We start from the raw sequence: 57,671 nt of genomic DNA, 5'->3' as shown, positions 1-57,671 counted from the left end.
CGCGCCCTTGTCGTTCACCACCATGATCAGCGTGGCGATGATATTGAAGGCCGCGACGGCGACGATCATCAGCAGCAACAGGCCGATCATGGTCTTTTCCATCTTCATCGCGCTGAACAGGCTGCCCTGGGTATGGGTCCAGTCATCGGCCTTGTAGGCCGCACCCAGCCCACTGGCGATGTCTGCCGAAACCTTGGGCGCCGCATACAGGTCCTTGACCGCCAGGCGCACGCTTTGCACCTGGTTGGGCTGCCAACGCAGCATCTGCGCGGCATCGGCGACGTGGATCAGGGCCATCGAGCCGTCCAGCTCGGCACCGACCTTGAACACACCGACCACATTCAAACGCTGCATACGCGGGGTAATGCCGCCGGGAGCCGTGCTGATTTCCGGGACGATCAATGTCAGTTTGTCACCCACATGCAGGCGGAAACGGCGTGCGGTGATTTCCCCGATCACCACGCCGAACTCACCCGGCTGCAGGTCTGCCAGGTTCCCCTGGACGATATGCTGGGTGACGATGGAGACCTTGCCTTCCTGCGCCGGGTCGATCCCGCTGATCTGGATCGGCTGCATCGAACCCTTGTAGGACAGCATGCCCTCCATCTCGGTGAACGGCACGGCGGCGGTCACTTCGGGGTTTTTCAGGGCGGCGGCGGCCACGGGCTGCCAGTCGCTGATCGGGTTTACGCCGACGATGGTGGCGTGCGGCACCATGCCCAGAATGCGTGAACTCATTTCCCGCTGGAAACCGTTCATCACCGACAACACCACGATCATCGCCAGCACGCCCAGGGCGAGGCCGATCATCGAGGTCATCGAAATAAACGAGACAAAACGGTTGCGGCGCTTGGCGCGGGTATAGCGCGCGCCGATAAAAATCGATAACGGTCTGAACATTCGCTTGCACCGCCTGAAAAAAAAGAAAACCCAGGCACAGGCGCCCGGGCTTGAAACAGGTCAGATGGCGACCAGATGACCTTCCTGCAGGTGCAACACGCGGTCCATCTGCCGGGCCATGCTCATGTCATGGGTCACCACCAGGAACGCGGTGCGCATCTGGGTACTCAGCTCCAGCATCAAGTCCTTGATGCCCTGGGCGGTGTGGGAGTCGAGGTTGCCGGTCGGCTCGTCGAGCATCACCAGGCCTGGGTTGTTCACCAGGGCGCGGGCAATCGCCACACGCTGGCGCTCGCCACCGGACAACTCTGAAGGCTTGTGCTCCAGGCGATGGCCAAGGCCGACGCGCTCCAGTAACGCCGTGGCACGCTGGCGCGCCTGCGGGATCGCGGTCTTGCCGATCAAGAGCGGCATGCACACGTTTTCCAGGGCGGTGAACTCTGGCAGCAAATGGTGGAACTGGTACACAAAGCCCAGGGAGCGGTTGCGCAACTGGCCACGGGCCTTCTCGTTCAACGCCGAGAGCTCTTCACCGGCCAGCCACACGCTGCCGTGGGACGGCGTATCAAGGCCGCCCAACAGATTGAGCAAGGTACTTTTGCCGGAGCCGGAACTGCCGACGATCGCCACGCGCTCGCCGGGATGCAGTTCCAGTTGCAGGTTGGACAGCACCACTACCGATTCCGGGCCTTCCTCGTAGGATTTGCCCAGGTTGCGGCAGCTCAGGATTGCTTTTTCACTCATGCCCGATTCACTCATAGCGTAAAGCCTGCGCCGGCTGGGTACGTGCCGCGCGCCAGGCTGGATATAGGGTGGCAAGGAAACTCAGGACCAACGCGGCGCCGCCGACCATCAGCACATCCTGGCTCTGCACCTGGGATGGCAAATAGTCGATGAAGTAGACGTCGGCGTTGAGAAACTTGCGGCCGATCAGGGTTTCGACGCCGGCGATGGCGGCGCTGACGTTCAGCGCGGCAAAAATCCCCACCGCCGTACCGATCAAGGTGCCGACCACGCCAATCACCGTGCCCTGGACCATGAAAATCGCCATGATCTGCCCCGGCGTGGCGCCAAGGGTACGCAGGATGGCGATATCGCCCTTCTTGTCGTTCACCACCATCACCAGGGTGGAGATGATGTTGAACGCGGCCACGGCGACAATCAGCAGCAACAACAGGCCGATCATGGCTTTTTCCATGCGGATCGCCTGGTACAGATTGCCGTGGGTACGGGTCCAGTCGCGGGCGTAGTACTGGCTTTCACCCAGGTGCTGGGCAATTTCCCAAGCGCCGCGCGGTGCTTCGAACAAGTCGTTGAATTTCAGGCGCAGGCCCTGCACCTGGTCCGGCTTCCAGCGATGCAGGCGGGCCAGGTCGGTGAGGTTGGTCAGGCCGAGGAAGCCATCGATCTCGCCGGCGCCGACATGAAAGATGCCGACCACGGTAAAGCGCTTCATGCGCGGGAACATCCCGGCCGGGGTCACCGTGACCTCGGGGGCGACAAACGTCAGCTTGTCGCCGATAGCCACGCCCAGCTTGGCTGCCGCCCGGTCGCCAATCACGATGCCGAAGCTGCCAGGGGTAAGGGCATCGAGTTGGCCCTGCTGCATGAACTGGTCAATGATCGAGACCTTGCGCTCCTGCGCCGGGTCGATGGCATTGAGCAGGACTTTCTGCACCTTGCCGTCGTTGGTCAGCAGGCCCTGCATCTGGGTAAATGGCGCGACGGCCAGCACCTTGGGGTTCTGCTTGACCTTGTCGGCCAGGCCTTGCCAGTCACCCAGGGGCTCGCCGGACTCGATGGTCGCGTGGGGCACCATGCCCAGCACGCGGGTGCGCATCTCATGATCGAAGCCATTCATCACCGATAGCACCACGATCATCACGACAACGCCCAGGGCGAGTCCGATCATGGAGGTCAGGGAAATGAACGACACAAAATGATTGCGACGCTTTGCACGGGTATAACGCGTGCCGATAAATACGAAGAGAGGTCTGAACATGTCGGGGCTTGTTCGGAGGAAAAGAAGACGTCCCGGTGGCGGGGTCTGGTAAGCAGCTTTACACTCAGACCATTACCGTTACCTGGGGTTCGCCATGACGACATTAGATGAAGAAGATCGCCGCGAATACTACCGTATCGACGACATGATCGCACTCCAAATCAAAAGCCTGTCGGCCCCGCAAGCGGCGAGCAAGGAAGTGTTGCTGGATGATTCCCCGCTGTTCAACCTGCTCAGTGAACTGCACCTGAGCGAATTCGAGTCCCAGCACCTGCTGCGCCAGCTCGGCGAGCGCGACCGCACCCTCGCCGCCTTCCTCAAGGTGCAGAACAAACGCATGGACCTGCTCAGCCAAGTCATGGCGCAAAGCCTGCTGGGCGAAATCGGTGCGCCGCAGCCGGTGATCATTTCCGAAGGCGGTATCGACTTCCAGCACCCCACGGTGCTCGCGCCGGGCAGCCACCTGGCAGTCAAGCTGGTGCTGATGCCCCAGGCGCTGGGCCTGTTGTTACGGGCCAAGGTCACCCACTGCGATCCAAAGGGCGATGGTTTTGACGTAGGCACCGAATTCGAATCCATGACCGACGCCCAGCGCCAGTTGCTGGCGCGCTATATATTGCAAAAACAGGCCCAGGAACGGCGCCTGGCCCGGGAACAAAGCGACGGCCAAGACACCTGATTTGATATTTATCCAGCCATACACCTGGCGAAAAGGAGCAACTGTGACCCTGATTTATGGCCACCGCGGCGCTAAAGGCGAAGCACCGGAAAACACCCTGACCAGCTTCCAGCAATGCCTCAAGCACGGCGTGCGCCGTTGCGAGCTGGACTTGCACCTGTCCATGGACGGCGAGTTGATGGTAATCCACGACCCAACCCTCAAGCGTACCGCCGACCGGCGCGGCAAGGTGGTGGAATATGCCGCTGCCTACCTGGTGAAGATGGACGCGCGCAACGGCGGCCCAGGCTGGGTCAGCCCCTGCCCGATCCCGCGCCTGGAAGAGCTGTTCGAGAAGTGCGACTTCGATCACTGGCAACTGGAAGTCAAGAGCGCCTCGCGCACCCGCGCCGCGACCACTGTGCTGGCGATCCGCGAAATGGCCCAGCGTTTTGGCTTGCTGGACAAGGTCACCGTGACCTCAAGCTCGCGGGAAGTGTTGAAGGCTGCCCTGGAGTTGACGCCGGACCTGTCCCGTGGACTGGTGGCCGAATACGCCTGGCTCGACCCGCTGAAGGTCGCGCAGAACTATGGCTGTGAGATTTTGGCGTTGAACTGGACGTTGTGTACCCCTGAACGCCTGGCCAAGGCCCAGCGCCAGGGGTTGCACGTGTCCGTGTGGACGGTCAACGAACCCGCGCTGATGCGCAGGCTCGCCGACTTCGGCGTAGATAGCCTGATTACAGACTTTCCCGGTTTGGCCACTGCCACTCTCGGGAATTACTGAAATCGGTCTCCCCGGCCGGCTCAGGCCACCGGCCGGAGCCGCTCAAAAAAGCCGGTTAAGGCCGTCGTAGGCCGCTACCCGATAGGCTTCAGCCATGGTCGGGTAGTTGAACGTGGTGTTGACGAAATACTTCAGGGTATTTTGCTCGCCCGGCTGGTTCATGATCGCCTGGCCGATGTGCACGATCTCCGAGGCCTGGTAGCCGAAGCAATGCACGCCGAGCACTTCCAACGTCTCGCGGTGGAACAGGATCTTCAGCATGCCTTGCGGCTCGCCGGCGATCTGCGCACGCGCCATGCTCTTGAAAAACGCCTTGCCCACTTCGTAAGGCACCTTGGCCTTTGTCAGTTCGTGCTCGTTCTTGCCGATGGAGCTGATCTCGGGAATGGTGTAGATCCCGGTCGGCACGTCGTTGACGTAACGCCAACTGCCGTTGTCGACAATGCTGCCAGCGGCAGAACGGCCCTGGTCGTGGGCGGCACTGGCCAGGCTCGGCCAGCCGATCACATCGCCGGCACCATAGATATTGGTGACGCAGGTGCGGTAGTTCTCATCCACCTCGATCTGGCCACGGCTGTTGACCTTGACCCCGATGTTTTCCATGCCCAGCTTGTCGGTGTTGCCGGTACGGCCGTTGCACCAGAGCAAGGCGTCGGCCTTGATCTTCTTGCCGGACTTGAGGTGCAGGATCACTCCGTTGTCCAGGCCTTCAACGCGATCGTATTCCTCGTTGTGGCGCACGGTGATGTTGTTGTTGCTGAAGTGGTAGCTCAACGCCTGGGAGATTTCCGAGTCGAGGAAGCTCAGCAACTGGTCACGGTTGTCCACCAACTCCACCAGTACACCCAGGCCACTGAAGATCGAGGCGTATTCACAGCCGATCACGCCGGCGCCGTAGATGATCAGTTTGCGTGGGGTGTGGCCCAGGCTGAGGATGGTGTCGCTATCGTAGATACGCGGGTGGTGGAAATCGATATCGGCCGGGCGATACGGGCGCGAGCCAGTGGCGATGATGATGTGCTTGGCCACCAGTTTCTCGACCACGCCATTGGCGCAGACCACTTCGACAGTTTGCTCGTCGGCGAAGCTGCCGGTGCCGAAGAACAGGTCGACACGGTTACGGGCGTAGTAGCCGGTACGCGAGGCGACTTGCTTGGAAATGACTTTCTCGGCGCTTTTCAGCACATCCGGGAACGAGAACCAGCGCGGCTCACCAATGGCCCGGAACATCGGGTTGGTGTTGAACTGCATGATCTGGCGCACCGAGTGACGCAAGGCCTTGGACGGGATGGTGCCCAGGTGGGTGCAGTTACCGCCGACCTGACGACGGCTATCGACCATCGCCACCTTGCGTCCTGCTTTGGCGGCATTCATCGCCGCACCTTCTCCAGCTGGGCCAGAACCCAGTACCACCACGTCGTAGTTGTAGACAGCCATGCGTACTCCTCAGAACAGGCCAGGGCGCACGGTTGGGCGCCTGGCTAAATCATGCCGCGGCCAGCGGTCATGAAGGATCAAATAGGCTCAGGTGTGTGAGCCGGGGCACAGTCTATATAAGGCTCAACGCCGCGCACATTAACCCTTGGTCGCGTCGTAGGCCAGTTTTGCCTTTACTACACAGTATTGATTACGGCTTGACCGCCGTCAGTTGTTCGAACGCTTTGTTGCTGCGTGTGACGAAAGCATCCCCCTCTCGCATCACAAAAAACGCCGCGATCTGGTGTTTTTCTGCATAGTCCCAGCCTTCTTCAGGCCCCAGCACCAGCAGCAACGTCGACAAGCCATCGGCCATCAACGCCGAAGCCTCCAGCACCGTGACCGACGCCAGGTGATGGGTGATCGGCGCACCGGTTCGCGCATCGAGGGTGTGGGAATAGCGGCGACCATCCTGCTGGAAATAATTGCGATAGTCACCTGAAGTAGACACGCCAAAGCCGTCCACTGCGATAACGCGCTCAGCGACCTGCTGGTCATCGCGGGGCTCCTCCAGGGCCACACGCCAGGGCGTACCGTCAGGTTTGCGCCCGGCGGCCTTGAGCTCGCCGGTCACTTCGACCAGGTACCGCTCAATGCCCAACTGATCAAGCCGCTCGGCAATCCGGTCCACCGTGTAGCCGGCGGCGATGCTGTTGAAGTCCACCTGTACCGCCGCATCCTTGCACAACTGGCCAGCGTCGATACGCAGGTGTTGATGGCCGACCCGCTGGCGCGCCTGGGCCAGCGCCATGGGCTCCGGGACTTTTACCTGGCGCGCCTGGGGGCCAAAACCCCACAGGTTCAGCAGCGGCTCGACCGTCAGGTCAAAAGCGCCGCCACTGGCCTGGGACAGTTGCTCGCCTGTGCGCACCAACCGCAGGATCGATTCGGGCATCGCCTGACAGCGGTTGGCCGGCAGGTCGTTGAAACGCTCGATATCGGAATCGCTGCGATAGGTCGACATCTGCCGGTCGACCTCGGCAAGGATGCGCTCGACTTGCGGCTGTACAGCACTGGCCGCCGGCGTACCGGGGGTGCGGACGTACTTGATCGAATAAGTGCTGCCCATGGTCGGGCCGCCAAAAGCCTCCAGGGGCTCACCTTTACCGCAGCCCGCCAGGATCGCCAGTGCAGCGCCCACCACTACGTATCGCAAACCGCCCATAAGCCACACAACCTTCTCGCTGCTGAAAACCAAAATGATGCCGCACTCAAGCATATTTCCCGGGCGAGCCATTATGCGGCATGTCGTCGCCTGCTCAGGACCACTTGCGGCAAATAGCCAGCGTGCTAACGGTTTTTGTTGCTCGGCAACACGGATACACATATGGTTACAAAACTCTTTGGCGCCACCGCGCGCCCAGATTCTGCAGCACGGACGAACAACAGCCAGGGATTTCCAACAAGATAGCCAGTTGAGTAAATGACATGTCCAGCACCACGGGCAAAGGCAAGGCGATCTTTCGCGTTGTCAGCGGTAACTTCCTCGAAATGTTCGACTTCATGGTCTACGGCTTCTACGCCACGGCCATCGCCAAGACCTTCTTCCCTGCCGACAGCGCCTTTGCCTCCCTGATGTTGTCCCTGGCGACCTTCGGTGCCGGGTTCCTGATGCGCCCGCTGGGGGCGATTTTTCTCGGTGCCTACATCGACCGCCATGGCCGTAAAAAAGGCCTGGTGATCACCCTGGCCATGATGGCCGCCGGTACGGTGTTGATCGCCTGCGTGCCCGGCTACGCCACACTCGGGGTGGCCGCGCCGCTGATCGTGCTGCTTGGCCGGTTGCTGCAAGGCTTCTCCGCGGGTGTCGAGCTGGGCGGGGTTTCGGTGTACCTGGCAGAAATCGCCACGCCGGGGCGCAAGGGCTTCTTCGTCAGTTGGCAGTCCGCCAGCCAGCAAGCCGCCGTGGTCTTCGCCGGCCTGCTGGGCGTAGGCCTGAACCACTGGCTAAGCCCCGAGGAAATGGGCGAATGGGGCTGGCGCGTGCCGTTCCTGATCGGCTGCCTGATCGTGCCGGTGATCTTCGTGATTCGCCGCTCCCTGGAAGAAACGCCTGAGTTCCAGGCGCGCAAACACCGCCCTACCCTGCAGGAAATCATCCGTTCCATTGGTCAGAACTTTGGCATCGTCGTGGCAGGCATGGCGCTGGTGGTGATGACCACCGTGTCGTTCTACCTGATCACTGCCTACACACCGACCTTTGGCAAAGCCGAGTTGCACCTGTCGGACCTGGATGCGCTATTGGTCACCGTGTGCGTGGGCATTTCCAACTTTATCTGGCTGCCGGTGATGGGCGCCGTGTCCGACAAGATCGGCCGCAAACCCTTACTGCTCGGCGCGACGATTCTGGCGATTCTCACGGCATACCCGGCGTTGTCGTGGCTGGTGGTCAATCCGAGTTTCAGCCACCTGCTGATCGTGCTGTTGTGGCTGTCCTTCCTGTATGGCTCGTATAACGGCGCCATGGTCGTTGCACTGACCGAAATCATGCCGGTGGAAGTCCGCACCACAGGTTTTTCCCTGGCCTACAGCCTGGCGACCGCAACCTTTGGCGACTTTACCCCGGCCGCCTGCACTTACCTGATCCATGTGCTGGATAACAAGGCAGCGCCGGGGATCTGGCTCAGTGGGGCGGCGGTGCTGGGGTTGATTGCGACCCTAGTGCTGTTCAAGGGGAATCGGCATGAACTGCGCACTGCACAGGCTTCGGTAGTCGGTGGGGCCTGATAGATCGCTATCGCGGCGATGCGGCGGCCCGACAAGCCCGCCCCCACATTTGAATGTATTCGCAAATCAAACTGTGGGAGCGGGCTTGCCCGCGATGAGGCCTTCAAATCCAACACAATCCCCCAGACACAAAAAAGCCCCGAACCAGTCGGGGCTTTTTCATCTACCGCTAATGCTTAGCGCGGAAACGCCGGCGGGTTGACCCCAGCCATGTCTTCCATCACGCGCACCACCTGGCAGCTGTAACCGAATTCGTTGTCGTACCAGACGTACAGTACAACGCGGTTATCCTGGGTGATGGTCGCTTCAGCATCGACCACACCGGCGTGGCGCGAGCCAACGAAGTCGGTGGACACCACTTCCTGGGAATTGACGAAGTCGATTTGCTTATGCAGATCGGAGTGCAGCGCCATGTAGCGCAGGTACTCGTTCATCTCTTCACGGGTGGCGGCTTTCTCAAGGTTGAGGTTGAGAATGGCCATCGACACGTTCGGCGTAGGTACACGGATCGCGTTACCGGTCAGCTTGCCGGCCAGCTCAGGCAGGGCCTTGGCAGCAGCGGTGGCAGCACCGGTCTCGGTGATCACCATGTTCAGCGCGGCGCTACGGCCACGGCGATCGCCCTTGTGGAAGTTGTCGATCAGGTTCTGGTCGTTGGTGTACGAGTGAACGGTTTCGACGTGGCCGTTGATGATGCCGAACTTGTCATTCACAGCCTTGAGCACCGGCACGATGGCGTTGGTGGTGCAGGAAGCGGCAGACACGATCTTGTCGTCAGCGGTGATTTCGTTGTGGTTGATGCCGTGAACGATGTTCTTCAGCTTGCCCTTGCCAGGCGCAGTCAGCACAACGCGGTCGATACCTGGGCACGCCAAGTGCTGGCCCAGGCCGTCGGCATCACGCCAGACGCCGGTGTTGTCCACCAGCAAGGCGTTCTGGATGCCGTACTGGGTGTAATCCACCTCGGTCGGGTTCTTCGCGTAGATCACCTGGATCAGGTTACCGTTGGCGGTGATGGTGTTGTTTTCTTCGTCGATGGTGATGGTGCCATTGAACGAACCGTGTACCGAGTCGCGGCGCAAGAGGCTGGCGCGCTTGGTCAGGTCATTCTCGGCGCCTTTGCGCACGACAATGGCCCGCAGGCGCAGGCCGTCGCCACCGCCGGTTTTTTCGATCAGGATGCGTGCCAGCAGGCGGCCGATACGACCGAAGCCGTACAGCACCACGTCGGTACCTTTGCGGGACGCGGCATTTTGCTGGCCAACCACGTCGGCCAGCTCTTCACGCACGAACTGCTCGGCGCTGCGGCCATTGCCTTGAGCGCGGAATTTGAACGCCAACTTGCCCAGGTCTACCGAGGCCGCGCCGAGCTTGAGCTCGCTCATGGCTTTAAGCAGAGGGAATGTTTCGTGGACGGAGAGTTCGCTATCGTCGGCAGAACGATGGCGAGCAAAGCGATGAGCCTTGAGAATCGCGATGACTGATTGGTTGATCAGGCTGCGGCCATAGATCGAGCTCACCACATTGTTATTGCGGTACAGCTGACCGATAAGCGGGATCATCGCTTCTGCGAGTGCTTCACGGTCGATCCATTCACCAAGACACTGGTCGGGCTTCTGAGTCACGGGAACCTTCCACATGTAGGGGCTGAAAAAAGGGGCTACATTATGCCGCCCGACCGCCCCCTGAGCAATGCGCGTCACGCAACAAAAGCCCTTGCAAATAATTTTCACCGCGCTACAGGCCAGTAAATACGCGGCTTCCAGCGAACCCCTCGGAGAGAGCCCCAGGCGACTTGTCCGTAACCCTCCGAAACATATGTGCATTTCGGCACTACATATTGAGTCAAAACCGCGCATTGTTTGTCTTAGCCACTACATTTCCTACAAACCGTAATAGGCACAGTCAGCAACTGACAGGCGGCACTCCAGGCCGTTACAATTACCGACTTTGTCGCAACGCTGGAGCTCAACCTTCCGTGCCCGTCCTGCGTCTACCGCTACTCCCTGCCCAGGCAGGTAAACAGCATTGGGGCAATCTGCCCGGTGCCGCCCTGAGCCTGGCCATTGCCGAGGCTGCCAGTGCAGCCAAGCGCTTTACCCTGCTCCTGACCGCCGACAGCCAAAGTGCCGAGCGGCTGGAGCAGGAGCTGAGCTTCTTCGCCCCCGATTTGCCGGTACTGCACTTCCCGGACTGGGAAACCCTGCCCTACGACTTGTTCTCGCCGCACCAGGACATCATCTCCCAGCGCATCGCCAGCCTGTACCGCTTGCCGGAACTGGCCCACGGTGTACTGGTGGTGCCGATCACTACGGCGCTGCACCGCCTGGCGCCGACCAAGTTCCTGCTGGGCAGCAGCCTGGTGCTGGATATCGGCCAGAAACTCGACGTGGAGCAAATGCGCACGCGCCTGGAAGCCAGTGGCTACCGCTGCGTCGATACGGTGTACGAACATGGCGAGTTCGCCGTGCGCGGGGCACTGATCGACTTGTTCCCGATGGGCAGCAAACTGCCCTACCGCATCGACCTGTTCGATGACGAAATCGAGACCCTGCGCACCTTCGACCCGGAAAACCAGCGTTCCATCGACAAAGTACAGTCGATCAAACTGCTGCCGGCCAGGGAGTTCCCCCTGCAAAAAGACGCGGTCACGCGCTTCAAGGCGCGCTTTCGCGAACGCTTTGACGTGGACTTCCGTCGTTGCCCGATCTTCCAGGACTTGAGCAGCGGGATTACGCCTGCCGGTATCGAGTACTACCTGCCGCTGTTCTTCGACGAAACCTCGACCCTGTTCGATTATCTGCCCCAGGACACTCAGGTGTTCTCGCTGCCGGGTATCGAGCAGGCGGCGGAAAACTTCTGGAACGACGTGCGCAACCGTTATGAAGAACGCCGCGTCGACCCCTCCCGGCCTTTATTGCCGCCTGCCGAGCTGTTCCTGCCGGTAGAGGACTGCTTCGCCCGCCTGAAAAACTGGCCGCGCGTGGTCGCCAGCCAGCAGGATGTGGAAGCCGGCGTCGGTCGCGAGCGCTTCCCGGCCCAGGCCCTGCCCAACCTGGCCATCGAGGCCAAGGCCAGCCAGCCGCTGCAAGCGTTGTCCGACTTCCTCGGCGACTTCCCCGGCCGTGTGCTGTTTACCGCCGAATCCGCCGGGCGCCGCGAAGTGCTGCTGGAGTTGCTGGAACGCCTGAAGCTGCGACCAAAAACCGTCGACAGCTGGCCAGACTTTGTCGCCGGCAAGGATCGCCTGGCGATCACCATTGCGCCGCTGAACGAAGGCCTGCAACTGGATGATCCGGCCCTGGCGCTGATTGCCGAGAGCCCGCTGTTCGGCCAACGCGTGATGCAGCGCCGGCGCCGGGAAAAACGCGCCGACGCCAACAACGACGCGGTGATCAAGAACCTCACCGAACTGCGCGAAGGCGCGCCGGTGGTGCACATCGACCACGGCGTGGGGCGCTACCTGGGCCTGCAGACCCTGGAGATCGACAACCAGGCCGCCGAATTCCTCACCATGGAATACGCCGAGGGCGCCAAGCTCTACGTGCCGGTGGCCAACCTGCACCTGATCGCGCGCTACACCGGCAGCGACGACGCCCTGGCGCCGTTGCACCGCCTGGGCTCCGAGACCTGGCAGAAGGCCAAGCGCAAGGCCGCCGAGCAAGTGCGCGACGTGGCCGCCGAACTGCTGGACATCTATGCCCGCCGTGCGGCCCGCGAAGGTTATGCATTCGCCGACCCGAAGGCCGACTACGCCACGTTCAGCGCAGGCTTCGCCTTCGAAGAAACCCCGGACCAGCAAACCACCATCGATGCGGTGCGCGCCGACATGCTTGCGCCCAAGCCCATGGACCGCCTGGTCTGCGGTGACGTGGGCTTTGGCAAGACCGAGGTGGCGATGCGCGCCGCGTTCATCGCGGTGCATGGCGGCCGCCAGGTGGCAATCCTGGTGCCGACCACCCTACTCGCTCAGCAGCACTACAACAGCTTTCGCGACCGCTTCGCCGATTGGCCGGTGACCGTGGAGGTGATGAGCCGCTTCAAGTCGACCAAGGAAGTCAACGCCGCCGTGGCCGACCTGGCCGAAGGCAAGATCGATATCGTGATTGGCACGCACAAGCTGCTGTCGGACGATGTGAAGATCAAGAACCTGGGCCTGGTGATCATCGACGAAGAGCACCGCTTTGGCGTACGCCAGAAGGAGCAACTCAAGGCCCTGCGCAGCGAGGTCGATATCCTGACCCTGACCGCCACGCCAATCCCGCGCACGTTGAACATGGCGGTGTCGGGCATGCGCGACCTGTCGATCATCGCCACGCCGCCGGCGCGACGCCTGTCGGTGCGCACCTTCGTCATGGAGCAGAACAACAGTACGATCAAGGAAGCCCTGCTGCGCGAGTTGCTGCGCGGCGGCCAGGTCTACTACCTGCACAACGATGTGAAAACCATCGAGAAATGCGCCGCCGACCTCGCCGAACTGGTGCCGGAAGCACGGATCGGCATCGGCCACGGGCAGATGCGCGAACGCGAACTCGAACAGGTGATGAGCGACTTCTACCACAAGCGCTTCAACGTGCTGATCGCCTCGACCATCATCGAGACCGGCATCGACGTGCCGAGCGCCAACACCATCATCATCGAGCGCGCCGACAAGTTCGGCCTGGCGCAACTGCACCAATTGCGTGGCCGGGTCGGTCGCAGTCACCACCAGGCCTATGCCTACCTGCTGACGCCACCGCGCCAGCAAATCACTGGCGACGCCGAAAAGCGCCTGGAGGCCATCGCCAACACCCAGGACCTGGGCGCAGGCTTTGTGCTGGCCACCAACGACCTGGAAATCCGTGGCGCCGGCGAACTGCTGGGCGACGGCCAGAGCGGGCAGATCCAGGCCGTGGGCTTTACCCTCTATATGGAGATGCTCGAGCGGGCGGTAAAGGCCATCCGCAAAGGCGAGCAACCGAACCTCGATCAACCCCTGGGCGGCGGCCCGGAAATCAACCTGCGCCTGCCGGCGTTGATTCCCGAGGACTACCTGCCGGATGTGCATGCACGGCTGATCCTGTACAAGCGCATCGCCTCGGCCACCGACGAAGAAGGCCTCAAGGACCTGCAAGTGGAGATGATCGACCGCTTCGGCCTGTTGCCGGAACCGACCAAGAACCTGGTGCGCCTGACCCTGCTCAAACTGCAGGCCGAGCAACTGGGAATCAAGAAGGTCGACGCCGGGCCGCAGGGCGGGCGTATCGAGTTCGAAGCGCAGACGCCGGTAGACCCACTGGTCCTGATCAAGTTGATCCAGGGCCAGCCCAACCGCTACAAATTCGAAGGCGCCACGCTGTTCAAGTTCATGGTGCCGATGGAACGTGCAGAAGAGCGCTTTAATACATTGGAGGCGCTGTTTGAGCGCCTCATCCCGAAATCTGCTTGAAGGACGCCCCATGCGCCTGCTTCGTATCCTGAGCCTGTTGTTGGTGGTAGTTGCACCTTCGGCGTTTGCCGACAGCCTCTACCAGGTGGAAATGATCCTGATCCGCCAGAATGCGGAGCCGGTGATCAACAGCCGGCCAGCCCCGGAAGACTGGGCCGCCGGGGCGCCACGCCAAGGGATCGAGAAAATCAGCCCGCCGCGCCTGAACAACATCGTCGAGAAACTAAAGGCCAATGGCGACTACACCGTACTGCTGCACAAGGCCTGGGAACAGAACCTGGGCGAGCAGCCGGTGAAGGTGAAAATCACCGACGGCCAGGAACAGTTCGGCCAGTACCCCATCCAGGGCACCCTGGACCTGCAACTGGGGCGCTTTACCCGTATTGACGCAAGCCTGTGGCTCAACCAGTTCGACAACAACGGCAGCGTGATTGCCAGCGAACACCTGAGCCAGCCAGACGTGCGCACCAAGAACAACCAACTCAACTACCTGGACGGCGGCCACCTGGCCTTGCTGATCAAGATCACCTCCCTCACCGCCAAGCCACCGAGCGCACCGCCGCCCGGCCTCGCGGACTGATCCAGCGCCATGCCCCTGACGCCCTCGCTGACCAAGCCCCTGGCCCCCTCCTGGGCCAACCGCTTCAAGGAACAAAGCCTGGAGCGCGGCAGGCGCTACGCCCTGGAAAACCGCGTGCGGATTGTCGAGTCGGGCGACAGCACCATCATCGCCAGTTGCGAAGGCTCGGGCGGCAATGTGTATCGCCAGACCATCTCTCTGCGCGAGTCGGCCAAAGGCACCTTGATCCTGGTGGACAGTCGCTGCACCTGCCCCGTGCACACCAATTGCAAACACATCGCGGCGGTGCTGCTGCAGGTCCAGGAAACCCTGGCCTACCCGGCAGCGGCCAAGGATGCCGAACTGCTGGAGAAGCTGCAGGCCGTGCTGGATAACCGCGTGGTCCTGCCGCAAGTGGTGCTTGAGGACGTGCAGCCGATTCCACGGCTGTGGCTGGCCAGCATCGAGTTCAGCGCCTTTGAGCCGCGCAACGGCAAGATGCAGCGCTATATCCAGCACCGGGCGGCGCTGTCGTTCAATTACCTGGGCAATTACGTCAGCGGCCAGAAAAACGCCGATATCATCGTGCGCCAGGAAACCCAGAGCCTGCGGATCAAGCGTCACCCCGAGGTGGAACAAGGCTTTCGCGAACACCTGCGCCTGCTTGGCTTCAAGATCGCCACCCGCCAGAGCAAGGCCCTGCCGGAAAGCGCCGGCGAGTTGTTTGAGATGGTCAATGACAGCGCCTGGCTGAACTTCACCCTCAACGCCTCGCCGAGCCTGCGCGCTGAAGGCTGGGAGCTGCAGATCGATGAGGATTTCGGCTTTGACCTGAGCCCGGTCGATGACTGGTACGCCAGCGTCGATGAAGTGCCGGAGCGCGACTGGTTCGACCTGGAGCTGGGGATCATCGTCAATGGCGAACGGCTGAGCCTGTTGCCGATCCTGTTGAACCTGATGCGCTCCCACACCGAAATCCTCAACCCGGAAAAACTCGCGCGCCGTCGCGACGACGAACTGATCCTGGTGAACATCCCCGGCCTACCCAACGGTGGCCACGGCCCACTGCAAGTCGCCCTGCCCTATGGCCGGCTCAAACCGGTGCTGGCGACCCTCGGCGAGTTCTACCTGCAAGAGCCCGGCACAACTACCTTGCGCCTGGCCAAGGCCGACGCCACTAGGCTCAACCCGCTGGAAGACCTGCCCCTGCAATGGGAAGGCGGCGAGCAGATCCGCAGCTTTGCCCAGCGCCTGCGCGACATCAAGGACTTCACCTGCACCGCCCCCAAAGGCCTGAACGCCACGTTGCGCCCCTATCAACTCGAAGGCCTGAGCTGGATGCAGTCCCTGCGCCAACTGGAAGTGGGCGGGATTCTCGCGGACGACATGGGCCTGGGCAAAACCCTGCAGACCCTGGCACATATTCTCAGCGAAAAAATCGCCGGGCGCCTGGACCGGCCGTGCATGGTGGTGATGCCCACCAGCCTGATCCCCAACTGGCTCGACGAGGCCGCGCACTTCACCCCGCAGCTCAAGGTATTGGCGCTGTACGGTGCCGGGCGCAAGAAACACTTCGCCCAGTTACAGGATTACGACCTGCTGCTGACCACCTACGCCCTGTTGCCCAAAGACATCGAGCAACTGGCCGCGCAGCCGCTGCATGTGCTGATCCTCGACGAAGCCCAATACATCAAGAACCCCACCAGCAAGGCCGCCCAGGCCGCCCGCGAGCTGAATGCACGCCAGCGCCTGTGCCTGAGCGGCACGCCGCTGGAAAACCACCTGGGCGAACTGTGGTCGCTATTCCACTTCCTGCTGCCGGGTTGGTTGGGCGATGTAAAAAGCTTCAACCGTGATTACCGCGTGCCCATCGAAAAACGCGGCAGCGAAGTGCGATTGCAACACCTCAACGGTCGGATCAAGCCGTTCCTGCTACGCCGCACCAAAGAACAGGTGGCCACTGAATTGCCGCCCAAGACTGAGATCATCCACTGGGTCGATCTCAACGAAGCCCAGCGCGATGTGTACGAAACCATGCGCCTGGCCATGGACAAGAAGGTGCGCGAGGAGATCACCCGCAAGGGCGTGGCTCGTAGCCAGATCATCATTCTGGAAGCGCTGCTCAAGCTGCGCCAGGTCTGCTGCGACCTGCGCCTGGTGAACGACGCCACCCCGCCCGCGCGCGGCAGCAGCTCGGGCAAGCTCGACAGCCTGATGGAGATGCTCGACGAACTGTTTGCCGAAGGGCGCAGGATTTTGCTGTTCTCGCAGTTCACCTCAATGCTCAGCCTGATTGAGATCGAACTAAAAAAACGCGGGGTCGCCTATGCCTTGCTGACCGGCCAGACCCGCGACCGGCGCACGCCGGTGAAGGACTTCCAGAGTGGCAGGCTGCAGATCTTCCTGATCAGCCTCAAGGCTGGCGGCGTGGGGCTTAACCTGACCGAAGCCGATACCGTGATCCACTACGACCCCTGGTGGAACCCAGCCACGGAAAACCAGGCGACTGACCGTGCGTATCGCATCGGCCAGGAGAAGCCGGTATTCGTCTACAAGATGATTGCCCGGGGCACCGTGGAAGAGAAGATCCAGGCGTTGCAGCAAGAAAAGTCAGACCTGGCGGCGGGTGTGCTGGATGGTCGTACTACGGGCGACTGGAAGTTGGGCAACGAAGATATCGAGGCGCTGTTTGCGCCGTTGCCCCAAAAGCTAGAGAAGCGTTGATAGTTAGATAGCTATCGCGGGCAAGCTCGCTCCCACAGGGGGGGGGGCTCACTGGGGCAGAGATTTTTGGTACCGCCACAAATCAAATGTGGAAGCGGGCTTGCCGGCGATGGGCGCAGCTCAATCTCATTCGATCAACTGCGCATCCCGAAGCGCGCCGAGCGCCGCCAACCAACGTGGGTCCTGCTTGTAGTCAGTCGACGCAATCGCCTGCCCACGCATACGGGCAATGCGCGCCGACGGCGTGACCTTCATGCGCTGGGCGGCACTCAGGGCCAGCTCGGCGGCCGCACGGTCATTGCACACCAGGCCCATGTCGCAGCCAGCACTCAACGCAGCCTCGATCCGGCTCGCCGCATCCCCCACCACATGGGCACCGGCCATGGACAGGTCATCACTGAAAATCACCCCGTCGAACTGCAACTCGCCGCGCAGGATGTCTTGCAGCCAACGGCGCGAGAAGCCGGCCGGTTGGTTATCGACCTGCGGGTAGATCACGTGGGCCGGCATGACCGCGGCCAATTGCTTGCTCAGGCGCGCAAAGGGCACCAGGTCGTGGGTGCGAATCTGTTCCAGGCTACGTTCATCATTGGGAATGGCGACGTGGGAATCTGCCTCCGCCCAGCCATGCCCCGGGAAGTGCTTGCCGGTGGCGGCCATGCCGGCGCTGTTCATACCCCGGATAAAGGCACCGGCCAGCAGCGCTGCACGTTCGGGATCACCTTCGAACGAACGCGTGCCTACGACGGCGCTGCGCTGGTAGTCGAGGTCCAGCACGGGGGCGAAGCTCAGGTCCAGGCCAACCGCCAGTACTTCCGTGGCCATGACCCAGCCACACTGCTCGGCCAGGTATTCGGCGTTCGGATTGTCCGCCAGCGCACGCATGGCCGGCAGGCGTACAAACCCCTGGCGCAGGCGCTGGACCCGACCGCCTTCCTGGTCGACGGCCAGCAGCAGGTCCGGGCGCACCGCACGAATGGCGGCGCTCAATTCCCGCACCTGGCGCGGATGCTCGATATTGCGCGCAAAAATGATCAGGCCGCCCACTTCAGGCTGGCGCAACAAGTGGCGATCTTCAGCTGTCAGCCAGGTGCCGGCGACGTCCACCATCAAAGAGCCTTGCAGGGCAGCAGTCATAAATTTTCCTTGAATGACGCGCGCACCCCGCCGCTTCGCCAGGTCGAGCCGGGCAAGGCGATGGGGTGCGGGTAACTAGTTGAAATCGGCATGGGCGGCTAGCTTAGCGGATGCAAGCGGTTGCGCCCAGACGCCAGTGGCTAAACCTTGGCCGCCACCGGTACGGACTTGCTGCGCGGGCGCAGTTGGGCGGCCGCCATTGCCGGGTCGGTAACACCGCTTTCAGCGCGCATGCCAGCGGCCAGGAACGGCACCATCAGGCGCATGACCTGCTCGATGGAGGTGTTGACTCCAAAATCGGTCTCGGCGATAGCGCGCAAGGCCTTGATCCCGGACATGCTGAACGCCGCTGCGCCGAGCATGAAGTGCACGCGCCAGAACAATTCGATAGGCGGAATACGTGGCGCCGCCTCGTTGACCAGCAACATATAGCGACGGAAGACCTTGCCGTACATGTCTTCGAGGTAACGGCGCAAGTGGCCCTGGCTCTGGCTGAAGGCCAGGCCCAGCAGGCGCATGAAGATCGACAGGTCATTGCCGCTGCGTGGCTGCACCACCAGGGCTTGTTCGACGAGGATTTCCAGCAGGTCTTCCAGGCTCGGCTTATTGTCGGGCTTGGCTTGGCGCCGCTCCAACTCACGGTCGAGGCTGATGCAGAACGGCCCCAGAAAACGTGAGAAGACGGCCTGGATCAGGGCTTTTTTCGAGCCGAAATGATAGTTCACTGCCGCCAGGTTGACCCCGGCTTTGCTCGTGATCAGGCGCAATGAGGTTTCAGCAAATCCTTTTTCCGCGAACAACTGCTCGGCAGCATCGAGAATGCGTTCAACGGTTTCCGACTGGGCCATGGCTACTCCGCCTGACAAACACTTGTTTGAAACATACGTTTCACCTTGTGCAATGTCAAGCCTGCAGGTCCGTTTTCCGGCCGGGCAGTCACCCGATTCGCACCTATTTAATCACATCTTCAACGGCCTGTAGGCCGCGCTATCTCCGGGCTTTGCAAGGACCGACGGATGACCGTCCGGCGGAGTCGGCAAAAACGATGATTGCCAAGCGCAGTTCACTGTATATAATCCCAGTCACTGTATAAAAAGACAGAGCGATCAACATGCTAAAACTGACGCCACGCCAAGCTGAGATTCTCGCTTTTATCAAGCGCTGCCTCGACGACAACGGTTATCCGCCGACCCGGGCAGAAATCGCCCTGGAGCTGGGGTTTAAATCCCCCAATGCTGCCGAAGAACACCTGAAAGCCCTTGCCCGCAAGGGTGCGATCGAAATGACCCCGGGCGCATCCCGTGGCATTCGTATCCCTGGTTTCGAAGCCAAGGCTGACGAATCGACGCTGCCGATCATCGGCCGGGTCGCTGCCGGTGCGCCGATTCTTGCACAACAGCACGTCGAAGAGTCCTGCAATATCAACCCGACCTTCTTCCATCCTCGCGCCGATTACCTGTTGCGGGTCCATGGCATGAGCATGAAGGACGTGGGTATCTTCGACGGCGACCTGCTGGCCGTACACACCACCCGCGAAGCGCGCAACGGCCAGATCGTCGTGGCCCGCATCGGCGATGAAGTGACGGTCAAGCGCTTCAAGCGCGAAGGCAGCAAAGTCTGGCTGCTGGCAGAAAACCCCGAGTTTTCGCCGATTGAAGTCAACCTGAAGGATCAGGACCTGGTGATCGAAGGCTTGAGTGTCGGCGTTATTCGCCGCTAACGGAGGCATCATGCAGTTCCCACATGCGCAACAACATACACAACTGCCACTGTTTGAGGCCTTTTTGGCCCAGCCGCTTGCACCTATCCTCAGCGAGACGGTGGAGTCCCCATGGACCGCCCCCGCCGAACCGGAGGTATTCAGTGAATTGTCGTTGCGTGGCGCTGCCGGGAACTGCCTGAGCTTGCTGGCGCCAATCCTGCGTGACCTGAGTGAGGAACAGGACGCCCGCTGGCTGACCCTGATCGCCCCGCCGTCCAGCCTGACCCAGGCTTGGCTGCGGGATGCGGGCCTGAACCGCGAGCGTATCCTGCTGCTGCAACCGCGCGGCACCCAGAGCGCCCAGCAACTGACCTGCGAAGCGTTGCGCCTGGGGCGTAGCCACACTGTTGTCAGCTGGCTGAACCCGCTGGGTGCTTCGGCCAAGCAGCAGTTGATCAGCGCAGCGCGCACGGGCGATGCACAAAGCTTGAATATTCGATTGGGATAAGCCCGAGACTGACGCGCAACGCGTTATCGGGAGTGGTACAGGTCGTCCGATTGCAGCCTGACGTCAGGTCAGTGCCTGCGATGGACGCAAGGCTTCTACAGAATTGAGAAGCCGATTGAACATTTGAATCTTAAAAACGACAAACGGACTCAGTGAAGAACCCGTGGACCGTCGTCTTTCTCTGGCTCACCTTCAGCCAGGCGCCCCGCCATCTGCACACCCACGCTCAACATGGCTTTTGCCACTTCCACATGCTGGCCTTGCAGGAACGCCTTGGCGTCCTCGGAAAAGTCCAAAGTCACCAGAGAACCCTCGTCCTCAGCCCTGCGCAGCTCAATTCGGCCGTCGGGCAATTCAACAATTTCCAGAAAGGACGTTGGCATAAAAGTCTGTTCTCCACGAAAGGCCGGCATTATATCAGTCATCAACGCGGCCTCGCTCAGGATCTGAACAGCTTTCTTTACGGCTTGATGAATGGTCTGTAGGCGTTGGCTTGCCAGCGATAGCGCTCTGGCAGTCAACTTGGCATTGCTTGATCAATTGTTATCGCCGGCAAGCCGGCGCCTACATTGTCTTGCCGCTCAGCACTCGTTCAAGCCATCCCGAAAGCGGATCGCCAGCTTCTTCAGTTCCTGGCGCCAGCTCTCCAACTCAGCCCGGCTCAGCGGCTCCGGCCCTTCTTCTTCCAGGCTGACCGCAACGATCAACGGCTGGGTCACATCGCCCTTGGGCTTGTGCGGCACACGCGGCGGCTGGAACAGCGCCGAATGGGCAGCCAACAAGCGAGCCAGCCAACTGTCAGGGCTGCGGGCCATTTCCACCAGTTCGGCCAACTCGGGGATGGTCATAGACTCGAGCACCTCACGGGTCAGGATATCCTCGGCCCGAGGCGCATTCGCCTGGGGCAGGCGATAGAAACCGGCAATTTCATGACACAACCCCAGCAAAGCCCCATACAGATGGAACAAGGCCGACTCTCGCCCCGCCTGGACCAGCGCAATAGCATTCATCTCCTTCCCTTCCTCGGCACGACCAAGGGCTTCCAGGGACAAACCCGCGAAGTAAATTTTCTGGTTGGTACGGGTATAGAGTTCGTTGGCCATGACGGCAGTCTCCACAACGACATAGATGTGATGCTGGCTGAACAGTGTCACGGATGAGACAAGCCCACTGCAAGCGCAAAACAAAAGGCCGCCTGTGAAGGCGGCCTTTATTTCAATGCAGGAGCGGGATCAAGCGCCCTGGCGCTTGTCCTCGACCTTCCACTTGCCACCGTCGTAGAACGCCTTCCAGCCCGTAGGCTTACCGTCCACTTCAGTCTGCACGTACTGCTCCTTGGTCTTGCGGCTGTAGCGGATCACGGCCGGACGACCGTCGGGATCCTTCTTCGGCGCTTCGCACAGGAAGTGGTACTTGGGATCGATCTCGTCCTTGTGCGGCACGATCTCCATCACCAGCGGTGCACGGGTCTCGCGGTTTTTCGGGAACTGGCTGGCAGCCAGGAACAGGCCCGAAGCGCCGTCACGCAGGATGTAGGTGTCGTTGACCTTCTCGCACTTGAGCTCGGGCATCTTCACCGGGTCCATCTTCGGCGGCGCCGCGTCACCGCTTTTCAGCAGCTTGCGGGTGTTCTTGCAGGTCGGATTGGTGCAACCGAAGAACTTGCCGAAGCGACCGGTCTTGAGCTGCATCTCGCTGCCGCACTTGTCGCATTCCAAGCTCGGGCCTTCATAGCCCTTGATGCGATAGGTGCCTTCTTCAATCTCGTAGCCGTTGCAATCGGGGTTGTTACCGCAGATGTGCAGCTTGTGCTTCTCGTCCAGCAGGTAGGCATCCATGGCCGTGCTGCAGATCGGGCAACGGTGCTTGCCACGCAAAACCAGCGACTCGGATTCACCCTCGTCGTCGGCGGCGATTTCATCACCCGGCACCAGGTTGACGGTGGCCTTGCAGCGCTCTTTGGGCGGCAGGCTATAGCCCGAGCAACCCAGGAACACACCGGTAGACGCGGTACGGATCTGCATCGGCCGGCCGCAGGTGGTGCACGGAATATCCGTCATCACCGGCTGGTTGGCGCGCATGCCGTTTTCCGGGCTCTCGGCTACTTCGAGTTTTTTCTTGAAGTCACCGTAGAACTCGTCGAGGACATTTTTCCAATCGCGCTCGCCCTGGGCCACGTCATCGAGGTTCTCTTCCATGCCGGCGGTAAAGCCGTAGTCCATGAGGTTGGAGAAACTCTCGGACAAACGCTCGGTAACGATATCGCCCATCTTTTCCGAATAGAAACGACGGTTATGCAGGGCCACGTAGCCGCGGTCCTGGATGGTGGAGATGATCGCCGCGTAGGTCGAAGGACGACCAATACCGCGTTTTTCCATTTCCTTGACCAGGCTGGCTTCCGAATAACGGGGTGGCGGCTTGGTAAAGTGCTGGCTCGGGTCGAGCTTGATCAGCTTCAGCGCATCGCCCTGGGCCATGTCTGGCAGGACGTCGTCATCGCCCGGCTTGGCAATTTGCGGCATCACGCGGGTATAGCCGTCGAACTTGAGGATACGACCCTTGGCGCGCAGCTCGAAGTCCCCGGCACCCACTGTGACGGTCGTGGACAGGTATTGCGCCGGCAGCATCTGGCAAGCCAGGAACTGGCGCCAGATCAACTCGTAGAGGCGCTCAGCGTCGCGCTCCATGCCGCTCAGCTTGCTTGGCTCGGTATTGGCATCGGAGGGACGAATCGCTTCGTGGGCCTCTTGTGCGCCTTCCTTGCTGCTATAGACGTTTGGCTTCTCCGGCAGGTACTTCTTGCCGAATTCGCTTTCAATATAAGTACGCGCCATCGCCACCGCGTCCACCGACAGGTTGGTGGAGTCGGTACGCATGTAAGTGATGTAGCCCGCTTCGTACAGACGCTGGGCCATCATCATCGTCTTCTTCACGCCAAAGCCCAGGCGGTTGCTCGCGGCCTGTTGCAGGGTGGAGGTGATGAACGGCGCCGACGGCTTGCTGCTGGTGGGCTTGTCTTCACGCTTGACGATGCTGTAGCTGGAAGCTTTGAGCTTCTCCAGCGCGGCCATGGCCTGGGCTTCGTTGAGCGGCTTGAAGGCCTCGCCTTTCTCGCGGGCCACTTCAAAGCGCACGTTATTGCCCTTGGCGGTGCCGAGGTCCGCGTGGACTTCCCAGTACTCTTCAGGGTTGAACGCACGAATCTCGCGCTCACGCTCCACCACCAGCTTGACCGCTACCGATTGCACACGACCAGCGGACAGGCCACGGGCGATCTTCGCCCACAACAGCGGCGAGACCATGTAGCCGACCACGCGATCGAGGAAGCGCCGAGCCTGCTGGGCATTGACGCGGTCGATGTCCAGTTCGCCCGGCTTGGAGAAGGCTTCCTGGATCGCCTTCTTGGTGATTTCGTTGAACACCACGCGTTTATAGCGGCTGTCGTCCCCACCGATGGCTTCGCGCAGGTGCCAGGCAATGGCTTCCCCTTCGCGGTCCAAGTCCGTCGCGAGATAGATGGTGTCAGCATCCTTGGCGAGCCGGCGCAGCTCCTCGATCACCTTTTCCTTGCCCGGAAGGATTTCGTACTTGGCCTTCCAGCCATGATCCGGGTCCACACCCATGCGCGAGACCAGCTGCTTGCGCGCCTTCTCTTTAGGCGAGAGCACCGGACCTTCGCCCGCAGCCGCCTTGCCGCGCTTGGCAGCAGGCTCCTTGCTGGCGCTAGCCGAACCGCTGGTGGGCAGGTCTCGGATATGGCCGATACTCGACTTCACCACGTACTCGTTACCCAAGTACTTGTTGATGGTCTTGGCCTTAGCCGGGGATTCCACAATGACCAGCGATTTGCCCATGGATCGGAAAATTCCTGAATTCGAGAAGAGAAAGGCGGTTGGCGCCTGACGCGGCAACGCTATATATAGTGGCAACACAGTGAGGTCAAGCACAGCATTCTGCGCAACCTGCCGTTATTGCCCTGAAAAAAGACTGGGTTCGACCTGCACCAAAGCAAAGCGCGGGACCTGCTTGCCGTCAACTTCGACGGTCTCCAGGAACATGCTCAAGGGGCGCACCCAAAAGCCGTAATCGCCATACAGTGCTTGGTAGAACACCACTTCTTCTTCGGTCTCGGAGTGCCGCGCCACATTAAAAACGCGGTACTTGGGACCTTTATAATGCTGGTAGAGCCCTGGTTCGACTTTCATGCTGTGGCCCTCTTACAAAATTTATAAAAAAAAATTAAAAATTCCAAAAAACAAAAGCCGGGGCACTGGGCCCCGGCTTCCGTCAACCCAACGCTTAGACGCGTTCGAAGACGGTAGAAATGCCTTGGCCGAGACCAATGCACATGGTTGCAACCCCAAGGTTGCCGCCATTTTGCTTCATCACGTTAAGCAAGGTGCCGGAGATACGCGCACCGGAGCAACCAAATGGGTGGCCCAGGGCGATTGCACCGCCGTGCAGGTTAACCTTCTCGTTCATCTTGTCGAGTACTTTCAAATCTTTCAGCACTGGCAGGGCCTGTGCGGCGAAAGCTTCGTTGAGCTCGAAGAAGTCGATGTCGGAGATACTCAGACCTGCGCGCTTCAAGGCTTTTTGTGTGGCCGGTACTGGACCATAGCCCATGATCGCCGGGTCCACACCCGCCACAGCCATGGAACGGATCACTGCCAGAGGCTGGATCCCCAGGTCCTGGGCACGCTGGGCCGACATCACGATCATGCACGAAGCACCATCGGTGATCTGCGACGAAGTACCGGCAGTCACGGTGCCGCCCTTTGGGTTGAATGCCGGCTTCAAGGCCGCCAGGCTTTCCAGTGTGGTGTCCGGACGAATGGTTTCGTCGTAGTCGAACAGTTTCAGGAAACCGTTCTCGTCATAGCCGTTCATCGGGATGATCTCATCCTTGAACTTGCCTTCCACAGTCGCCTTGTGGGCCAACTGGTGGGAGCGCAGGCCGAAGGCGTCCTGGGCTTCACGGGTGATGCCATGCATCTTGCCGAGCATTTCTGCGGTCAGGCCCATCATGCCCGAGGCTTTCGCCGCGTACAGCGACATGTGCGGGTTAGGATCGACGCCGTGCATCATGCTGACGTGGCCCATGTGCTCCACGCCACCGACCACAAACACATCACCGTTGCCGGTCATGATCGCCTGGGCGGCGGTGTGCAGTGCGCTCATGGACGAACCACACAGGCGGCTGACGGTCTGGCCGGCAGCGGTGTGCGGGATCTGGGTCATCAAGGAGGCCATGCGCGCGATGTTCCAGCCCTGCTCCAGGGTCTGGTTGACGCAGCCCCAGATCACGTCCTCGACTTCGTTCGGGTCGACCTTGACGTTGCGTTCCAGCAGCTTGCTGATCAGGTGCGCCGACATGTCTTCGGCGCGGGTGTTGCGGTGCATGCCGCCCTTGGAGCGGCCCATCGGAGTACGACCGAAGTCGACAATCACGACGTCTCTTGGATTCAAGCTCATAAATATTCTCGCTCTAGTCGTCTGGGCACTTAACCGAAGAAGCTCTGGCCATTCTTGGCCATCTCGCGCAGCTTCGCGGTCGGGTGGTACAGCGGGCCCAGATCAGCGTACTGATCAGCCAGGGCAACGAACTCGGCCACACCGATCGAGTCGATGTAACGCAGCGCACCACCACGGAATGGAGGGAAGCCAATACCGTACACCAGGCCCATATCGGCTTCGGCAGCGGTTTCGACGATGCCATCTTCCAGGCAACGCACGGTTTCCAGGCACAGGGCGATCATCATCCAGTTGATGATGTCCTCGTCGGACACCTCACGCTGCTCGTAGACGATTGGCGCCAGCACTTCGTGAACCGATGGATCGGCAACTTTCTTCTGCTTGCCTTTCTTGTCGGTCTCGTAGGCATAGAAACCCTTGCCATTCTTCTGGCCCAGGCGCTTGGCTTCGTACAGCGCATCGACAGCCGAGCGACGGTCGTCTTTCATGCGGTCCGGGAAGCCTTCAGCCATGACGTCGCGACCGTGGTGGCCGGTGTCGATACCGACCACGTCCATCAGGTACGCCGGACCCATTGGCCAACCGAATTTTTCCATGACCTTGTCGATACGCACAAAGTCCACGCCAGCACTGACCAGCTTGGCGAAACCACCGAAGTACGGGAACAGCACGCGGTTGACCAAAAAGCCCGGGCAGTCGTTGACCACGATCGGGTTCTTGCCCATTTTCTTGGCGTAGGCAACGGTGGTGGCAACTGCCAGCTCGCTGGACTTCTCGCCACGGATCACTTCTACCAGCGGCATCATGTGCACCGGGTTGAAGAAGTGCATGCCGACGAAGTTTTCCGGACGCTTGAGGGCCTTGGCCAGCAAGGTGATGGAAATGGTCGAGGTGTTGGAAGCCAGGATCGTGTCTTCTTTGACCTGGGCCTCAACTTCAGCCAGGACCGCCTGCTTGACCTTCGGGTTCTCGACAACGGCTTCGACCACCAGGTCGACGTGGCCGAAATCACCGTAGGAAAGCGTAGGACGAATGCCGTTAAGCACTTCAGCCATCTTCGCAGCGGTCATGCGACCTTTATCAACGCGGCCTACCAGCAGCTTGGCGGCTTCCGCCAGACCTTGCTCGATACCGTGCTCATTGATGTCTTTCATCAGGATCGGTGTGCCTTTGGACGCCGACTGATAGGCAATACCGCCACCCATGATCCCGGCACCGAGGACGGCAGCCTGTTTCACGTCTTTGGCAATTTCGTCGTAGGCCTTGGCCTTTTTCTTCAGCTCCTGATCGTTCAGGAACAGGCCGATCAGGCTCTGCGCAGCAGAAGTCTTGGCCAGTTTGACGAAGCCGGCGGCTTCGATTTCCAGGGCCTTGTCGCGACCGAAGTTCGCGGCTTTCTGGATGGTCTTGATCGCTTCGACCGGGGCCGGGTAGTTAGGGCCCGCTTGACCGGCGACGAAACCCTTGGCGGTTTCGAACGACATCATTTGTTCGATGGCGTTGAGCTTGAGTTTTTCCAGCTTCGGCTGACGCTTGGCCTTGTAGTCAAATTCGCCGCTGATGGCGCCCTTGATCAGGTTCAGTGCAGCTTCTGCGAGTTTGTCCGGAGCAACCACGGCATCCACGGCGCCGACTTTCAGCGCGTCTTCAGCACGGTTTTCCTTGCCGGCGGCAATCCACTCGATGGCGTTGTCGGCACCGATGATACGCGGCAGGCGTACGGTACCGCCGAAGCCCGGGTAGATGCCCAGCTTGACTTCCGGCAGGCCGATTTTCGCGCTGGAGGCCATGACGCGAAAGTCCGCGGCCAGGCACATTTCCAGACCGCCGCCCAGAGCGATGCCATTGATCGCGGCAACGGTCGGCACGTTGAGGTCTTCGAAATCGCTGAAAATCTTGTTGGCTTCGAGGTTGCCAGCCACAAGCTCGGCATCGGGCAGCTTGAAGTTGTCGACGAATTCGGTGATGTCAGCGCCGACGATGAACACGTCTTTGCCGCTGGAGACGATCACACCCTTGATCGATGCATCAGCCTTGATGGTGTCTACGGCCTGACGCAGTTCGTTCAGGGTTAGACGGTTGAACTTGTTGACGGACTCACCCTTGAGGTCGAATTTCAATTCGACGATGCCACTTTCAAGAGCCTTAACCGTGATGGCTTTACCTTCGTAAATCATCAACTGATCTCCACGATATGGAAGCTGAACAGTACACATCGGACGCTGGCCCCTGGTCGGGCATTGATCACTTCGTCAATGCTCATACCAACGCGCCAGGCACACCCGCCAATGCGATAGTCGGGATTATGTATGAGATGCCTGACAGACAAACACTCAATTCATACGCCCGTTTGATTTGGGTACGCCACCTTCAGCCAATTCCGGGCAATTGTCAATCGCCCGAAAGCGCCGTAAAAACGCGACTTTTCAGTCATTTCATAACCGCCAAGGCTAATCAATGCGCAGGCATTCACCCGATCAATAATGCGAAAGAGCCAGCAACGGCCTGTACAGCGGCGGATATCCGGCTAGGCTAGCCGCATGTGAGAACGCCTGTGCGAATGCGCGGCGTGACGAATTACAGATTTACCGGCCTGCCTGGCCAGTTCCAGCCCGATGATGATGTCGGGCTTTTTATTGCCTACGTTTTATTGCCGGCGATGGCGTGCTCAACGGCCCTATCGCCGGCAAGCCGGTTCCTACGGGTGTGTCAGGCCAAGGCCTTGAGTAACGCACTGATGGCCTGCAAGTCGCTGGACTCGCCCTTCTCACCCCAATACACGGCGATCATTTGCTTGTCCGCCTCCACTTTGTAGACATTGGCCGGCAGCGTTGCAAAATGCGGCAACAACTTCTCGTCCACGCAGGTTTCCTGCCATTGGTTGACCCACACCCCCGGCTCCTGCTGCCAGTAAACCCAGAGTGCGGGTTTGCTGCCGCGCCGTGGCCGACAGTACTGCGCACAGGGGCTGGGCGGCTCTTGCTTGAGCCAGTGCGGCCACTCCTGGGGCGACAATTGCATCGCCAGGCCGATGCGGCGCGCCTCCATGCGCAGGGCCATGCGCCCGCTCTGGTGGCGCGACGGTCGCAGCCATGCCAGGGGGCTCAAGACCACTAGAAGGATTGACACCACTATCCAGACCGTCATATGTGTACTCCCGAATTTCTAGATGAGCGGATTTGACCTGACTCAACCCCATCCGCTTGAAAGCAGCCATACTGAACTTATTGCAGTCCCCTGGAGGAACGCCTCATGACTTACGAACATATTCTGGTCGCCGTGGACCTGACCGAAGAGTGCGATCCGGTGATCAAGCGCGCCGTGGCCATTGCCGGCGATACCGTGAAGCTGTCCCTGGTGCATATCGTCGAACCCATGGCCATGGCCTTTGGCGGCGACGTGCCGATGGATCTTTCGCAACTGCAACAGCAGCAGTTCGACCAGGCCAAGGAGCGCCTGGACCGACTGATTGACAAGTATCCCGCGCTGAAAAAAGACCAAAGCCACCTGACCTATGGCCAGCCGCGCCAGGAAATCCACCACCTGGCCAAGGAACAGAGCTGCGACCTGATCGTGGTCGGCAGCCATGGTCGTCACGGCTTGGCGTTGCTGCTGGGCTCCACTGCCAACGATGTACTGCACGGCGCGCCTTGCGACGTACTGGCAGTGAAGCTGGTAAAAAGCTCGTAAGAACACTGCAAATCAAATGTAGGAGCTGGTTTGCCTGCGATAGCAGTCTGTCAGTTGATACATCTGGTGGCTGGCATACCGCTATCGCAGGCAAGCCAGCTCCTACCTATTGAAGTGCGTTTCATATAAAAAAACCGGTGCTCGTAAGAGCGCCGGTTTTTTATTGCCGCTAAATCAATCAGGCATCCAGCTCGGCCCAACGCTCAACCAATACTTCCAGCTCCTGGTTCAGCTTCTCAAGGGACTCGATGACCTTGGCCGTTTCTGCCGCAGGACGCAGGTAGAAACCCGCGTCAGCCATGTCGGCCTCCACGCCAGCGATCTGCTTTTCCTTGGCCTCGATCTCACCCGGCAGGGCTTCGAGCTCACGCTGCAGCTTGTAGCTGAGCTTCTTCTTGGCGGCCGGCGCGGCTTCTTGAACCGGCGCAGCAGCCGCCGGTGCAACCACCGCAGAGTTCAAGTCGGCCTTGCCGGACTTGCTCTCGGTCACACCCAGCAGGCGCGGCGAGCCGCCCTGGCGCAGCCAGTCCTGGTAACCACCGACGTATTCGCGCACCTTGCCTTCACCCTCGAAGACCAGGGTGCTGGTGACCACGTTGTCGAGGAATGCCCGGTCGTGGCTGACCATCAGCACGGTGCCGTTGAACGTCAGCAGGACCTCTTCCAACAACTCCAGCGTTTCCACGTCGAGGTCGTTGGTCGGTTCGTCGAGCACCAGCAGGTTGGCCGGCTTGCTGAACAGCTTGGCCAGCAGCAGACGCGCACGCTCACCGCCAGACAACGCCTTGACCGGCGTACGCGCACGTTGCGGGCTGAACAGGAAGTCCCCCAGGTAGCTCAGCACGTGGCGGCTCTGGCCGTCGATGTCGATAAAGTCGCGGCCTTCAGCGACGTTGTCGATCACGGTCTTTTCCAGGTCCAACTGGTGGCGCAGTTGGTCGAAGTAGGCCACGTCGATGCGCGTGCCCTCTTCCACGGTACCGCTGGTCGGTTGCAGGCCACTGAGCATCAGCTTGAGCAAGGTGGTCTTGCCGGTACCGTTGGCGCCCAGCAGGCCGATGCGGTCGCCGCGCTGCAGGACCATGGAGAAGTCCTTGATCAGGAACGGGCCATCCGGGTGATGGAAGCTGACGTTCTCCAGGACCATGACCTGCTTGCCCGACTTGTCGGCGGTATCGAGCTGGATATTGGCCTTGCCAGTGCGTTCGCGACGCTCGCTACGCTCCACACGCAAGGCTTTCAGGGCCCGTACGCGGCCTTCGTTACGGGTGCGGCGGGCCTTGATGCCCTGGCGGATCCAGACTTCTTCCTGGGCCAGTTTCTTGTCGAACAGCGCGTTGGCGGTTTCTTCGGCGGACAGCGCGGCCTCTTTGTGCACGAGGAAGCTGGCGTAGTCGCCGTTCCAGTCGATCAGGCCGCCGCGATCCAGTTCGAGGATGCGCGTGGCGAGGTTCTGCAGGAAGGAACGGTCGTGCGTGATGAACAACACGGCGCCCTGGAAGTCCTTGAGGGCTTCTTCAAGCCAGGCAATCGCGCCGATATCCAGGTGGTTGGTCGGTTCGTCGAGCAGCAGCAGGTCCGGCTCGGAAACCAGGGCCTGGGCCAGCAGGACGCGGCGACGCCAGCCGCCGGACAATTCGGCGAGGGTCTTGTCGGCCGGCAGTTGCAGGCGGCTCAAGGTGCTGTCGACCAATTGCTGCAAGCGCCAGCCATCACGGGCTTCAAGGTCTTGCTGGACGTGCATCAGTTTGTCCAGGTCGGCATCGGTGACGCAGTTCTGCGCCAGGTGATGGTATTGGGCAAGCAATGCGCCCACGCCGTCGAGGCCTTCGGCAACCACGTCGAACACGGTCCGTTCGTCGGCCACCGGCAATTCTTGCGGCAATTCGCCGATCTTCAGGCCCGGGGCGCGCCACACGGAGCCGTCATCGGGCTTCTGGTCGCCTTTTACCAGCTTCATCATGCTGGACTTGCCGGTGCCGTTGCGGCCGATGATGCACACCCGCTCACCACGGGCGATCTGCCAGGACACCTTGTCCAACAACGGCATAGCGCCGAAAGCAAGGGACACATCGCTGAATTTGAGCAGGGTCATACGCTTCTCCAAAAACTGGGCGCGCATTCTACCTGAGTTGGGGGGTGAAGCGGCCGGCATTTTCGTGCCCGACACGTTCTGTAGGACATTTCTTTAGAACTTCAGCGAAGCGGCCTGCAAAGCTTTCACCGGCTGCGGGCAAAAGGCTAAGCTAGGGGCAATCAGTGTCGGCGGCGCCGGCACTAGTCCTGATTTCTTTGCACGGACGTCTCATGCGCAGTCGCCTTTTCAGCTTTTTATCTTGCCTGCTTCTTTCCTCCACCGCCGTCCAGACCGCCCAGGCAGTGGACCTGACCACCCAACGCCAATATTACGACCAAGCCAAGCGCGCCCTGGCCAAAGGCGATACCGGCCCCTACATGCAATACAGCCAGGCCCTGGCCGATTACCCGCTGACGCCGTACCTGGCCTACGACGAACTGACCGCTCGCCTGAAGTCCGCGAACAACCAGGAAATCGAACAGTTCCTGGCCAAGCATGGCGACCTGCCCCAGGCCAACTGGATGAAGCTGCGCTGGTTACGCTGGCTGGCCGAGCGTGGTGATTGGCAGACCTTTGAAAAGTACTACGACGCCAAGCTCAATTTCACCGAGCTGGACTGCCTGCATGGCCAGTACCAGTTGAGCCACAACCTCAAGGCCGAAGGCTACAAGACTGCCGAAGCCCTGTGGATGACTGGCAAATCCCAACCGGCCGCCTGTGATGCCACGTTTGGCCAGTGGGCCGCCGCTGGGCAATTGACCGAACAGAAAATCTGGGACCGCGCCAAGCTGGCCGCCGAGGCCCGCAACTATCCCCTGGCCAACAGCCTGGTGAAAACCCTGCCCACCCTGGGCGCCCAGGGCCGCCTGATGGTGGATGTAGCGCAAAAGCCCACCATGCTCAGCGACCCATCGCGCTTCCTGCCCGCCACTGAAGCCATGTCCGACGCCGTCGGCCTGGGCCTGCGCCGCCTGGCGCGCCAGGACCCGGAACAAGCCATGGCCCTGCTGGATGGGTATGCCAGCAGCATGCACTTCTCGCGCGACGAAAAAGTGTCCATCGCCCGGGAAATCGGCCTGACCTTGGCGCGCCGCTACGACCCGCGCGCCCTGGACGTGATGACCAAATACGACCCGGAGCTGCGTGACAACACCGTCTCCGAATGGCGCCTGCGCCTGCTGCTGCGCCTGGCCCGCTGGGAAGATGCCTATCAATTGACCCGCAAGCTGCCCCAGGACCTGGCCACCACCAACCGCTGGCGCTATTGGCAGGCCCGCGCCCTGGAGCTGGCCGAGCCGAAGAACCCGCAAGCGCTGGTCCTGTACAAAGGCCTGGCAAAGGAGCGGGATTTTTATGGCTTCCTTGCCGCAGACCGCTCCCAGGCTCCGTATCAACTGAATAACCAGCCGCTGGTGATGAGCCAGGCCCTGGTCAACAAGGTGCGCAATACCCCGGGTGTACGCCGCGCCCTGGAGTTTTATGCCCGCGGCCAGATCGTCGACGGCCGCCGCGAGTGGTATCACGTCAGCCGTCACTTCAACCGTGACGAAATGGTCGCCCAGGCCAAGCTCGCCTATGACATGAAGTGGTACTTCCCGGCGATCCGCACCATCAGCCAAGCCAAGTACTGGGACGACCTGGACATCCGCTTCCCCATGGCCCACCGCGACACCCTGGTGCGGGAAGCCAAGGTCCGTGGCCTGCATTCGAGCTGGGTGTTTGCTATCACCCGCCAGGAAAGCGCGTTTATGGATGACGCCCGTTCCGGCGTCGGCGCCAGCGGCCTGATGCAATTGATGCCCGCCACCGCCAAGGAAACCGCACGCAAGTTCAGCATTCCGCTGGCATCACCGCAGCAGGTGCTGGACCCGGACAAAAATATCCAGCTCGGCGCCGCCTACCTGAGCCAGGTCCACAGCCAGTTCAACGGCAACCGCGTGCTCGCTTCCGCCGCCTACAACGCCGGCCCTGGGCGCGTACGCCAATGGCTGCGTGGCGCGGACCACCTGAGTTTCGACGTGTGGGTGGAAAGCATCCCGTTCGACGAAACCCGCCAGTATGTGCAAAACGTGCTGTCTTATTCGGTGATCTACGGGCAAAAGCTCAATTCACCACAACCGCTGGTGGACTGGCACGAACGTTATTTCGATGACCTGTAGGAGCCGACCTGGCGATGGCGATCTCACGGACGCCATCGCCAGCCCCCCCTACACGGGTTCTTCGCTAAATTGCAGGGCCGCCAGCCGCGCATACAGCGGGTTGCTGGCAATCAGCTGCTGATGTGTGCCCACAGCCACCAATTTCCCCTGATCCATCACCGCAATCCGGTCGGCGTTTTTCACCGTGGCCAGGCGGTGGGCGATCACCAGGGTGGTACGCCCCTGCATCAATTGCGGTAATGCCTGCTGGATCAGGTGTTCACTCTGCGCGTCCAGGGCGCTGGTGGCCTCGTCCAGCAACAGGATGGGCGCATCCACCAGCAAGGCCCGGGCAATCGCCAGGCGTTGGCGCTGGCCGCCAGAAAGACCCATGCCGCCATCCCCCAGGTGGGTCTGGTAACCGTCGGGCATTTGCAGGATGAAATCGTGGGCGTGGGCAATGCGCGCCGCCTCTTCGACCTGGGCAAAACTGGCCTTTGGGTTGCCGTAGCGAATGTTGTCTTCGACGCTGCCAAAAAACAGCGCCGGGCTTTGGGACACCAAGGCAAAACAGCGGCGCAGGTCCAAAGGATCGAGGCTGGTCAGCTGTTGGCCTTCGAGCAGCACCTGCCCCTGTTGCGGGTCGTAGAAGCGCAGCAGCAAGTCGAACAGAGTGGACTTGCCCGCCCCGGACGGCCCGACCAGGGCCAGGGTTTCTCCGGCCTTGATACTCAGGCTCAGGCCCTCGATGGCAAAACGATCGGGACGCGACGGGTAGGAAAAGTACAGATCCTGTAGCTCCAGGCGGCCACTGACCCGCTGCGGTAACGTGATCACGCCCGTGGCAGGCGCGTGGATGTCATTGTTCGACTGCAACAGCTCGGCAATCCGCTCCGCCGCCCCGGCGGCCCGTTGCAACTCGCCGATCACCTCGCTCAAGGTGCCAAAGGCGCTGCCGACGATCAGGCTGTAGAACACAAAGGCCGCCAGCTCACCGCCGGAGATACGCCCGGCGATCACATCCATGCCGCCCACCCACAGCATCACGCCGACAGCGCCCAGCACCAGCACAATCACCAGGGTGATCAGCCAGGCACGCTGCACGATGCGTTTGCGCGCCGTGGTGAACGCCTCCTCCACCGTCACCGCGAAGCGCTGCTCATCCTGCACCTGATGGTTGTAGGCCTGCACGGTCTTGATCTGGCCCAGGGTCTCGGACACGTAGCTGCCGACGTCGGCAATCCGGTCCTGGCTCTGGCGCGACAGGCTGCGCACGCGGCGGCCAAAGACCAGGATCGGCGCCAGCACCAGCGGCAATGCCACCACCACAATGCTGGTGAGCTTGGGGTTGGTGATAAACAGCAACACAATCCCGCCGATCACCATCAACGCATTGCGCAGGAACAGCGACAGGGATGAGCCGATCACCGATTGCAGCAAGGTGGTGTCGGCGGTCAGGCGCGACTGGATTTCCGAGCTGCGATTGTTCTCGTAGAACCCCGGATGCAGGTAGATCAGGTGATTGAACACCTGCCGGCGAATGTCCGCCACCACCCGCTCGCCGATCCACGACACCAGGTAGAAGCGTGCAAACGTGCCCACCGCCAGGCCCAGCACGAGGATCATGAACAGACCGATGGACTGGTTGAGCAGGTGCGGCGACTGGGTCATGAAGCCCTGGTCCACCAACAGGCGGATGCCCTGGCCCATGGACAACGTAATGCCTGCGGTGACGATCAGCGCCAGCAAGGCGCCGACGGCCTGCCAGCGATAGGGGGCGATAAAGCGCATGGCCAGGCGAATGGCGCGGCGTTGACGGGCTGAAAGCATGGAGAGCATCACCTGAGGAAGACAACCTCAAGCCTACACCGCAATCGGATTGAACTTGGGTAAATCACAATGAGTCAGGTTAATTATGCCCGGCAAGACTAGGCCCTAGAGGCTATCGGTCTAAAGTGCGGCTGGAAATCCAAAGTGATTTCTGCTGGACTGGGCATTCGATCCGTCGACGGGCCATGGAGTTGTAACAGCTCGGTCACGCGGGGGAATTAGAGTAGGTACACAACCTGATGAGGAGACAGGCCATGTCCTTGCAAAACAGCAGCACTGACAAAGTTGAAGTAATCCGCCAGCCGCAGCAGTTGCCATGCTCGTACATCGATGCCCAGGGCCGCGAAGTGCAGATTACCGAAGAGATGATCCAGGGCGCGTGCGCCGAACTGGAGCAGAAACTGGTCAAGCCTGCCCAGCAAGGCTGATACGCCCCAGCTCTTTCAGACCCGGCCCCGGTGGCCGGGTTTTTTATGCCTGCGCTGTGTACATCAGCAAAGGTTTGCGCCCAGGGCGTTGACGAGGCTGTGCAACGCCGCCGACTCCCCGCTGATCCGCACCTTCAAGCCGTCAATCTCGCGGCGATCCGGGTAGTGCTTGCGCAGCAGGTCGAAGGCCTTGCGCTGCTGCTCCACAGTGCCCACCAGGCTGCGGCGAAAATCCGCATCGTCACGGCGCGGGTCGTAGACGCTGCGGCACAACGTCGCCAGGGCCCAGGCCGGGTCGGTGCTGGCATGCAGGTTGACCTCGGCCAGCCAAGGCTCGGGCAGCAAGTCACTCAGTTGGATGCGCGCCGGCTGGCCAAGGTGCGCGCACAGCGCCTGGTAGATCTGCGCCGTGCCGCGCTGCTTGCCGTCCAGGCTGTAGCCGGCGATATGCGGGGTCGCCAGCACGCACAACTCGGCCAGCTCGACATCCACCTCAGGCTCGCCTTCCCACACGTCCAGCACCGCCTGCAGGTCTTCGCGCTCAAGCAACACCTCGCGCAGCGCCGTGTTATCCACCACCGGGCCACGGCTGGCGTTGATCAGCCAGGTACCGGGCTTGAGTTGCTCCAGGCGCTGGCGATCCAGCAGGTGCCAGGTCGAGCCACTGCCGGATTTTTTCAGCGGGGTATGCAGGCTGATCACATCACATTGCTCGATGATCTGCTCAAGGCTGACGTAGTCACCGTCTTCGGCAATCTGGCGGGGTGGATCGCAGACCAGCACCTTCCAGCCCAGGCCCCTGAGCACCTTGACCAGGCGCCCGCCCACTTCACCGGCACCGACGACGCCATAGGTGCGCTGGTTCAGGTCCGCACCCTCGATTTCAGCCAGGGTCAGCAGGCTGCCCAGCACATAGTCCACCACCCCACGGGCGTTGCAGCCCGGCGCGCTGGACCATTGGATACCGGCCTTTTGAAAGTAGTCGAGGTCCAGGTGATCGGTGCCGATGGTGCACGTGCCGACAAACCGTACCGGCGTGCCTTCGAGCAGCGCCCGGTTGACGTTGGTCACCGAACGCACCAGCAGCACATCGGCCTGTTCAATGGCGGCGCGGTCGATGGCGCGGCCCGGCACCCGGCGGATCTCGCCAAAACCTTCAAAGAACGCATCGAGCAGCGGGATATTTTCGTCGGCAACAATCAACATGGCAGGCTCCTTTGGCGGACCCGCAGTGTACAGGCACCAGCCTGTGGCGCGTTTACAAATCCGCTACACAGGTATTTTCCTGACCTACCCGTCAAGGCGTAGAATGCGCCGTCCTGCGCTCCCCCTTATCGGACATCTGCACGTGAACACTGCCATTCTGCCCCTCTCCCGCCCTGCCCGCGTTCGCCGGGAAGTCCACAGCCTGCTGGCGCTGGCCCTACCGATCATGATCGGGCAACTGGCAACCACTGCCATGGGGTTTGTCGATGCAGTGATGGCCGGGCGCGTGAGTGCGCGGGACCTGGCGGCGGTGGCCCTGGGCAATTCCATCTGGATCCCGGTGTATCTGTTGATGACCGGCACCTTGCTGGCCACCACCCCCAAAGTCGCCCAGCGCTTTGGCGCCGGCAGCCATACCGAGATCGGCCCGCTGGTGCGCCAGGCGTTGTGGCTGGCGCTGGTGGTGGGGTGCACCGCGGCATTGCTGTTGATCAGCGCCGAGCCGATCCTGCATGCGATGAACGTCGACCCCGAGCTGATCGCCCCCTGCATGGGCTACCTGCACGGCATCGCGGCGGGCATGCCGGCGGTGGCGCTGTATTACGTGCTGCGCTGTTTCAGTGACGGCCTGGGCCGCACGCGCCCGAGCATGATCCTCGGCCTGGGCGGGCTGGCGTTGAATATCCCGCTGAACTACGTGTTCATCTATGGCCATTTCGGCGTGCCGGCCATGGGCGGCGTGGGCTGCGGCTGGGCCACCGGGATCGTGATGTGGGCAATGATGCTGGGCTTCGTCGGGTGGACGCGCTGGGCCCCGGTGTATCACGCCAGCGAGCTGTTCAAGCGCTTCGACTGGCCGAAATGGTCGGTGATCAAGCGCATCCTGGGCATCGGCCTGCCGATTGGCATCGCCGTGTTTGCCGAGTCGAGCATCTTTGCGGTGATCGCCCTGCTGATCGGCAGCCTGGGCGCAACTGTAGTGGCCGGGCATCAGATCGCCCTGAACTTCAGCTCCCTGGTGTTCATGATTCCCTACTCCCTGAGCATGGCCGTGACCGTGCGGGTCGGCCAGGCCCTGGGCCGTGGCGAACCCCGTGAAGCGCGCTTCGCCGCAGGCGTGGGGATGGGCACCGCACTGGCTTATGCCTGCCTGTCGTGCAGCCTGATGCTGTTGTTTCGCGAGCAGATCGCCACGATCTACACCGCCGACCCACAGGTGGTCCAGGTGGCGGCGATGCTGATTGTGTTTGCGGCGCTGTTCCAGTTCTCCGATGCGATCCAGGTGACCGCCGCCGGCGCCCTGCGTGGCTACCAGGACACCCGCGTGACCATGATCCTGACCCTGTTCGCCTATTGGGGCGTGGGCCTGCCGGTGGGTTACTTGTTGGGCCTGACCGACTGGCTGGGCCAGGCCAACGGCCCGAGCGGCTTGTGGCAGGGGCTGATCGTCGGCCTCAGCTGCGCGGCGGCGATGCTGGTAGTGCGCCTGGCACGCAGTGCGCGCAAGCGCATCCGCACGGCGGTTTAAGCGAGCTTCTTGCGGATCCAGTACAGGTAAGTACCGGCCTCTTCGCGCTGTTCTACCAGTTCATGGTCCAGGAACACGCAGAACTTGGGGATATCGCGACGGGTCGAGGGATCGGTCGCGATGACCTTGAGCAGGCCGCCCGGTGCCAGGTCGCGGATATGCTGGTGCAGCATCATCACCGGTTCCGGGCAGTTGAGGCCGGTGGCGTCGAGGGTGCCGTCGACGGGTACATCCGAAAACTGACTCATACTTCACTCCGAAAACAGATCCGCCCCTGTGTGGGAGCGGGCTGCCCGCGATGACGTGGGCACATTCAACATTGATTTCGATTGTTATAACGCTATCGCGGGCAAGCCCGCTCCCACATTTTGGAGCGGTGCCCGCCACAGGATCAACGGGCCTTGGGTTTCTTTACGTCCAGGCGGCGCAGGTGGCAGGTCACTTCCTCGCGGTCGTGGTACAGCTGCTTGCAACCGATTTCCACGCGAATGCCTCGCGCCTTGAAGCCTTCTTCGATGCGCTCCAGCAGGCGCTTCACTTCGGCATAACGCTGTTTCATCGGCAACTTGAGGTTGACCACCGCTTCGCGGCAATGCCCCTCGCCAATCCAGGTTTCCAGCAGGGCTGCGTTGCGCGCCGGCTTCTCGACGATATCGCAGACCATCCAGTCCACCGGCTGCTTGGGGGTGAAGGTAAACCCATCCGCCATCAGGTGTTGCACCAGGCCGGTGTCCATCAGGCTTTCGGCCATGGGGCCGTTATCGATCGCCGTCACCAGCATGCCACGGTTGACCAACTGCCAGGTCCAGCCGCCCGGCGCTGCGCCAAGGTCCACGCCAGTCATGTCGCCGTGCAGGCGCTCGTCCCACTGGTCCCGGGGGATAAAGTGGTGCCAGGCCTCTTCCAGCTTGAGGGTCGAGCGGCTTGGCGCGTCACGGGGGAATTTCAGGCGCGGGATGCCCATCGGCCACATCGCCGAGTTATTTGACTCGGCCAGGCCCATGAACACTTCGCGGCCGCTCTTGAAGGTCAGCAGCAGGCGCGGCTTGCTCGGGTCTTCGACCAGTTTGCCGGCGGCCAGCAGGGCCTTGCGCAGGTGCACTTCGAATTTCTTGCAGAAGTTCGACAGTTCCTTGCCGTCGTTGGTATCGACCATTTCCAGCCACAGGCTGCCGCACACCGGGAAATCGCGCAGGTGCGCGAGGATCACGCTGATGCGGTCGGTCTCTGGCAAGTCGATGAACACCCCACGCGCCCACTGCCTTGGGAAGATCAGCTCGGCAAAGCGTTGGCCGCGCATCAGGCGCTGGGCGCCGTCTTCTTCGGTGCAGACAAATTCGGCGCAGGCGCTGCCGGTCTTGGCCTTGGCATAGCCGGAAACGTTCAGGCGCGCGGCGTGTTCCGCGATCTCGGAACAGACTTCGCCTTCAAAACCCGGGCGGCAGTGCATAAAAAGGGTGTTCATTGAATCTCCTGGCAACTGGCTTGCTCTATCGCAATGCCTGTCATGAAAACGCGCGCATGATAGCTGAGTTCGGAACCTTGGACTTGTCCATAGAGTCCAGTTATTAGCCTGCTACTGAAAACAGGGCTAAGTTGAAAGCTCTGTTCGTCCCGTCAGGTCCGTAGCCGTGCGGACCATAAGGAGTCATGTAATGTCATCCGTTGATAGCCTGAGAACCCTTAAGACCCTGCAAATCGACAGTAAGACCTACCACTACTTCAGCTTGCCCGAAGCCGCCAAGAGCCTGGGTGACCTGGACAAGTTGCCGATGTCCCTCAAGGTGCTGCTGGAAAACCTGCTGCGCTGGGAGGACGAAAAAACCGTGACCGGAGCCGATCTCAAGGCGCTGGCCGCCTGGCTCAAGGAGCGTCGCTCCGACCGCGAGATCCAGTACCGCCCGGCCCGGGTACTGATGCAGGACTTTACCGGCGTACCCGCCGTGGTCGACCTGGCCGCCATGCGCGCCGCCGTGGCCAAGGCCGGTGGCGATCCGCAGCGCATCAACCCGCTGTCGCCGGTGGACCTGGTGATTGACCACTCGGTGATGGTCGACAAGTTCGGCAACGCCGATGCCTTCGAGCAAAACGTCGATATCGAAATGCAGCGCAACGGTGAACGCTATGCGTTCCTGCGCTGGGGCCAGAGCGCCTTTGATAATTTCAGCGTGGTGCCACCGGGGACCGGCATCTGTCACCAGGTCAACCTGGAATACCTGGGCCGCACGGTGTGGACCAAGGACGAGGACGGCCGCACCTACGCCTTCCCGGACACCCTGGTGGGCACCGATTCCCACACCACCATGATCAACGGCCTCGGCGTCCTGGGCTGGGGCGTGGGTGGGATCGAGGCGGAAGCGGCGATGCTCGGCCAGCCGGTGTCGATGCTCATCCCGGAAGTGATCGGCTTCAAGCTCACCGGCAAGTTGAAAGAAGGCATCACCGCCACCGACCTGGTGCTGACGGTCACGCAAATGCTGCGTAAAAAAGGTGTGGTGGGCAAATTCGTCGAGTTCTATGGCGACGGCCTCGCCGACCTGCCCCTGGCCGACCGCGCGACCATCGCCAACATGGCCCCGGAATACGGCGCCACCTGCGGCTTTTTCCCCGTCGATGAGGTGACCCTGGACTACTTGCGCCTGTCGGGCCGGCCTGCGGCCACCGTCAAGCTGGTCGAGGCGTACACCAAGGCCCAGGGCCTGTGGCGCAATGCCGGTGAAGAACCAGTGTTCACCGACAGCCTGGCCCTCGACATGGGCACCGTAGAAGCCAGCCTGGCCGGGCCCAAACGCCCGCAGGACCGAGTCTCGCTGCCGGATGTGAGCCAGGCGTTCACTGACTTCCTCGACTTGCAGTTCAAACCTGCCAGCAAGGAAGAAGGTCGCCTGGAAAGTGAAGGCGGCGGCGGTGTCGCGGTGGGTAACGCCGACCTGGTGGGTGAAGCCGACTACGACTTTGAAGGCCAGACCTATCGCCTGAAAAACGGCGCGGTGGTGATCGCCGCGATCACCTCCTGCACCAACACCTCCAACCCCAGCGTGATGATGGCTGCAGGCCTGGTCGCGAAAAAAGCCGTGGAAAAGGGCCTGAGCCGCAAGCCCTGGGTAAAAAGCTCGCTGGCGCCAGGCTCCAAGGTGGTCACCGACTACTACAACGCCGCCGGCCTGACCCCCTACCTGGACCAATTGGGCTTCGACCTGGTGGGTTATGGCTGTACCACCTGCATCGGCAACTCCGGGCCATTGCCCGAGCCTATCGAGAAAGCCATCCAGAAAGCCGACCTGACCGTGGCGTCGGTGCTGTCCGGCAACCGTAACTTCGAGGGCCGCGTGCATCCGCTGGTGAAAACCAACTGGCTGGCCTCGCCGCCGCTGGTGGTGGCCTATGCCCTGGCCGGGACCGTGCGCATTGATATCAGCAGCGAGCCCCTGGGCACCGGCAAGGATGGTGCGCCGGTCTACCTGCGCGATATCTGGCCCAGCAGCCAGGAGATCGCCGACGCGGTGGCCCAGGTCAGCACCAGCATGTTCCACAAGGAATACGCCGAGGTGTTTGCCGGCGACGCACAGTGGCAAGCCATTGAAGTGCCGCAGGCCGCGACCTATGTGTGGCAAAAAGACTCCACCTATATCCAGCACCCGCCGTTCTTCGATGACATCGCCGGGCCGCTGCCGGTGATCAAGGATGTGCAGGGTGCCAATATCCTGGCCCTGCTTGGCGACTCGGTAACCACCGACCACATCTCCCCGGCCGGCAATATCAAGGCCGACAGCCCGGCCGGCCGTTACCTGCGCGAACAGGGCGTGGAACCGCGGGACTTCAACTCCTACGGCTCGCGCCGTGGCAACCATGAAGTGATGATGCGCGGTACCTTCGCCAACATCCGTATCCGCAACGAAATGCTTGGCGGCGAAGAAGGGGGCAACACCCTCTACATTCCCACCGGCGAGAAGATGCCGATCTACGATGCGGCCATGAAGTACCAGGCGTCCGGCACGCCACTGGTGGTGATCGCCGGCCAGGAATACGGCACGGGCTCCAGCCGCGACTGGGCCGCCAAGGGCACCAACCTGCTGGGGGTCAAGGCGGTGATTGCCGAGAGCTTCGAGCGCATCCACCGCTCCAACCTGGTGGGCATGGGCGTGCTGCCGCTGCAGTTCAAGCTGGACCAGAACCGCAAGGCGCTGCAACTGACCGGTAAGGAGAAGATCGACATTCTCGGCCTGACCGATGCCCAGATCGAGCCACGGATGAACCTGACGCTGGTGATTACCCGCGAGGATGGCCGCAGCGAGAAGGTCGAGGTGCTGTGCCGGATCGACACCCTCAATGAAGTTGAATACTTCAAGGCGGGTGGGATTCTGCACTATGTACTGCGTCAACTGATCGCTTCGTAAACCGCGCAGCACACCTCTCGCTGAGGGGTGTGCTGTTTGTTCACAGGTTTATTGGTCTTTAAATCCCAGTTGTTTGAACAACGTGGCCATATTGTAGTAATCCGTGCACTCGATGATTTTACTATTGGCGGTTTTAATCACGCACACCCCGCGAACCAAAATCTCTTTATGGGTTGCAGCCCGATCAAACAACGCCCCTTTGTGCGTGCCTGTCATATGCCATTGAATAGTGCCGCCGCCCTCTCCCAGGCTGATCACTTCCTCGAACACCTTGAAGTCCGGCAAGGCTTGCCTGATCAAGTCGAAAAACCCGCCTAACTCGGGTTTCCCCTTCATTTTCATTTCAGCCGCGACATCCTCGTAAATGCAATCATCTGCAAAGATCGCGAGAAATCGCTGTTTGGAGGAAGTGGACCATGCGTCGGCCCATTCTTTAATCAGTTGATGATCATTCATTGTAAAAGCCTCTGAAAGTCGGGAACACGCCTCTTGCGCTGCATACTCCGCCTGACAGATACACCTTCAACTCCTGCTGAGCAGATACTCCCTCTGTTCGTAAGCGTGAAAAAAGCTTAGTTGCCGCCGCGCCATCCAACCAATGTCCAGATGGCGGTTTTTTCATTTAAGTGATCAATGGCGCTCCGTATAATCGGCCGCTGATTCCTGGGCGCCGATTAATGCTGAGCGCCCGCTTGACCGTCACAAGGACTTCTCATGTTTGCTGCTTTACCCTGGCTGTACCTGGCGCTTCTTTCGATTGGCTATGCGCTGGCCCTGACCTATGGACAACTGGGGTTGCTGGCGCTGGTATCGGTCGGTTTACTGGGGGGCGCCGGGTATGCCGTGCGCCAACAACACATCCCCTGGGCCCGCTACCTCGGCCATGGCCTGTTCATCGTATTGGCCCTGGGCCTGGCGATGCACTGGCTGCCCGGTTTCTACAACGGTCGCGGCATCGACCCACAGCGCTTCACGGCCGATGCAGTGCCCTTCTCGATGTACCTGAACCAGGACAAGCCGCTGATCGGCTTCTGGCTGCTGCTCGCCTGCCCGTGGATCGTCGCTCGCCGCCCGTTGCGCCTGTCGATCTACGCCACGGCCCTGGCCTTGACCCTGACCACCATCGCCGCCCTTGGCGGTGCGGTACTGCTGGGCATCATCAGTTGGGCCCCCAAATGGCCGGACCAGGCCTGGCTCTGGGTGTTGAACAACCTGTTGCTGGTGACCCTGGTTGAGGAGGCACTGTTTCGCGGCTACATCCAGGGCGGCCTGAGCCGGCGCTTCAAACAACTGCCCTATGGCGAAAACCTCGCCTTGCTACTGGCTTCGCTGCTGTTTGGCCTGGTGCATGTGGGCGCGGGTTGGCAGTGGGTGCTGCTGGCCAGTATCGCCGGCGCGGGGTATGGCCTGGCCTACCGCTTCGGCGGCCTGGGCGCAGCGATTGCCACGCACTTTGGCTTGAACCTCCTGCATTTCGGCTTGTTTACCTACCCGATGCTGGCGGGCTGAGCAGTCCCTCTGCACTGAACACAAAAGCCGCCTTCGGGCGGCTTTTGTGTGTTCGGCGCTCGATAAAACCTAGCCGGACGGTCAGTGGTCGCCCCTCCCCCCGTTCGGCAGAATGCCTAGGAGCTTTCGTACTCACCCAACCAGCAGCGTTTCAATTGCCGGGGTTGCGATGAGGCAACCCACGCCTGTGTGTCAGGCATCCAATAAGAACCCACGCCCATGCCTCTCAAGACCCTGTCCATCTTCGGCACTCGCCCGGAGGCCATTAAAATGGCACCGCTGGCGATCCAACTGGCAAGCGATGCCCATTTCGACTCGAGGGTCTGCGTCACCGCGCAGCACCGCGAGATGCTGGATCAAGTTCTCGAGCTGTTTGAACTGGTGCCGGACTATGACCTGAACATCATGAAAGCCGGGCAAAACCTGACAGATGTGACCACGGCCATCATCCAGGGGCTCCAGGCAGTGCTGGATGACTTCAAGCCGGATGTGATCCTGGTCCATGGCGACACCGCTACCACCTTCGCTGCCAGCCTGGCGGCCTATTACCGGCAGATTCCGATTGCCCACATCGAGGCCGGGCTGCGTACCAACGACCTGTATTCACCCTGGCCGGAGGAAGGCAATCGACGCCTGACCGGCAGCCTGGCGACGCTGCACTTTGCCCCCACGCAAACCTCCCGGCAAAACCTGCTCAAGGAAGGCGTGGCCCCGGACAGGATCCATGTCACGGGCAATACCGTGATTGATGCGCTGCTCAGCGTGGTAGAGAAGCTGATGCCGATGCGCGCCCGGCTTGATCGACAGTTTTCGTTCCTGCCCAAGGGGCAACGCATGGTGCTGGTAACCGGGCATCGCCGGGAAAACTTTGGCGAGGGTCTGGAGCGTATCTGCCAGGCCCTGGCAGACAGCGCCCGGTGCTTTCCAGAGGTGGCCTTTGTTTACCCGATGCACCTGAACCCCAATGTGCAGAAGCCGGTAAAACGCCTGTTGGCCGGGATCGACAATGTGTACCTGATCGCCCCGCAGGATTACCTGCCCTTCGTGTACCTGATGACCCGCGCCTACCTGATTCTCACCGACTCGGGCGGCATCCAGGAGGAAGCGCCCGCCCTGGGCAAGCCGGTACTGGTGATGCGCGATACCACCGAGCGCCCCGAGGCTGTGGCGGCAGGCACCGTCAGGCTGGTCGGCACCGAGGTCAGTTGCATCACCCACCACCTTAACCAGTTGCTGGAGAACGAGGCCGCCTATCGGCAAATGAGCATCGCCCATAACCCTTATGGCGACGGGAATGCTTGCGTGCGTATCCGGGCTGCGTTGCTGGACCTGCCGCAAAAAAGCGAGGCCGCTGCATGAATGTCGAGAAGATTTGCGTCATGGGCCTGGGCTACATTGGCCTGCCCACCGCGGCCATTTTTGCCTCGCGCAAAAAGCAGGTGATCGGCGTGGATATCAACCAGCGCACCGTGGACATCATCAATCGCGGAGCCGTGCATATTGTCGAGCCCGAGCTGGAGCTGCTGGTCCACGGGGTGATCACCCAAGGCTACCTACGGGCAACCACTACGGTGGAGCCTGCCGAGGCGTTCCTGATCGCCGTTCCCACGCCGTTCACGGGCAACCATGAACCTGACCTGAGCTACATCCGGGCCGCTATCGAAGCCCTGGCTCCGGTGCTGAAAAAACACGACCTGGTCGTCCTCGAATCCACCTCACCAGTGGGCACTACCGAGCGCATGGCCCAGTGGCTCGCCCGGGCACGACCCGACCTGACCTTCCCGGCGACCCACGGCCAAACCAGTGATATCCGCGTTGCCCACTGCCCGGAGCGTGTGTTGCCGGGCCATGTACTGCGCGAGCTGGTGAGCAATGACCGGATCATCGGCGGCCTGACGCCGGCGTGCTCGGCGGCCGCCACCCAGTTGTACCGGACATTCGTCAAAGGCCAATGCATCGAGACCGACGCACGCACGGCAGAGATGTGCAAGCTCACGGAAAACAGCTTTCGCGACGTCAATATCGCCTTTGCCAATGAGCTTTCAATGATCTGCGCACAGTTGAAGATCAACCCCTGGGAGCTGATTCGCCTGGCCAACCATCACCCGCGGGTGAACATCCTCCAGCCAGGGCCGGGTGTGGGCGGGCACTGCATTGCCGTCGACCCGTGGTTCATCGTCAGCAAGAGCCCGGACCTGGCGCGTTTGATCCGCACGGCGCGGGAGGTCAATGAGCATAAGCCGCAGTGGGTGATCCAGCAGGTCAAGCTGGCGCTGGCATCCCTGCTGCTCAAGCGTACCGACCTGCAGGCCGGCAGCGTGCGCATTGCCTGCTATGGCCTGGCATTCAAGGCCGATATCGATGATTTGCGTGAAAGCCCGGCCTTGAGTATCGCCCGGCAACTGGGCCAGGAACTGGGGGTCAAGCTGCTGCTGGTGGAGCCCAACATCGAGGCGCTGCCCGCCGACATGGCCATGCACTCGCTGACCGACACCGTCGACGCCCTCGAGCGCGCACAGATTCATGTGTTGCTGGTCAGGCACCGCGAGTTCGTCTCGATGCCCGCCCTGCGCGATGGCCTTCTGGTGATTGATGCTGCCGGCGTGCTGGCAGCCTGAGAGGTACCGATAATGAATGCGATGGAACGCGCCGCACACAAGCAAGTGCGCCACGACCTGGAGGAGCAACGCGCTACCAGCGAACAGCTGCAGGCTGCCCTCAGCCAAGCCCGTGAGCAGATCGCCACGCTCAACGACAACCTGCACAGTGCCAATGCCAAGCGCCACCTGGCAGAACAGCGGCTGATCAAGACGCGCGCCAGCCTGACCTATCAATTGGGTTATCAATTGAAGGCCGGCACCCGCTCGCTGGGTGCATTGCTGCGCCTGCCAGCGATCTTGTTCAGGCTGTACCGCCAGGCCCGCAGGAGCCGTCCGATCACCCAGCAAGCAAGCGCTGAGCACCCACGGCAGCCGCTGCCAGCCACGGCACCGGTTACAGCGACACCCCGGCCCCGTCCGCTGGCAGAGGCCGACTACATCCACGACCACCTGTTGCCAGGCGCCCAGGGCAATGCCCAGCCACTGAGAGTGGCCTGCGTGATGGACCCGTTTACCTACGATGCCTACCGCCACGAATGCCAGTTGCTGCAACTGACCCCGGCCCACTACCTGGCAGAACTTGAAGCGTTCCAACCCGAGCTTCTGTTTATCGAGTCGGCTTGGCGCGGCAAGGATGACTTGTGGCACAACAAAGTGGGGCACAACTGCGAGGAACTGCGGGGCACCTTGCAGTGGTGCAAGGAGCACGGCGTGCCCACGGTGTTCTGGAACAAGGAAGACCCCGTGCACTACGAAACCTTCCTCAACACGGCCAAGCAATTGGACTTTGTATTCACCACCGATATCGACTGCATTCAGCGCTATAAAGGCGCATTGGGACACGAGCGTGTCTACCTGCTGCCCTTTGCCTGCCAGCCCGTGGTGCACAACCCGATTGAGCTGTATGAACGCAAGGACGGGTTCTGCTTTGCCGGTGCCTACTACGTCCGTTATCCCGAACGGACCCGTGACCTGGTCAATCTCATCAGCGAACTGCCACGCTTGCGCCCCTTGGAGATCTTTGATCGCAACTTCGGCAAACAAGACGCCAACTATCAGTTCCCCGCCGAATATCAACCCTACATCGTCGGCACGTTGAGCCCTGCACACATGGACCTGGCCTACAAAGGCTATCGCTACGGGGTCAACCTCAACTCGATCAAGCAATCCCAGTCCATGTTCGCGCGGCGCGTCTTCGAGCTGCTGGGCTCCAACACCCTGACTGTCAGCAATTTTTCCCGCGGCCTGCGCGTATTGCTGGGTGATCTGGTAATTACCACCGACAACAGTGCGCACATGCTCAACCGGCTCAAGGCGCTGGCGGATAACCCGCAACATAGCGCCAGACTGCGCCTGGCCGGCTTGCGCAAAGTGATGCAGGAACATACCTACGCCCATCGCTTGCGCTATGTCATGGCCAAAGTCAGCGGCACGCCCCAAGACGATCCCTTGCCCAAGATTTGCATCATCGCCAATGCGCTCAACAATGCCGAGCTGCTGGCACTGACCCGGCACCTGCAGCGCCAGCGCTACAGCAATATCATCATGAAGGTCGTGGTGAACACGGGCGTAACCGCAACAGACCCGCGATTACACCTGATCAGCCGCACGCAATTGAACGCCGTTACCGTGGCTGAACTGGCCAACGGCGCCGCCTGGGTTGGCGCGATGGTCGCGCAGGACTACTACGGCCCCCACTACCTGCTCGACCTGGCCCTGGCCACGCGCTACAGCCAGGCCAACGTGATCGGCAAGGCGGCGCACTACGTAGCCGATGAGCATGGCATCCACCTGCACAATGCCGGGCAGGACTACCGCTGCGCCAGCGCCATCGCCGCCCGTTGCGCGCTGATCAAGCCCTCATTGCTGGCCAGCCAAACGGTTGGCGACTGGCTCCACGCCCTGCCCTCCCTTGAGTACCGCAACCCGAAGGCCCTGGCGAGCGACGTCTTCAACTACTGCAAAAACGCGGCGGGCACCCACCCGCAGCAGGTCAGCGCCATGGTGGATGATCTTGCGGTGGATAGCGGTGTGAGCCTCGCCACCCTGCAACGGCACGCCGAAACCATTCCCCCGCTGCAAGCGAGCGCCAGTACGCCGTACATCAGTGGTGCAGCCCTGGCGAAACTGTTTGCCCCTATCGCCAGCAAGTTCCTGCAAACCAAGGTCGATGCCGATACCTGGCATATCTCCTCATCCCTGGCGGACGGTAGGCACGAGTACCATTACGCCAGGCAGGAACTGCCCGTGGCCCAACTGGCAACCGACGCGCCTATGCAACTGTTCCTCGACGCCACCCCAGGCTTGAACATTCAGTTGGTCGTCCTGTTCCTGGATGCACAGAAACAACGCATCAGCCATCTGCTGCAAACGGCCAATCGCAACCAGAGCTGCGAGGTCCCTCCCGAAACCGCCTACGTGCGCCTGGGAATCCGTGCTTACGCAAGCGGCAGTTCCACGATCAAGGAACTGGTCCTCGGCCATCGTGATATCCAGCCATCCACCCTGCTCGCCAAGGCCGGGCACCTACTGCTGACCAACCACTACCCGGCCTATGACGATCTGTACCGCAACGGCTTTTTGCACACCCGTGTGAGCGCCTATCAAGCACAAGGCTTGCCGGTGGATGTGTTTCGCCTGCGCGCGAATGAGCCGGTCAGCTATCAAGAGTTTGAAAACGTCGATGTCATCACTGGCTCCCAGGCAGCCCTGGCCAACATGCTTGGGTCAAGGTGTTATCAATCGGTGCTGGTGCATTTTCTGGACCCGCAGATGTGGGAAGTCCTGCGCCTGCACGCCATCCCCACCATCGTCTGGGTGCACGGTTCCGAAATCCAGCCATGGTGGCGTCGGGCGCACAACTACGGCAGCGATGCGCAACGGCAACTGGGCAAGCTCGAAAGCGAGCGGCGCATGGGCTTCTGGCGCAAGCTGCTAAACCCCATGCCGGCCAATTTGCAGTTGGTGTTCGTATCGCATCACTTTGCCGAAGAGGTCATGGAAGACCTGGGCTTTCGCCTGCCAAAAAGCCAGTACCGGATCATTCACAACCCGATCAATACCCAGTTGTTTTCCTATCAGGAAAAACCGCCGGAACAGCGCAAGAAAATCCTCTCGATCCGCCCTTATGCATCGCGCACCTATGCCAATGACCTGAGCGTCAAGGCCATCCAGTTGCTGGCGCAAAAGCCCTGGTTCAGTGAACTGCAGTTTCGCCTGATCGGGGATGGGCCGTTATTCGAGGAGACATTGGCGCCCCTGCGCCAATACCCCAACGTACAGATTGAAAGGGGCTACTTGAAACAGTCCGAAATCGCCGAACTGCACAAACACTATGGGGTATTCCTGTGCCCCAGCCGCATGGATACCCAAGGTGTCTCTCGTGATGAAGCAATGGCCTCGGGCCTGGTACCGATCACCAATCGAGTCGGGGCAATACCGGAGTTTGTCGATGACAACAGTGGTTTCCTAGCGGCCCCGGAAAGTTTCATCGAGCTGAGCGAAGCCATTGAAACCCTGTTCCTGCACCCCTGCACTTTCCAGGAAAAATCCCTGAGCGCCAGACAACGCGTGGTCATGCAAAGCGACACGCTGCAGATTTCAAAAGCTGAACTCAACCTCATACGAGACACAAATGACCATCGAGAAAGAGTCGACACTCCAGATAATCCTGCTATCGACACTCGGCTGGTGCATGTCATTGGCTCGTAAATTCATACGAGTCACTCCGACCGCAACTTTCACCGCCCATACCGCACATTTTTGCGCGCAAGGCCTATTGATCGTAACGTTCCTGTTACCGCTGAAAATCCTCATCCTGCTGGGCTCCGAGTCAATTCCCGAATATTTGCCGCAGGCATTCAAGTCGTTCAGCAAACCCTGGCTGATTATTGGCCTCAGTTTATTGACCGCTGTGTTTTATGGCCTCTATTTGCTGTCGGAAGTTATCGCGTCACGTTATTCAAGAACGGGCGCCTACCAACTAATGAACCACAACCAGAAGTCCAACAGTCTGGGTAACCAGCGACCTCTGGCAGTATTGGCGTTCTCCAGGCTCACCCGAGGCTTGTCTGCGGCCAGTTTTGTGACCATTGCCCTGGGCCTATTGCTTTACATCTACCCGGCGCTGCTGACCATTGCCCTGGCCTATATTGCGGGGGTCACGACACTGATCATCGTTTTATACAACCGTAAACACCGCATACGTTCAATTGTGCAGCGCCACCATCATGCGTTGCTCAATGCACTTTCGTCCCTGGGGTTCCTGGGGACATTTGCCTTCATGGTCATGGACTTTCTGTACATGACACCTGCCCCCATCTCTATCGCGCTCATTTCATTGATTCTGGTCCGGCAAAGCCTTGCCCGGCTCAAGTCGATGATTGAGGACGCTATCTACCTGAAAAACCATCAACAGAAAATCAATGCGCTGTTCTTCGCCTATTGATTGCCAACGTGCCGAACAGGAGTGGGTTCCCGTGACTCGTATTGCCATGCTCGTATGGAACGAATTTCGCAACGACGCCCGCGTGTTGAAACAGGCCCAGACACTTCAGTCGGCGGGCTATCAAGTCACGGTGTTTGCCCTGCATACCCCAGGTATAACCTGCCAAAAAGAAACCCTCGCGGATGGCACTCAGGTGATACGGGTCGCGCGGCGTCCGTTATGGCGGTGGCGCAGCGCCAAGGCGCAACAATCGAGGGGCGCGTCGGCGACTGGCAAGCCAATGTCAGTGCTGCGCGTACTTGCGCGGGTATGGACACATATCGACCTGGTGACCCGTATCGCCTGGCATCGCGCAACGGTGATCCATGCCCATGACGTCAATACCCTGCCCAGCGCCTGGCTCGCCGCCCGGCTCAGCGGGGCCAAGCTGGTGTATGACGCCCATGAAATCAGCACCAGCCGCGAAGGTTACGGGCGCTATCGCCAGTGGGTGGCGCGGGTCGAGCGCACGCTGATGCCCAGGACTGACGGCAACATCACCACCACCGAGACGCGGGCGAAGTTCTTTGCCCGCGCCTACGCCATCGCCCGCCCGCTGGTGCTGCAGAATCGGCCACGGTTGAGCAGCAGCCCGCCAACACAACGGATCCGCCATGAACTGGGGCTGGTACAGCCCTGGCCGATCATCGTCTATCAGGGCGGATTGCAGCAGGGACGCGGGCTGGAGCGCCTGCTGCGGGTAGCGGCAAGCGTACCGGATGCCTATTTCGTGTTGATTGGGGGCGGAAATCTGTGCGGGCCGCTGCTGGCATTGCGCGATGAACTGGGCCTGGCCGAGCGCGTGCATTTTATCCCCATGGTGCCCCTGGCGGATCTGCCCAGCTACACCGCATCAGCCGATATTGGCGTGCAACCCATCGAAAACACCTGCCTGAACCACTTCACCACCGACTCCAACAAGCTGTTCGAGTACGTGATCGCCGGGCTGCCGGTAATAGCCACGGACTTCCCGGAGATTCGCCGGATTGTCAAAGCCCATGACATCGGGTTGCTGGTGCCGGCCGGTGACGACCTGCAATTGCGCGCGGCTCTCAGGCATTTGCTGGATGACCCGGTGCTACGCCGCAGGTATGCCGGCAACACACGAATTGCCGCCAGGTACCTGAACTGGGAACAGCAGGAGCCAGAGCTGGTGACGCTGTACTACCGGTTGACGGGCATGGGCCAGGTGCATCCATGACGATGCGCATCCTGTTGTTGAGCTACTACTACCCACCTGACCTGGCAGCATTTCGGGTCGAAGCGATGGTCGAGGCCCTGCTCGCACACCCTGGCGGCGAGGCGCAGATCGACTTGCTCACCACTTGTCCCAACCGCTATGCCGCCTCTTACGTGGCAGGCAGCGATGGCCCACAACGACCGGGGCTTAGTATTACGCGCATAGCCCTGCCTAGGCCCCCCAACAACCTCCGCGATCAGGCAAGGGGGTTTGCGGCCTATGCCCATGGCGTACGCAAAGCGATAAAGGGCAAGGAGTACGACTTGATCCTTGCCTCCTCCTCGCGGCTGATGACCGCCGCGCTGGCGGCCTCTATTGCCCGGGCACGCAAGACCCCGCTCTATCTGGATATCCGCGATATTTTCGTCGATGTGCTACCCGAGCTTTTCCCTGGCCTGCGCGGCAACATCCTCGCCCGGCTGTTTGCCGTGGTCGAGCGACTGACGATCAACCAGGCCTCGCGGATCAACCTGGTGTCACCGGGGTTTCTCGGTTACTTCGTCGCGCGCTATCCGCACAAGAGGTTTGCCACCTTTACCAATGGCATTGACGATCTGTTTTTCCAGTCAGCGCTCTCCCAAGGCATACCCTGCGCACCTGCCGGCCGATTGAAAATCCTGTATGCCGGCAACATCGGCGCCGGCCAGGGCCTGGAGAAAATCATCCCGCAACTGGCGCAACGGTTGACCGACCGTGCCAGCTTTTATGTGATTGGCCATGGCGGCACCCTGCACAAATTGCGCGATGAGCTGCAACGCCTGCGCATCACCAATGTCGAGCTGATTGCCCCCATGCCCCGCGCCCAGCTCATCAATCACTATCGCCAGGCCGATGTGCTGTTTTTGCACCTGAATACGTTCAAGGCATTCCTCAAAGTCATACCCTCAAAACTGTTCGAGTACGCCGCCACCGGCAAGCCGATCCTGGCGGGCCTGGATGGTTACTCAAAACACTTCGCCACCACCCATATCGCCAACACCGCAGTGTTTGCCCCCGCAGACCTGGAGTCCGCCATCGCCGCCCTGGCTCGACTCAGGCTCGAACCCACCGACCGTTCGGCATTCATTCGCGATTACGCACGCACGACCATCCAGCAACACATGGCGATCGACATTCTGAGCACCCGATAAGCGCCCGCCGATTATTGCAAAAATAAGTTAAATAAAAGCGCGCCGGGGCCGACAACCTGTCAAAGCCTTGCGGATTGATCAATCATGCGTAATAACCAACCCGTTACCCAGCGCGAACGTACCTTCCCCGCTCAACAACGGTTGATCTCCACGACCGATGCCAAAGGCGTGATCACTTACTGCAACGACGCGTTCGTCGAAATCAGTGGGTTTTCCCGGGATGAACTGATGCGCGCCCCGCACAACCTGGTTCGCCACCCGGATGTGCCGGCCGCGGTGTTCGCGCATATGTGGGCGACGCTCAAACAAGGCTTGCCATGGATGGGCATCGTCAAGAACCGCTGCAAGACCGGCGATCACTACTGGGTCAACGCCTATGTGACCCCGGTGTTCGACGGCGAACAGGTGATCGGCTACGAGTCGGTACGGGTCAAGCCGACCGCCGAGCAGATCCGCCGTGCCGAAGCGCTGTACCAGCGGATCAACCAGGGCAAGTCGGCCATCCCGCGCAGTGATAAATGGCTGCCGGTGTTGCAGGACTGGCTGCCGTTTATCCTGGTCAGCCAGTTGAGCTTCCTGATCGGCATCTGGTTCAACTCCCACTGGGGTTTTGCCCTGGCCGCCGCACTGTCGGTGCCGCTGGGCCTGCTCGGCCTGAGCTGGCAGCAGCGCGGTCTCAAGCGCCTGTTGCGCCTGGCCGAACAGACCACCTCCGACCCGCTCATCGCGCAGATGTACACCGACAGCCGTGGCGCGCAAGCACGCCTGGAGATGTCGATCCTCAGCCAGGAAGCCCGCCTGAAGACCTGCCTGACCCGCTTGCAGGACACCGCCGAACACCTCAACGACCAGGCGCGTCAGTCCAACACCCTGGCCCACAACAGCTCGACCGGCCTGGAACGCCAGCGCGTGGAGACCGAGCAGGTAGCCACCGCCGTCAACCAGATGGCCGCCACCACCCAGGAAGTCGCCAGCCATGTACAACGTACGGCTGACGCCACCCAGGAGGCCAATCGCCTGACTGGGCGCGGGCGTGATATCGCGGGCGAAACCCGCGAAGCCATCCAGCGCCTGTCAGTGGTGGTTGGGGAAACCGGCGTGACCGTGACCCAACTGGCCAAGGACAGCGACGAGATCGGCGGCGTGGTGGATGTGATCAAGGGCATTGCCGACCAGACCAACCTGCTGGCCCTGAACGCCGCCATCGAAGCGGCGCGCGCCGGTGAAATGGGCCGCGGGTTTGCGGTGGTGGCCGATGAAGTGCGGCAACTGGCGCAACGTACCAGCGAATCCACCGGGCAGATCCATGCCCTGATCGCCAAGTTGCAACAGACCGCCAGCACCGCCGTGCAGACCATGGATGCCGGGCATCGCCAGGCCGAAGAAGGCGTGGCGCGAGTGATGGAAGCGGACGCGGCGCTGGTGGGGATCAGCGAGGCGGTGGCGCACATTACCGACATGACCACCCAGATCGCCGCCGCGACCGAGGAGCAAAGCTCGGTCGCCGAAGAGATCAGCCGCAATATCAGCACCATTGCGCTGCTGGCGGACCAGACTTCGGAGCAGGCGTTGAATTCGGCGCAGTTGAGTGAAGAGCTGACCCATACGGCCAATACGCAGTATTCGCTGGTGGAGCGGTTTAACCGCTAGATTGCTATCGCAGGCAAGCCAGCTCCCACATTTTGATCTGTGAATACATTCAAAATGTGGGAGCTGGCTTGCCTGCGATGAGGCCCTAACGGGTGCCGAGAAAACCAGCCACCTTCCCCGCCGCAGCTTCCAGATGCTGCTCATGGGTAAACCCCGAAGCCTTCAACGGCTTCAAATCGTGATCCCCCGCCACCAGCCACATCACCTCGATGCTCGGCGACAATACATACCCCTCCACCGCCGCCCGATTGCCCAGCGCATCGCGTTCGCCCTGCACAATCAAGGTCGTGGTCTTTAGCCCTGCCAGATGCTCGACCCGTGGCTTCTCTGGCTTACCCACCGCATAGAACGGATACCCCAGGCACACCAGTGCATCTGCCGCCAATTCATCGGCCAATAAACTGGCCATCCGCCCGCCCATGGACTTGCCGCCAATCGCCAAAGGCCCAGCGACATGACGTCGCACCTGGGCATATACCTCGCGCCAGCATTCCAGCAGTTTTGGCGCCGGGTTCGGCGGGCGTTTGCCGCCATCCACACGGCGCTGGGCCATGTAGGGAAACTCGAAGCGCAACACGTTCACGCCATGCCCGGCAAGGCGTACAGCCATGTCGTCCATAAAGCCCGAGTCCATCGGCGCGCCGGCACCGTGAGCCAGGATCAGCGTTGGTGATTGGCCCGCGTCAACGCTCGTGGCCGCATTCCATAACCACCCGTGTTCACGCACACACTGCGCCCATTGATCCCCGTCAATACTGGCCTTGTGCTCTTTGCCCATGCTTGCCTCGCTTTTTAGTCTGCCTATAACTCCAGCCCAAGTGCCGCATCTGCTTGGGTTGAACCGTGGATGGGGAACCATGAACACTACTTTAAGTACCGCCTATAACTACAAGGTGGTCCGCCAATTCGCCATTATGACGGTGGTGTGGGGCATCGTCGGCATGGGGCTCGGGGTTTTTCTCGCCGCCCAGTTGGTATGGCCCGAACTCAACTTCAACCTGCCTTGGACCAGTTTCGGTCGATTGCGCCCACTGCACACCAACGCGGTGATTTTCGCGTTTGGTGGCTGCGCGCTGTTTGCCAGCTCCTTCTACGCGGTGCAACGCACCTGCCAGACCCAGCTGTTCGCGCCGAAAGTCGCCGCGTTCTGCTTCTGGGGCTGGCAGTTGGTGATCCTGCTGGCAGCAATCAGCTTGCCACTGGGCTACACCAGTTCCAAGGAATACGCCGAGCTGGAATGGCCGATCGACATCCTGATCACCATCGTCTGGGTCGCCTACGCCATCGTGTTCTTCGGCACCGTGGCCAAGCGCAACACCAAGCACATCTATGTCGGTAACTGGTTCTTCGGTGCGTTCATCATCACCGTGGCGATCCTGCATATCGTCAACAACCTGGAAATCCCGGTCAGCCTGACCAAGTCCTACTCGCTGTACGGCGGTGCGACGGATGCCATGGTGCAGTGGTGGTATGGCCACAACGCCGTAGGTTTCTTCCTCACTGCGGGCTTTTTGGGGATGATGTACTACTTCGTGCCCAAGCAGGCCGAGCGTCCGGTTTACTCCTATCGCTTGTCCATCGTGCACTTCTGGGCACTGATCACCCTGTACATCTGGGCCGGTCCTCACCACCTGCACTACACCGCGCTGCCGGACTGGGCACAGTCCCTGGGCATGGTG

Annotated in this window: 44 protein-coding genes (2 of these 44 running past the window's edge); 22 read left to right on the top strand and 22 right to left on the bottom strand. The window is 60.9% G+C overall.

What is annotated here, in order from left to right; translation table 11 throughout:
• The 3 genes in view from HBO12_RS23540 to HBO12_RS23530 are tightly spaced (at most 60 nt apart) and all read right to left on the bottom strand, a layout consistent with a single transcriptional unit that may run on beyond the window.
• A protein-coding gene (locus HBO12_RS23540; RefSeq protein ID WP_170043348.1) for a lipoprotein-releasing ABC transporter permease subunit crosses the window boundary here: on the bottom strand, nucleotides 1-900 show its 5' portion. The gene continues 345 nt to the left of window position 1, outside the view; only the first 900 of its 1,245 coding nucleotides appear in the window; its start codon is at nucleotides 898-900; its stop codon lies beyond the left edge, outside the window.
• A gap of 60 nt (nucleotides 901-960) precedes the next feature.
• A complete protein-coding gene (gene lolD, locus HBO12_RS23535; RefSeq protein WP_169954171.1) occupies nucleotides 961-1,644 on the bottom strand; it encodes a lipoprotein-releasing ABC transporter ATP-binding protein LolD in 684 nt (227 codons plus the stop codon).
• 7 nt (nucleotides 1,645-1,651) lie between these two features.
• The gene (locus HBO12_RS23530; protein WP_170043347.1) at nucleotides 1,652-2,902 is read right to left on the bottom strand and encodes a lipoprotein-releasing ABC transporter permease subunit; all 1,251 of its coding nucleotides are present in this window, start codon (nucleotides 2,900-2,902) and stop codon (nucleotides 1,652-1,654) included.
• A gap of 94 nt (nucleotides 2,903-2,996) precedes the next feature.
• Between HBO12_RS23530 and HBO12_RS23525 the strand changes: the two genes are divergently transcribed.
• The gene (locus HBO12_RS23525; RefSeq protein WP_170043346.1) at nucleotides 2,997-3,581 is read left to right on the top strand and encodes a PilZ domain-containing protein; all 585 of its coding nucleotides are present in this window, start codon (nucleotides 2,997-2,999) and stop codon (nucleotides 3,579-3,581) included.
• 43 nt (nucleotides 3,582-3,624) lie between these two features.
• Nucleotides 3,625-4,347: a glycerophosphodiester phosphodiesterase family protein gene (locus HBO12_RS23520; protein WP_170043345.1), complete on the top strand. Its 723-nt coding sequence runs from the start codon at nucleotides 3,625-3,627 to the stop codon at nucleotides 4,345-4,347.
• 42 nt (nucleotides 4,348-4,389) lie between these two features.
• Here the strand turns inward: HBO12_RS23520 and sthA are convergent, their stop codons facing one another.
• Both sthA and HBO12_RS23510 read right to left on the bottom strand, forming a co-directional pair.
• Nucleotides 4,390-5,784, bottom strand: a complete 1,395-nt coding sequence (sthA, locus tag HBO12_RS23515; protein ID WP_024074093.1) for a Si-specific NAD(P)(+) transhydrogenase — start codon at nucleotides 5,782-5,784, stop codon at nucleotides 4,390-4,392.
• Nucleotides 5,785-5,974: 190 nt separating this feature from the next.
• Complete coding sequence (locus HBO12_RS23510; RefSeq protein ID WP_170043344.1) at nucleotides 5,975-6,988, bottom strand: FAD:protein FMN transferase; 1,014 nt, start codon at nucleotides 6,986-6,988, stop codon at nucleotides 5,975-5,977.
• A 263-nt stretch (nucleotides 6,989-7,251) separates the two neighbouring features.
• Between HBO12_RS23510 and tcuC the strand changes: the two genes are divergently transcribed.
• Complete coding sequence (gene tcuC, locus HBO12_RS23505; RefSeq protein WP_170043343.1) at nucleotides 7,252-8,550, top strand: MFS transporter; 1,299 nt, start codon at nucleotides 7,252-7,254, stop codon at nucleotides 8,548-8,550.
• A 176-nt stretch (nucleotides 8,551-8,726) separates the two neighbouring features.
• Here tcuC and HBO12_RS23500 read toward each other — a convergent pair whose 3' ends face one another.
• On the bottom strand, nucleotides 8,727-10,190 hold the full coding sequence (locus tag HBO12_RS23500; protein WP_076961276.1) for a glyceraldehyde-3-phosphate dehydrogenase: 1,464 nt from the start codon (nucleotides 10,188-10,190) through the stop codon (nucleotides 8,727-8,729).
• A gap of 338 nt (nucleotides 10,191-10,528) precedes the next feature.
• Between HBO12_RS23500 and mfd the strand changes: the two genes are divergently transcribed.
• From mfd to HBO12_RS23485, 3 genes are read left to right on the top strand one after another with little or no spacing between them, the layout of a single operon-like run.
• Entirely contained in the window at nucleotides 10,529-13,978 is a 3,450-nt protein-coding gene (gene mfd, locus HBO12_RS23495; protein WP_170043342.1) for a transcription-repair coupling factor, read from the top strand.
• 10 nt (nucleotides 13,979-13,988) lie between these two features.
• Entirely contained in the window at nucleotides 13,989-14,558 is a 570-nt protein-coding gene (locus HBO12_RS23490; protein WP_170043341.1) for a CsiV family protein, read from the top strand.
• 9 nt (nucleotides 14,559-14,567) lie between these two features.
• Complete coding sequence (locus HBO12_RS23485; RefSeq protein ID WP_170043340.1) at nucleotides 14,568-17,261, top strand: DEAD/DEAH box helicase; 2,694 nt, start codon at nucleotides 14,568-14,570, stop codon at nucleotides 17,259-17,261.
• A 126-nt stretch (nucleotides 17,262-17,387) separates the two neighbouring features.
• Here the strand turns inward: HBO12_RS23485 and nagZ are convergent, their stop codons facing one another.
• Nucleotides 17,388-18,398, bottom strand: coding sequence for a beta-N-acetylhexosaminidase (gene nagZ / locus HBO12_RS23480; protein ID WP_170043339.1), 1,011 nt, complete (start codon nucleotides 18,396-18,398; stop codon nucleotides 17,388-17,390).
• Between the two features lie 140 nt (nucleotides 18,399-18,538).
• Nucleotides 18,539-19,246, bottom strand: a complete 708-nt coding sequence (locus tag HBO12_RS23475; RefSeq protein WP_169954182.1) for a TetR/AcrR family transcriptional regulator — start codon at nucleotides 19,244-19,246, stop codon at nucleotides 18,539-18,541.
• A 263-nt stretch (nucleotides 19,247-19,509) separates the two neighbouring features.
• Between HBO12_RS23475 and lexA the strand changes: the two genes are divergently transcribed.
• Together lexA and sulA are read left to right on the top strand one after the other, a co-directional pair.
• Nucleotides 19,510-20,118, top strand: coding sequence for a transcriptional repressor LexA (gene lexA / locus HBO12_RS23470; RefSeq protein WP_029300096.1), 609 nt, complete (start codon nucleotides 19,510-19,512; stop codon nucleotides 20,116-20,118).
• A 10-nt stretch (nucleotides 20,119-20,128) separates the two neighbouring features.
• Entirely contained in the window at nucleotides 20,129-20,608 is a 480-nt protein-coding gene (gene sulA / locus HBO12_RS23465) for an SOS-induced cell division inhibitor SulA (protein ID WP_169954183.1), read from the top strand.
• A gap of 149 nt (nucleotides 20,609-20,757) precedes the next feature.
• On the opposite strand, the gene HBO12_RS23460 is transcribed toward sulA, so the two are convergent.
• The 7 genes from HBO12_RS23460 to HBO12_RS23430 form a co-directional block, all read right to left on the bottom strand.
• The gene (locus HBO12_RS23460; protein WP_026136850.1) at nucleotides 20,758-20,991 is read right to left on the bottom strand and encodes a hypothetical protein; all 234 of its coding nucleotides are present in this window, start codon (nucleotides 20,989-20,991) and stop codon (nucleotides 20,758-20,760) included.
• A gap of 198 nt (nucleotides 20,992-21,189) precedes the next feature.
• Nucleotides 21,190-21,711 (bottom strand): DUF6586 family protein, encoded by a 522-nt coding sequence (locus HBO12_RS23455; RefSeq protein WP_170043338.1) that lies wholly within the window; start codon nucleotides 21,709-21,711, stop codon nucleotides 21,190-21,192.
• A gap of 129 nt (nucleotides 21,712-21,840) precedes the next feature.
• Complete coding sequence (gene topA / locus HBO12_RS23450; protein WP_169954184.1) at nucleotides 21,841-24,462, bottom strand: type I DNA topoisomerase; 2,622 nt, start codon at nucleotides 24,460-24,462, stop codon at nucleotides 21,841-21,843.
• 114 nt (nucleotides 24,463-24,576) lie between these two features.
• Nucleotides 24,577-24,813, bottom strand: coding sequence for a DUF1653 domain-containing protein (locus tag HBO12_RS23445; RefSeq protein WP_029300088.1), 237 nt, complete (start codon nucleotides 24,811-24,813; stop codon nucleotides 24,577-24,579).
• 94 nt (nucleotides 24,814-24,907) lie between these two features.
• Nucleotides 24,908-26,083: an acetyl-CoA C-acyltransferase FadA gene (fadA, locus tag HBO12_RS23440; protein WP_005786153.1), complete on the bottom strand. Its 1,176-nt coding sequence runs from the start codon at nucleotides 26,081-26,083 to the stop codon at nucleotides 24,908-24,910.
• A 29-nt stretch (nucleotides 26,084-26,112) separates the two neighbouring features.
• Nucleotides 26,113-28,260 carry a fatty acid oxidation complex subunit alpha FadB gene (fadB, locus tag HBO12_RS23435; RefSeq protein WP_029300084.1) on the bottom strand — a complete coding sequence of 716 codons (2,148 nt, stop codon included), beginning with the start codon at nucleotides 28,258-28,260 and terminating at the stop codon, nucleotides 26,113-26,115.
• 532 nt (nucleotides 28,261-28,792) lie between these two features.
• Nucleotides 28,793-29,230, bottom strand: coding sequence for a hypothetical protein (locus HBO12_RS23430; protein WP_169954186.1), 438 nt, complete (start codon nucleotides 29,228-29,230; stop codon nucleotides 28,793-28,795).
• Between the two features lie 105 nt (nucleotides 29,231-29,335).
• Here HBO12_RS23430 and HBO12_RS23425 point away from each other — a divergent pair, with 105 nt between their 5' ends.
• Nucleotides 29,336-29,773 (top strand): universal stress protein, encoded by a 438-nt coding sequence (locus tag HBO12_RS23425; RefSeq protein ID WP_169954187.1) that lies wholly within the window; start codon nucleotides 29,336-29,338, stop codon nucleotides 29,771-29,773.
• A 178-nt stretch (nucleotides 29,774-29,951) separates the two neighbouring features.
• Here the strand turns inward: HBO12_RS23425 and HBO12_RS23420 are convergent, their stop codons facing one another.
• Nucleotides 29,952-31,868 carry an ATP-binding cassette domain-containing protein gene (locus HBO12_RS23420; protein WP_169954188.1) on the bottom strand — a complete coding sequence of 639 codons (1,917 nt, stop codon included), beginning with the start codon at nucleotides 31,866-31,868 and terminating at the stop codon, nucleotides 29,952-29,954.
• A gap of 212 nt (nucleotides 31,869-32,080) precedes the next feature.
• On the opposite strand from HBO12_RS23420, the gene HBO12_RS23415 reads away from it, so the two are divergent.
• Entirely contained in the window at nucleotides 32,081-34,009 is a 1,929-nt protein-coding gene (locus HBO12_RS23415) for a transglycosylase SLT domain-containing protein (protein WP_169954291.1), read from the top strand.
• 48 nt (nucleotides 34,010-34,057) lie between these two features.
• Here HBO12_RS23415 and HBO12_RS23410 read toward each other — a convergent pair whose 3' ends face one another.
• A complete protein-coding gene (locus HBO12_RS23410) occupies nucleotides 34,058-35,827 on the bottom strand; it encodes an ABC transporter transmembrane domain-containing protein (RefSeq protein ID WP_170043388.1) in 1,770 nt (589 codons plus the stop codon).
• 245 nt (nucleotides 35,828-36,072) lie between these two features.
• Between HBO12_RS23410 and HBO12_RS23405 the strand changes: the two genes are divergently transcribed.
• On the top strand, nucleotides 36,073-36,246 hold the full coding sequence (locus HBO12_RS23405; RefSeq protein WP_029300072.1) for a PA1571 family protein: 174 nt from the start codon (nucleotides 36,073-36,075) through the stop codon (nucleotides 36,244-36,246).
• 63 nt (nucleotides 36,247-36,309) lie between these two features.
• Here the strand turns inward: HBO12_RS23405 and pdxB are convergent, their stop codons facing one another.
• Entirely contained in the window at nucleotides 36,310-37,452 is a 1,143-nt protein-coding gene (gene pdxB, locus HBO12_RS23400; protein ID WP_170043337.1) for a 4-phosphoerythronate dehydrogenase PdxB, read from the bottom strand.
• Nucleotides 37,453-37,594: 142 nt separating this feature from the next.
• Here pdxB and HBO12_RS23395 point away from each other — a divergent pair, with 142 nt between their 5' ends.
• The gene (locus HBO12_RS23395; RefSeq protein ID WP_170043336.1) at nucleotides 37,595-38,980 is read left to right on the top strand and encodes an MATE family efflux transporter; all 1,386 of its coding nucleotides are present in this window, start codon (nucleotides 37,595-37,597) and stop codon (nucleotides 38,978-38,980) included.
• Here HBO12_RS23395 and tusA read toward each other — a convergent pair.
• Nucleotides 38,977-39,228 (bottom strand): sulfurtransferase TusA, encoded by a 252-nt coding sequence (gene tusA / locus HBO12_RS23390; protein ID WP_076961259.1) that lies wholly within the window; start codon nucleotides 39,226-39,228, stop codon nucleotides 38,977-38,979. The genes HBO12_RS23395 and tusA overlap by 4 nt on opposite strands.
• Nucleotides 39,229-39,371: 143 nt before the next feature.
• A complete protein-coding gene (rlmM, locus tag HBO12_RS23385; RefSeq protein WP_029300064.1) occupies nucleotides 39,372-40,445 on the bottom strand; it encodes a 23S rRNA (cytidine(2498)-2'-O)-methyltransferase RlmM in 1,074 nt (357 codons plus the stop codon).
• A gap of 190 nt (nucleotides 40,446-40,635) precedes the next feature.
• Here rlmM and acnA point away from each other — a divergent pair, with 190 nt between their 5' ends.
• Nucleotides 40,636-43,377 (top strand): aconitate hydratase AcnA, encoded by a 2,742-nt coding sequence (acnA, locus tag HBO12_RS23380; RefSeq protein ID WP_170043335.1) that lies wholly within the window; start codon nucleotides 40,636-40,638, stop codon nucleotides 43,375-43,377.
• 48 nt (nucleotides 43,378-43,425) lie between these two features.
• Here the strand turns inward: acnA and HBO12_RS23375 are convergent, their stop codons facing one another.
• Nucleotides 43,426-43,833, bottom strand: coding sequence for an ester cyclase (locus tag HBO12_RS23375; protein WP_170043334.1), 408 nt, complete (start codon nucleotides 43,831-43,833; stop codon nucleotides 43,426-43,428).
• A 258-nt stretch (nucleotides 43,834-44,091) separates the two neighbouring features.
• Between HBO12_RS23375 and HBO12_RS23370 the strand changes: the two genes are divergently transcribed.
• From HBO12_RS23370 to HBO12_RS23335, 8 genes are all read left to right on the top strand, one after another.
• A complete protein-coding gene (locus HBO12_RS23370; RefSeq protein ID WP_169954195.1) occupies nucleotides 44,092-44,886 on the top strand; it encodes a CPBP family intramembrane glutamic endopeptidase in 795 nt (264 codons plus the stop codon).
• A 219-nt stretch (nucleotides 44,887-45,105) separates the two neighbouring features.
• Entirely contained in the window at nucleotides 45,106-46,245 is a 1,140-nt protein-coding gene (gene wecB / locus HBO12_RS23365) for a non-hydrolyzing UDP-N-acetylglucosamine 2-epimerase (protein ID WP_169954196.1), read from the top strand.
• The gene (gene wecC / locus HBO12_RS23360) at nucleotides 46,242-47,504 is read left to right on the top strand and encodes a UDP-N-acetyl-D-mannosamine dehydrogenase (RefSeq protein WP_170043333.1); all 1,263 of its coding nucleotides are present in this window, start codon (nucleotides 46,242-46,244) and stop codon (nucleotides 47,502-47,504) included. Before wecB ends, wecC begins: the two co-directional genes overlap by 4 nt.
• A gap of 12 nt (nucleotides 47,505-47,516) precedes the next feature.
• Nucleotides 47,517-51,197, top strand: coding sequence for a glycosyltransferase family protein (locus tag HBO12_RS23355; RefSeq protein ID WP_170043332.1), 3,681 nt, complete (start codon nucleotides 47,517-47,519; stop codon nucleotides 51,195-51,197).
• A complete protein-coding gene (locus tag HBO12_RS23350) occupies nucleotides 51,121-51,933 on the top strand; it encodes a hypothetical protein (protein WP_170043331.1) in 813 nt (270 codons plus the stop codon). The genes HBO12_RS23355 and HBO12_RS23350 overlap by 77 nt, the downstream gene beginning before the upstream one ends.
• 31 nt (nucleotides 51,934-51,964) lie before the next feature.
• Nucleotides 51,965-53,173: a glycosyltransferase family 4 protein gene (locus tag HBO12_RS23345; protein ID WP_346343193.1), complete on the top strand. Its 1,209-nt coding sequence runs from the start codon at nucleotides 51,965-51,967 to the stop codon at nucleotides 53,171-53,173.
• A complete protein-coding gene (locus tag HBO12_RS23340) occupies nucleotides 53,170-54,342 on the top strand; it encodes a glycosyltransferase family 4 protein (protein ID WP_170043330.1) in 1,173 nt (390 codons plus the stop codon). The genes HBO12_RS23345 and HBO12_RS23340 overlap by 4 nt, the downstream gene beginning before the upstream one ends.
• Nucleotides 54,343-54,426: 84 nt before the next feature.
• Complete coding sequence (locus HBO12_RS23335) at nucleotides 54,427-55,992, top strand: methyl-accepting chemotaxis protein (protein ID WP_038442232.1); 1,566 nt, start codon at nucleotides 54,427-54,429, stop codon at nucleotides 55,990-55,992.
• 85 nt (nucleotides 55,993-56,077) lie between these two features.
• On the opposite strand, the gene HBO12_RS23330 is transcribed toward HBO12_RS23335, so the two are convergent.
• The gene (locus HBO12_RS23330) at nucleotides 56,078-56,770 is read right to left on the bottom strand and encodes an alpha/beta family hydrolase (RefSeq protein ID WP_262377059.1); all 693 of its coding nucleotides are present in this window, start codon (nucleotides 56,768-56,770) and stop codon (nucleotides 56,078-56,080) included.
• Nucleotides 56,771-56,849: 79 nt separating this feature from the next.
• On the opposite strand from HBO12_RS23330, the gene ccoN reads away from it, so the two are divergent.
• On the top strand, nucleotides 56,850-57,671 hold the 5' portion of the coding sequence (gene ccoN, locus HBO12_RS23325) for a cytochrome-c oxidase, cbb3-type subunit I (protein ID WP_169954201.1). 603 nt of this gene lie beyond the right edge of the window; the window shows 822 of its 1,425 coding nt (coding positions 1-822); the start codon lies at nucleotides 56,850-56,852; the stop codon falls past the right edge of the window.

Source organism: Pseudomonas sp. WS 5059 (genome assembly GCF_012985525.1).
Lineage (GTDB): Bacteria > Pseudomonadota > Gammaproteobacteria > Pseudomonadales > Pseudomonadaceae > Aquipseudomonas.
This window is presented reverse-complemented; position numbering and strand designations above follow the sequence as displayed.

What these genes read in the sequence shown, in the direction of transcription:
- pdxB (WP_170043337.1), bottom strand. Translation starts at nt 37,452, where the DNA reads ATGTTGATTGTTGCCGACGAAAATATCCCGCTGCTCGATGCGTTCTTT.
- HBO12_RS23355 (WP_170043332.1), top strand. Translation starts at nt 47,517, where the DNA reads ATGAATGCGATGGAACGCGCCGCACACAAGCAAGTGCGCCACGACCTG.
- HBO12_RS23530 (WP_170043347.1), bottom strand. Translation starts at nt 2,902, where the DNA reads ATGTTCAGACCTCTCTTCGTATTTATCGGCACGCGTTATACCCGTGCA.
- HBO12_RS23420 (WP_169954188.1), bottom strand. Translation starts at nt 31,868, where the DNA reads ATGACCCTGCTCAAATTCAGCGATGTGTCCCTTGCTTTCGGCGCTATG.
- fadA (WP_005786153.1), bottom strand. Translation starts at nt 26,083, where the DNA reads ATGAGCTTGAATCCAAGAGACGTCGTGATTGTCGACTTCGGTCGTACT.
- rlmM (WP_029300064.1), bottom strand. Translation starts at nt 40,445, where the DNA reads ATGAACACCCTTTTTATGCACTGCCGCCCGGGTTTTGAAGGCGAAGTC.
- lexA (WP_029300096.1), top strand. Translation starts at nt 19,510, where the DNA reads ATGCTAAAACTGACGCCACGCCAAGCTGAGATTCTCGCTTTTATCAAG.
- HBO12_RS23455 (WP_170043338.1), bottom strand. Translation starts at nt 21,711, where the DNA reads ATGGCCAACGAACTCTATACCCGTACCAACCAGAAAATTTACTTCGCG.
- HBO12_RS23510 (WP_170043344.1), bottom strand. Translation starts at nt 6,988, where the DNA reads ATGGGCGGTTTGCGATACGTAGTGGTGGGCGCTGCACTGGCGATCCTG.
- HBO12_RS23490 (WP_170043341.1), top strand. Translation starts at nt 13,989, where the DNA reads ATGCGCCTGCTTCGTATCCTGAGCCTGTTGTTGGTGGTAGTTGCACCT.
- HBO12_RS23430 (WP_169954186.1), bottom strand. Translation starts at nt 29,230, where the DNA reads ATGACGGTCTGGATAGTGGTGTCAATCCTTCTAGTGGTCTTGAGCCCC.
- sulA (WP_169954183.1), top strand. Translation starts at nt 20,129, where the DNA reads ATGCAGTTCCCACATGCGCAACAACATACACAACTGCCACTGTTTGAG.
- HBO12_RS23460 (WP_026136850.1), bottom strand. Translation starts at nt 20,991, where the DNA reads ATGCCAACGTCCTTTCTGGAAATTGTTGAATTGCCCGACGGCCGAATT.
- wecB (WP_169954196.1), top strand. Translation starts at nt 45,106, where the DNA reads ATGCCTCTCAAGACCCTGTCCATCTTCGGCACTCGCCCGGAGGCCATT.
- HBO12_RS23525 (WP_170043346.1), top strand. Translation starts at nt 2,997, where the DNA reads ATGACGACATTAGATGAAGAAGATCGCCGCGAATACTACCGTATCGAC.
- HBO12_RS23445 (WP_029300088.1), bottom strand. Translation starts at nt 24,813, where the DNA reads ATGAAAGTCGAACCAGGGCTCTACCAGCATTATAAAGGTCCCAAGTAC.
- HBO12_RS23485 (WP_170043340.1), top strand. Translation starts at nt 14,568, where the DNA reads ATGCCCCTGACGCCCTCGCTGACCAAGCCCCTGGCCCCCTCCTGGGCC.
- HBO12_RS23475 (WP_169954182.1), bottom strand. Translation starts at nt 19,246, where the DNA reads ATGGCCCAGTCGGAAACCGTTGAACGCATTCTCGATGCTGCCGAGCAG.
- nagZ (WP_170043339.1), bottom strand. Translation starts at nt 18,398, where the DNA reads ATGACTGCTGCCCTGCAAGGCTCTTTGATGGTGGACGTCGCCGGCACC.
- sthA (WP_024074093.1), bottom strand. Translation starts at nt 5,784, where the DNA reads ATGGCTGTCTACAACTACGACGTGGTGGTACTGGGTTCTGGCCCAGCT.
- acnA (WP_170043335.1), top strand. Translation starts at nt 40,636, where the DNA reads ATGTCATCCGTTGATAGCCTGAGAACCCTTAAGACCCTGCAAATCGAC.
- HBO12_RS23410 (WP_170043388.1), bottom strand. Translation starts at nt 35,827, where the DNA reads ATGCTCTCCATGCTTTCAGCCCGTCAACGCCGCGCCATTCGCCTGGCC.
- HBO12_RS23370 (WP_169954195.1), top strand. Translation starts at nt 44,092, where the DNA reads ATGTTTGCTGCTTTACCCTGGCTGTACCTGGCGCTTCTTTCGATTGGC.
- HBO12_RS23425 (WP_169954187.1), top strand. Translation starts at nt 29,336, where the DNA reads ATGACTTACGAACATATTCTGGTCGCCGTGGACCTGACCGAAGAGTGC.
- HBO12_RS23375 (WP_170043334.1), bottom strand. Translation starts at nt 43,833, where the DNA reads ATGAATGATCATCAACTGATTAAAGAATGGGCCGACGCATGGTCCACT.
- HBO12_RS23500 (WP_076961276.1), bottom strand. Translation starts at nt 10,190, where the DNA reads ATGTGGAAGGTTCCCGTGACTCAGAAGCCCGACCAGTGTCTTGGTGAA.
- topA (WP_169954184.1), bottom strand. Translation starts at nt 24,462, where the DNA reads ATGGGCAAATCGCTGGTCATTGTGGAATCCCCGGCTAAGGCCAAGACC.
- fadB (WP_029300084.1), bottom strand. Translation starts at nt 28,260, where the DNA reads ATGATTTACGAAGGTAAAGCCATCACGGTTAAGGCTCTTGAAAGTGGC.
- lolD (WP_169954171.1), bottom strand. Translation starts at nt 1,644, where the DNA reads ATGAGTGAAAAAGCAATCCTGAGCTGCCGCAACCTGGGCAAATCCTAC.
- tusA (WP_076961259.1), bottom strand. Translation starts at nt 39,228, where the DNA reads ATGAGTCAGTTTTCGGATGTACCCGTCGACGGCACCCTCGACGCCACC.
- HBO12_RS23330 (WP_262377059.1), bottom strand. Translation starts at nt 56,770, where the DNA reads ATGGGCAAAGAGCACAAGGCCAGTATTGACGGGGATCAATGGGCGCAG.
- wecC (WP_170043333.1), top strand. Translation starts at nt 46,242, where the DNA reads ATGAATGTCGAGAAGATTTGCGTCATGGGCCTGGGCTACATTGGCCTG.
- tcuC (WP_170043343.1), top strand. Translation starts at nt 7,252, where the DNA reads ATGTCCAGCACCACGGGCAAAGGCAAGGCGATCTTTCGCGTTGTCAGC.
- HBO12_RS23405 (WP_029300072.1), top strand. Translation starts at nt 36,073, where the DNA reads ATGTCCTTGCAAAACAGCAGCACTGACAAAGTTGAAGTAATCCGCCAG.
- HBO12_RS23350 (WP_170043331.1), top strand. Translation starts at nt 51,121, where the DNA reads ATGACCATCGAGAAAGAGTCGACACTCCAGATAATCCTGCTATCGACA.
- HBO12_RS23415 (WP_169954291.1), top strand. Translation starts at nt 32,081, where the DNA reads ATGCGCAGTCGCCTTTTCAGCTTTTTATCTTGCCTGCTTCTTTCCTCC.
- HBO12_RS23335 (WP_038442232.1), top strand. Translation starts at nt 54,427, where the DNA reads ATGCGTAATAACCAACCCGTTACCCAGCGCGAACGTACCTTCCCCGCT.
- HBO12_RS23340 (WP_170043330.1), top strand. Translation starts at nt 53,170, where the DNA reads ATGACGATGCGCATCCTGTTGTTGAGCTACTACTACCCACCTGACCTG.